The following is a 55,893-nucleotide window of genomic DNA, read 5'->3' as shown; positions in this document are numbered from 1 at the left end:
GCCGGCATCAGGATAGGCCTCTCCCCCATCCTTGAACCTGGACGCCCGGCTGGACAGTGCCATGCGTCCGAGCCGCCCCGCCATGGCCGAACACGACCTACCGAACGGCGCCCTCCCCTCCGATGAATTGCTCGCGGTGCTCAACGAGGCACTGACCAGCGTTATCATCACCACGGCCGAACTCGACGACGACCACCCCAGGATCCTTTACGTCAACAAGGCCTTCGAGCGCATGACCGGTTACGCGCGCGCGGAGCTGATCGGACGCACACCACGCATCCTCCAGGGCGAACGCACCGAGCGCGCGGTGCTCGACCGACTGCGCCACAACCTCGAGCAGGGTGAGGAGTTCTCCGGCCAGACCGTCAACTACCGCAAGGACGGCACACCCTACTGGGTGTCTTGGAACATCACCCCGATCCGCGACCCGGACGGCAGCATCCGTTACTTCTTCTCCAACCAGAAGGACGTCACCGAGGAGGTGCGGCTACGCCGGGCACTCGAGCACGAGCGCGCGTTGCTCGCCCAGATCATCGATCTCAATCCGGCGATGATCGGGATCAGCGACGGTCAGATACTCAGACAGGGCAATGCCGCACTGCGCGAGTATTTCGGCATCACCGACATGGCCGCCTTCCAGCGCGAGCACGGCTGTATCTGCCACTACTTCAAGATGCTCGACGGGCGTCCCTTCACCCCCTCGCCGACCTGGATCGAGGAGCTGGCGGCATGCGGGCCGGTCAAGCTCCAGGTGGAACGTGACGGACGCCGCGGCTATCTGCTCGCCGAATGCCGAGAGCTGCCAGATGTCGGTGGCTTCGTGCTCACCCTGCACGACATCACCGACGCCGAACTGGCGCATTGTCGTGCGCTGGAGCAGGCCGAGCGCGACCCCTTGACCGGGTTGCTCAACCGCCGCGGACTCGACCGAGCGCTGGCGCGCACCCATGGCCGAGCCTGTGAGTACGCGGCCGTGTTCATCGATCTCGATCACTTCAAGCGGATCAACGACGAACTCGGGCACGATCGCGGCGACGCGGTGCTCCAGGCCGTCGCCGGGGTGCTGTGTCAGCACACTCGCAAGAGCGACCTGTGTGCGCGCTGGGGGGGCGAGGAGTTCCTGCTGGTGCTGCCCTACAGCAACCTGAGAGACGGCGAGCGAGCCGCCGAAAAGCTGCGGCGGGCGATCGCCAACGAAAGCGCGGTACTCACCACCGCCAGTCTCGGGGTCAGCCAGGGCCGGCCCGGCGAACCGCTCGAGCAAACACTGGCGCGCGCCGATCAGGCGGTCTATCGCGCCAAGCACAGCGGCCGTAACCGCGTGGTCTGTCTCGCTCCCGACGAGGATTAGCCCGGCTGGGTCGGGAAGCCGGCGCGCGGCCCCATCTCGTAGCGGTCGCGACTGAACAGCGGCGGTGCCTGCATGTAGACCCCGACCAACCGCGCCAGCGACTCCAGGGCATCGAGATGGATGCGCTCGTAACCGTGCGAGGCATCGACCCCGAAGGTCACCAGCGCGGTACGCACGTCATTGCCGGCCTCGAGCGCGGCGGCGCTGTCGGAACGGTAATAGCGGAAGACATCACGCTGGTGGGGGATGGAGAACTCCTGGCAGAGCTGGATGACGCGATGGGTGAGGTGGTAGTCGAAGGGGCCGCTCTGGTCGGCCATCGCGATGGTCACCCCGAACTCGCTCGAGTTCTGTCCCGGCGCAGTGGTGCCGTTGTCGATGGTGAGCATCTCGGCGACATCCTGATGCAGCGCCGCCGAGGCGCCGGAACCGACCTCCTCGGAGATGGTGAACAACGGGTGACAGTCGACCGGCAGATCGGGACACTCGCGCTGCACCGCCTCGATGGTCGCCAGCAACACCGCGGCACCGGCCTTGTCGTCGAGATGCCGGGCATTGATGAAGCCGGTATCGGTGATCTCCGGGCAGGTGTCGATGGCGAGGAAGTCGCCGACGTGCACGCCCAGGCGCAGCAGCCCATTCAGGTCCGAGACCCGAGAGTCGATACGGAACTCGACGTGATCCCAGCCCCCGGGCTGATTGTCGATCTCGGGTCCGAAGGTGTGTCCGGAGGCCTTCATCGGCAGGATGGTGCCGCGGAGCTGACCGGTATCGGTGAACAGGGTCGCGCGCGCGCCCTCGGCAAAGCGCGCATTCCAGTGCCCCACAGGCACCAGCTGCAAGCGACCGTTCTCCTTGAGTCCCTTGACCATGGCACCGAGGGTGTCGATGTGGGCGACCACGGCACGGTCGGGCTGTGACACCCGCCCTTTCAGGGTGGCGCGGATCGCCCCGCGACGGGTCAGCTCGAAGGGTACGCCGAGGCGCTCGAGTTCCTCGCACACCAGATGGACCACCCGATCGGTATAACCCGAGGGGCTGGGTGTGAACAACAGCTTCAGCAGGATATCGACCAGATAATTCGAGTCGATGGCGGGTAACTTCAAGAGAACTCCTCCCGGGTCGCGGTCTGCGGGAACAACAGATCGACGAAGCGTTCGGCGGTCGGCTGCGGCTCGTGGTTGGCCAACCCCGGACGCTCGTTGGCCTCGATGATCACATACTCGGGCTCGGAAACCGAGGGCACGATGAGATCGAGCCCGGTCACCGGGATATCGAGCGCGCGCGCCGCGGCCTCGGCGGCCTCGGCGAGCGCCGGGTGCAACTCGGCGGTGACGTCGTGGATGGTCCCGCCGGTATGCAGGTTGGCGGTCTTGCGCACCTGCAGTACCTGCCCCTCGGGCAGGATGTGCTCGAGCACGAAACCGGCCTCGCGCACGCAGCGCGAGGTCTCCTCGTCCATCGGGATATTGCTCTCGCCGCCGGTGGCGGCGCGGCGGCGGCGGCTCTGCGCCTGGATCAGGTCGCGAATACTGTGACGCCCGGTGCCGACAACATGCGCCGGGCGGCGGATGGCCGCGGCCACCACCTGATAGTCGATGACGATGATGCGCAGGTCGTGGCCCTCCACGTACTCCTCGAGGATCACCGTCTCGCAGACGCGCCGCGCCGCGCCGATCGCCAGCTCCAATGACTTGGGGTCGCGCACGTCGACGCTGATCCCCGCCCCCTGCTCGCCGCGCGCCGGTTTCACCACCAGGCTACCGAGCCGCGAGAGCAGCGCCTCGGCCTGATCGAGCGCCTGGAAGCGGGCCTGTTCGGGCACCCGCAGCCCGGCATGGCGCAACAGTCGATGGGTGACCGCCTTGTCGTCGCAACGGCTCATCGCCACCGCGCTGGTCATTTCGCTGAGACTCTCGCGACACACCACCCGGCGACCGCCGAGGATCAGCGCGAAATAGCCGGCCTCGGCATCGAGCACCTCGACCCCGATGCCACGTCGCCGCGCCTCCTTGACGATGATGGTGGCATAGGGGTTGAGATCGGCCTCGGGTTGACGTCCCATGAACAATGGCTCGTTGAAGGCGTTCTTGTTCTTGACCGCGAACGCCGGGATGCGGCCGAAGCCGAGCTTCTGGTAGAGACGAATGGCATTGCTGTTGTCGTGGATCACCGAGAGATCGAGGAAGGCGCGACCACGCGCCAGATAGTACTCGATGACCTGACGCACCAGCGTCTCGCCGATTCCCGGATAGGGTGCCTGAGCGTCGACGGCCAGCGCCCACAGGCTAGCACCGTTCTCTGGATCGTCGAAGGCGGCGGCATGATCGACACCGTTGACCACACCGAGCAGCGAGCCGTCCTGCTCGTCTTCCGCGACCCAGTAGGTCAGCACCTTGGAGGTGCGGTTCGCCCAGACGAAGTCCGCCCCAGGCGGCACCATGCCGCGACTGATATAGAGCCGCTGGATCGCCTCGGCGTCGGCGCGGCAGTTGACCAGGCGGATATGGAAACCCTTGGGGCGGCGCTGGCAGGACTGGTAGCGCTCGAACCACAGCCGGAAGGTGTGCGAGGGATCGAGGAAGAGGTCCTGCGGCGCCTGAGCCAGCACCACATGCGGCTCGTTGAGATAGAGCGCCACGTCGCGGGTGCCGGGGCGCTCCTGCTGGAGCGCGCGCGCGATCCCTGCCGGATCGCTGAAGGTCTGTCCGAACAGCAGCCTGCCCCAGCCGCAGTCGACGCTGGCCGACTGCCCCAGGGTCTGATCGGCCCGTGGTCGGCGGTCCCAGTTCTTGACCGATGGGGCACGGCTGCGCTCGAGACGGTGATGGATGCGCTCTTTCATGGTCATGCTGGCTGTCCTGTCTGCGTCACTGGCATGGATCGGATGACGTCGCTCGGGCGCCAGGGCGAAGTCCGGCCGGACGCATCGCATCCGACCGAACCCCAGGCCAAGCGTTCGCGGCCGCCGCGAGGCGGGAGCGAACGCATGATTCAACGCATGCCGGGCGGCCCGGCAGATCGTTCCCTGACACCGCCCGCACTCAGATCCCGTGTTCCTGCAGCCACAGCTCGAGCAGCGCCACCTGCCACAGCTTCGAGCCCCGCAGCGGGGTGATGTGCTCGTCGGGCGCGGCCAGCAGGTGCTCGACATAGTCCGCGCGGAACAGCCCGCGCTCGCGGGCACGGCGCGAGCGCACCAGATCGGTCACCGTCTCCAGCACCTCGCCGCGCAGATACTTCAGCGCCGGGACCGGGAAATAACCCTTGGGACGATCGATCACCTCGCTGGGGATGATCTTGCGTCCGATCGCCTTGAGCACACCCTTACCATCATCGGTGAGCTTGTGCGCGCCGGGCATCCGCGCCGCCAGCTCGACCAGTTCGTGATCGAGGAAGGGCACGCGCGCCTCCAGCCCCCAGGCCATGGTCATGTTGTCGACCCGCTTGACCGGGTCGTCGACCAGCATGATCTGCTGATCGAGCCGCAGCGCCTTGTCGAGCGCGTCGCTGGCGCCAGCGCCAGCGAAGTGCGCGGCGATGAAGGCGCGGCTGTGGTCGGCGCCGTGGAAGCGCGGATCGACCGCCTCGCAGAACTCGGCATGGCTACGATCGCAGAAGGCGCGGGCATAGTCACCGACCGGATCGTTGCTGCCGACCATCGGCGGGTACCAGTGATAGCCGGCGAAGACCTCGTCGGCCCCCTGCCCGCTCTGCACCACCTTGACGTGTTTGGCCACCTCCTGCGAGAGCAGGTAGAAGCCGATGACATCATGGCTGACCATCGGCTCAGACATCGCCCGCACGCAGTTGGGCAGCTCCGGGAGCAGCCGCGCGGCCGAGTCGACACGGATCTTGTGATGGGTGGTGCCGTAATGACGAGCGATGATGTCGGAGTACTGGAACTCATCCCCGGCCTCGCCGCCGACCGACTCGAAGCCGACCGAGAAGGTGTTGAGTCCGCGCTGGCCGTGCTCGGCGAGCAGGCCGACGATGAGGCTCGAATCGAGCCCGCCGGAGAGCAGCACACCGACGTCGACGTCGGCCACCAGGCGGCGCTCGACGGCGGTGCGCAGCGCCGCGAGGACACGCTCCTGCCAGTCCTCGTAGCCGAGTCCGCGTTCCTCGGCCAGCGGCTCGAAGCTCGGCGACCAGTAGCAACGATCGCGCTGACGGCCATCGGGCTCGACGACCCGGATGGTCGCCGGCGCGAGCTTGCGCACCCCGGCGAGCATGGTGTGCGGCGCCGGCACCACCGAGTGGAAGTGCATGTAGTGGTGCAGCGCCACCGGGTCGATCTCGGTGTCGACGCCGCCGCCGGCGAGCAGCGCCGGCAGGGTCGAGGCGAAGCGCAGCCCGCCGGCGACCTCGGCGAGATAGAGCGGCTTGATACCGAGCCGGTCGCGCGCCAGGGTCAGGCGCCCGCTGTCGCGCTCGGCGATGGCGAAGGCGAACATGCCGTGGAAGCGCTCGACACAGGCATCGCCCCAGGCATGGAAGGCCTTGAGCACCACCTCGGTATCGCCCTCGGAGAAGAAGCGATAGCCCTTGGACTCGAGCACGCCGCGCAGCTCACGATAGTTGTAGATGCACCCGTTGAAGGCGATCGACAGCCCCAGCTCGCTGTCGACCATCGGCTGCGCGGCATGGTTGCTCAGGTCGATGATCGACAGCCGGCGATGGGCGAGCGCCACCCGACCCTGCTGCCAGACCCCGTGACCGTCGGGCCCCCGCGGGGTCATGGCCGCATTCATGGCACTCAGGGCGTCGAGATTCGCCGGGAGGTCGTCGAAGCGGATCTCACCGCAGAAACCACACATAGTCAGGTTCTCCTAGGGATTGGGCGAAGACATCCACGGCAGCCGAACGGTGTCGGACTCGAAACGAGAGGACGGCCAATCCACAAGGGGGTGGCTCGCAACGATCAGGGGGAAAGCAGACACGCGACCGTTGGTTGTCAACGGCTCGTGACCCCGGAACGGACTGCACCGCGAGCGGCGCAGGAGGCGAGGAGACTGGCTGGACCGATCGGCTGAGCACTCATGGCCTTTCGTCCGCAGATCTTTGGATTTTGAGAAGAAACGGACCGTTATGTTAACCGACACCGGAACGTGTTTCCACAAACGCCCCGTGTATCGGTCTTGCGTGCACCCTCAGACTATTCCGTTCCACCCCCTCGGCCCCCATTGTCCGATCTGAAGCGGACGCGCCCCCGGCCTCCGTCCGCCCATGTCTTCTATATCAGCAATGGACCAGGCATCCAGATGGCAGAACAAGCGAGAGCCCCGAAGATCGTCACCCACAGTCACTACGCCACCAGCTTCGAGGCCGAGTCGGAGGCGGAGGTCTATGACCCGCGCAAGGAGGGGCTGGTGCGCGAGATGCTCGACGCGCTCGGCGAGGACGCCGAGCGCGAAGGCCTCAAGCGGACCCCGCTGCGCGTAGCCAAGGCGCTCGACTTCCTCACCAGCGGCTACCAGATGTCGGCCGAGGAGATCATCAAGAAGGCGCTGTTCGAGGAGGACGCCAAGGAGATGGTGATCGTGCGCGACATCGAGTTCTACTCGATGTGCGAGCACCACATGCTGCCCTTCTTCGGGCACGCGCACGTCGGCTACCTGCCCAACGGCAAGGTGGTGGGACTGAGCAAGATCGCGCGCGTCGTCGACGTCTTCGCACGCCGGTTGCAGGTGCAGGAGCGTCTGACCAACCAGGTGGCCGATGCCTTGATGGAGCATCTCGGCGCCCATGGCGTGGCGGTGGTGATGGAGGCCAGCCACACCTGCATGATGATGCGCGGGGTCCAGAAGCAGCGCAGCACCACGGTGTCGAGCGCGATGCGCGGCACCTTCGAAAGCGACCCCAGCACCCGCGCCGAGTTCATGTCCTTCGTGCGCGGCTGATCCAGCCCCCTTCGATCAGCCCTGCTCGAGCTGCCACTGCACCGCGTAACGCATCAGTTCGGCAGCCGAGGAGAGCTGTAGCTTGCGCTTGATCTTCTCGCGGTGGGTCTCGATGGTCTTGACGCTGAGGTGCAGCCGCTCGGCCATGCGACCGTTCGACAACCCCTCGCCGATGAGGATGAACACCTGCAGCTCGCGGTCGGTGAGCAGCTCGACCGGGGACTGTGCCGGCATCCGCTTCTGCGCAAAACCCTCGACGAAGCGCTGCTGCATGTCGGCGCTGAGATAGATCCGTCCGGCCAGGGTCTGGCGCACCGCGGCGATCACCTCGTCGATCCCCTTATGCTTGTTGATATAGCCGAGCGCTCCGGCACCGATGGCACGCTCGGCGAACAGCGCCTCCTCGTGTACAGAGCAGACCAGGATGCGGATCTCCGTATCATGGGTTCTGAGTCGCTTGATCAGCTCCAGACCGTTGCCGTCCTCGAGTGAGAGATCGACGACGGTCAGATCCGGCGTGAGATCGCGCACCAGCTGCAACCCCTCGCGCAGCGTCTCGGCCTCGCCACAGACCTCGAGATCCGGTTCGGCGGCGATCAGGCTCGTCAGACCGGCCCGAACCAGCGGATGGTCATCCACGATCAGAATGCGTTTTACAGGCTCGTTCACTTGGAGATACGTCACCGATCAAGACACGTTGCGTGAAGATCGCCCCAGACAGGGGAAACTCGATCGAGATGATCCCCTGATGCCGGCATCAGGGGATCCCTGATCTTAGCGTCATCGTTGCACTGGGACAATGAAACTCGACTTCATCGGCCCGTCCAGCCCCGGCATAGCAGCCTGGCGCGGCGGACGACCGCAGCCTGGCGTCAGCGACCGCCAGGCGGAGATCAACATCCACACGTGCAGCAAGACACTACTCGAAGATGAATTCGCCCGACGTCCATTTCGATCATCATCCGGGGCAGGTCGGCACGCCGCCTTACACCACCGTGCTACATGCCTCCGCCCCCGCAAACCGTGCGCTCGGAGTCTAGCACACAGCGCCCGAGGTACTTGTCTGCATCGATGCCCAGGAGCAGATCGTGCTCTGCGATCATGGCGTCGAACCCCTGTTTGGTCACTCGCCCGAGGCGTTGCGCGGCAACTCCTGGAAAGATCTGGTCGCGCACCAGAGTCAGCAGCGTCTCAGCGACCTGCTGCAGCAGGTCGACACCAGCCGACACCCGGACGGCATCGACCTGGGCCAGGCCGGACTGCTCGGCCTGCACCAGGACGGCGCGCTCTTCCCCCTCGACGGGCGCATCCTGCCGGCGCGCGGCGGCGCCAAGGATGGCTATACCCTGGTACTGCGTCCGGCACCACGTCGTGACGATGGTCGCGACCACTGCCCCCGGGTCGAGCGACCGCACCTCATCGATCTACTCGATCGCGCGCTGCAACAACATCGCCGAGTCAACCGCTCCTGCGCGTTGCTGGTGATCGACATCGCCTTGGGCAGACACCCCGCCAACCCGGCGCACGCCGAGACGATGATGCAGACCTGCATCCAGCGACTGCAGCACGGGCGCCGCCGCCAGGACCGTCTGGCCCGACTCGGCGCCACCCGGCTGGCACTGCTGCTGAGCGAGGTCACCGGCGCGGCCAAGGTCGAGCGCGTAGTCGAGCGCCTGCGCACCACGCTGTCCCAGCCCGTCGAGTCCAGCGGCATCCAGCAGCGCCCCAGCCCACGAATCGGCTTCGCCTGCTATCCCGAGGATGCGATCTGCCCCGCAGCCCTGCTCGAGCAGGGCGAGCGTGACTGCACCGAGCGACATCGCCCAGCGACCATCCTGGTCAGCTGAGCCGTCCACCACCAGCGATCGCCTTTTGAGCGCGCATCTTCTATCCTAACCGCTCTATGCGTTCTGTCATCGCGCACCCATCCGAGCCGCGATGGCAGGGCAACGACGCACCCCGGGGCGTCTGCCGTTTCCAGGAGAACGATCGTGCGCGCGCTGTTGTTCCTGGCGCTGAGTTATATCCCGCTGTGGATCCTGCTGCAGCAAGTACCGGGCTGGCCCGTTGCATCGCTCTGTGCGCCGGAGGCCGCCCTGACCCTGGCTGCGGTGGTGCTCGGCGGTCTGCAGGCCCTCCTGCTCCCCATCACCGCAACCCTGATCAGCGCACTGATCACCTGGCCGGAGGAGGCCGCCACCCGCCAGCTCGCCACGGCCTTACTGCCGCTGCCCCTCTACGGCCTGCTCGGACACTATCTGGCGCGCAGGCGACTGATGCTTGCGCCCTCGCTCAACGCCCTGCTGGCGATTGCCACCACGGCGCTGACCGTCATCGCCGTACAGAGCCTGCTCCAGCCCGACACCCTGACCGCCGAACCTGGCCAGGGCGGTGCCATCTTCGTCTCCTTGCTGGTCACCGCCGCCCTGTTCTCGTTGCGTCAACACCCTGAACACCATCCCACGCCACCACCACCGGCACAGGATACGGCCCGCGCCACCCTCGGGCTGGCGCTGCTGTTGGCCTTGTTGAGCGCGCCATTGAGCGCTCACGGCATCGCCGCGCTGCTGCCGCTCCTGGGCCTGCTCGCGCTGCCGCTGGCCGCCGCACTCGGCCTCGCGCTGGGGCCACGCGCGGCGCTGGCGATGCTGTGCGGACTCGAGCTGCTCGCGCTGATGCTGGCCGGCGCACTCGGTACACCGGCACTGACCCCGCTCTATCAGGCGATACTGGTACTGATCGGCGGCGCACTGCCGCTGGCGATCAACCAGCTGCGGCTGCACGTCGAGACGACCACGGCGACGATCGGACTGGCTCGGCGCTACGACGAGGAACGGGTGGCACACGGGCGCGCCGCTCACCGACTCGCCCGCTCCCTGCACGACGACCCGATGCAGTTGCTCACCGCCGCCGCGCTCACCACCCAGCGTCTCGCGCGCGAGAGCGACGATCCCTCGCGCGAAACACTGCAACGCGTCCATCAACTGATCGATCACGCGATCGCCTCGATGCGCGGCGTCTGCGCTCGACTCAGCCCGCCACTGCTGCACGAATTCGGCCTCGCCGAGGCGTTGAACCGCCAGGTGCGGAGTAGCGCCATCAGCGACGAGCCACCGCTGCTCGAACTCGATGCCGGACCCGCAGTGGTCTCGGGGTCGACTCGCATCCTGCTGTTCGACACCCTGCAGGCACTGCTCGAGCACTATCGGCTGGCGCGCATCCGCTTCACCACAGGAGACGACGACGGGTTGTCGATCATCCTCGACATTGCCGCCCCTGGCAGCGCGGCCGACTTGCCACGCACCACGCTCGGCCAGATGCTCGAGCTGCGATTGCAAGCGCTCGGCGGTGAGCTGCGGCTGGCAGCGAATGGCATGAAGATCAGGATAGAGGTGCCACCACGAGCCTTGCTCGCGGATGCGCTGGACGAGCGTCCGGGATGAGGGGCCGCCCGCGCCCTGACGGGCACGGACGCGAGCGAGACCGACCAGGATGGCCGGTCCCGACGGGGGGGGGCGATCAGTTGCGGGTCTTGTCGACCAGCTTCTGCTCGCGGATCCAGGGCATCATCTCGCGCAGACGCTCACCCACTTCCTCGATCTGGTGCTCGGCGCCGATACGACGCAGGGCCTTGAGCGAGGAGGCGCCGGCCTGGTTCTCGAGGATGAACTCCTTGGCGAACTGACCCGACTGGATCTCCTCGAGCACACGCTTCATCTCGGCCTTGGACTCGGCGTTGACGACGCGCGGACCACGGGTGAGATCACCGTACTCGGCGGTGTTGGAGATCGAGTAGCGCATGTTGGCGATGCCGCCCTCGTAGATCAGGTCGACGATCAGCTTGACCTCGTGGAGGCACTCGAAGTAGGCCATCTCGGGAGCATAGCCGGCCTCGACCAGGGTCTCGAAGCCGTTCTGGATCAGCGACACCAGGCCGCCGCAGAGCACCGCCTGCTCACCGAAGAGGTCGGTCTCGCACTCCTCGCGGAAGCTGGTCTCGATGATGCCGGCGCGGCCGCCGCCGTTGGCCGAGGCATAGGCCATGGCGATGTCGCGGGCCTGGCCGGTGGCGTCCTGGTAGACCGCGATCAGGCTCGGCACGCCGCCGCCCTGGGTGTAGGTCGAGCGCACCAGGTGACCGGGGCCCTTGGGCGCGATCATGATGACGTCGAGGTCCTCGCGCGGCTCGATCTGACCGAAGTGGACGTTGAAGCCGTGGGCGAAGGCGAGCGCCGCACCCTGCTTGATGTTGGGGGCGATCTGGTCGCGGTAGAGCGCGCCCTGGTGTTCGTCGGGGGCGAGCACCATCACCACGTCGGCACCGGCAACAGCCTCCTCGATCGACTTCACCGCCAGACCGGCGTTGGCCGCCTTGACCGCCGAGGCCGAACCCTCGCGCAGACCGACGGTGACCGAGACGCCGGAGTCCTTGAGGTTGTTGGCATGGGCGTGGCCCTGCGAACCATAGCCGATGATGGCGACCTGCTTGCCCTGGATGAGGGACAGATCGGCGTCTTTGTCGTAGTAAACGTTGATGCTCATGGGTGTGGATCCTATCGGATGGTGATATCCGCGCGGCGACGGATATGGAAGCGGAAGGCGTCCGGGCGATGCCGCCCGGACGCCACATGGATACCGGAGGCTAGATGGTCAGACCCTTCTCGCCACGGGAGATCCCGGTCGGCCCGGAGCGCACGACCTCGATGATCAGCTCCTCGGCGACGGTATCGATGAAGGCGTCGAGCTTGTGGGTCGCCCCGGTCAGTTCGATGACATAACTGGTGTCGGTGACATCGATGATCTTGGCGCGGAAGATGTCGACCAGACGCTTCAGCTCCTCGCGGTCACGCCGCTCGGCGCGCACCTTGACCAGCATCATCTCGCGCTCGATGTGCGGGCCCTCGCAGAGATCGAGCAGCTTGACGGTATCGACGAGCTTGTTGAGCTGCTTCTTGATCTGCTCGACGATGTCGTCGTTGCCGGTGGTCACCAGCGTCATGCGCGAGAGCGTGGGATCGTCGGTCGGAGCGACGGTCAGGGATTCGATGTTGTAGCCACGGGCCGAGAACAGCCCGGCAACACGCGACAGCGCGCCCGCCTCGTTCTCCAGCAACACGGCGATGATGTGTCTCATGTGATCTTCTCGTCTTGTGTCGGCGCGGCGCTCAGGCCAGTTCTCGATCGGACAGGCTCGGCGAGAGCTGCATCTCGTGCTGGCCCTTGCCGGCGGCGATCATCGGATAGACGTTCTCCGTGGGATCGACCACCACGTCGAGGAACACGAACCGGTCGGTCATCGCGAACGCCTCCTGCATCGCCGACTCCAACTCCTCCGGGCGCTCCACGCGCATGCCGACATGACCGAAGCTCTCGGCGAGCTTGACGAAGTCGGGCACCGCGTCGACATAGGAGTGCGCGTAACGGCCGTCGTAGAAGAACTCCTGCCACTGCCGCACCATGCCCATATAGCCGTTGTTGAGCAGGATCACCTTGATCGGCAGGCCGTACTGCATGCAGGTGGCCAGCTCCTGGATGCACATGAGGATACTCGCCTCGCCCGAGACACAGGCGACCTGGGCGTCGGGATGACCGAGCTGGACGCCGATGGCCGCCGGCAGGCCGAAGCCCATGGTGCCGAGCCCGCCGGAGTTGATCCAGCGCCGCGGCTTGTCGAAGCCGTAGAACTGGGCCGCGAACATCTGGTGCTGACCGACATCCGAGGTGAGGTAGAGATCGCCCTTGGTGACCTTGTGCAGGGTCTCGATGGCGAACTGCGGCTTGATCGTGCTGCTGGTGCGATCGTACTGGAGACAGTCGAGCGCGCGCCACTGTGCGATCTGCTCCCACCAGGCGGCAAGCGCCGTGTCGGTGCCCGGAACCGCCGGCTGCTCGCGATAGAGCCGCAGCATCTCCTCGAGCACCTTGCCGACCTGACCGACGATGGGCACGTCGACCTTGACGTTCTTCGAGATCGAGGAGGGATCGACATCGATGTGGACGATCTTGGCGTTGGGACAGAAGTGCTCGATCTTGCCGGTGACGCGGTCATCGAAGCGCGCGCCGACGGCGATCAACACATCGGTCTCGTGCATCGCCATGTTCGCCTCGTAGGTCCCGTGCATGCCGAGCATGCCGAGGAACTGACGATCGCTCGTCGGATAGGCACCCAGCCCCATCAGTGTACTGGTGATCGGGAAGCCGGACTCACGCACCAGCTCGGTGAGTTGCCCCGAGGCCTCGCCGAGCACCACCCCGCCGCCGGTGTAGAACACCGGCCGCTTGGCCGCGCGCATCAGCTCGACGGCGCGGCGGATCTGCCCCGAGTGGCCCTTCTCGATCGGGCTGTAGGAGCGCATCCGCACCTCGCGCGGATACGCATAGGGCACCTTGATACCGGGGTCGGTGACATCCTTGGGGATATCGACCACCACCGGACCGGGTCGCCCCGAAGTGGCGATATAGAAGGCCTTGCGGATGGTCAGCGCCAGCTCGCGCACGTCCTTGACGAGGAAGTTGTGCTTGACGCAGGGCCGGGTGATGCCGACGGTGTCGACCTCCTGAAAGGCATCGCTGCCGATCACCGGGGTCGGCACCTGACCGGTGAGCACCACCATCGGGATCGAGTCCATATAGGCGGTAGCGATCCCGGTGACCACGTTGGTCGCGCCCGGCCCCGAGGTGACCAGGCAGACGCCGCACTTGCCGGTGGCGCGAGAATAGCCATCGGCGGCATGGGCCGCGGCCTGCTCGTGACGCACCAGGATGTGACGCAGCGCGCCGTGACGGAAGAGTGCGTCGTAGATGTGCAGGACGGCACCGCCGGGATAGCCGAATACGCACTCGACGCCCTCGTCGGCCAGTGCCTGGACGACGATCTCGCCGCCGCTCAACAGCGGTCCAGACGGCCCCTCGGCCGCGTCCGCGCCCATTTCATCCGGCTCCACTGACAGTGTCACCTCTACGACCTCCGATCACCTACCTTGATACTGCGACACTCGACGGAGCACATACGCGCCCCGCGACCGGAAGCGGCCGAACGGCACGGGTCCGGGGTCGATACCAGGGAACAGGTGAAATTGGTTGAAAAGGGATCGAAATTACAGGCATACCGAACGGGGGTCAAGCCAGGCCGGGATTCAGGTCACCCGCCCACCGCGCAGCGGGTTGTCGCGCACGCTCGGTACCCCGTAGGCCTGATCGTGGACGTCCTGCAGCAGCCCCAGCTCCTCCCAGGCATCCTCCGGCCAGCCACCGGGCTCGGCGTACTCACCGATGATCAGCTCCTGGAAACGCAGATCGAAGGCCTCGGAGTCCCCCCAGACCAGCGCCAGATAATTGAGCGCATCGGGATAGCGCGCCTCGAGCGTCGAGCAACTATCGGTCGAGGGCGGCACCACCTCGCTGGGGCTTGCCAAGTGCGCGCCACGCAACCAGTCCGGCGCCTCGGCGTAGCTCGACGCCGGGGCCTTCCAGTCGCTCGGCAGCTGCTCGAGGAGCAACTCGACGAGCTTCTTGAGCATCGGACGCGGGTGCTCGATCGCGAACCTCAACGAATAGAGCGCCGGCCAGTTGCCATCGGCCGCACGCGCGATCGTCACCTCGCGCACCCGCGCGCGCAGCCGCAACGAGGGCAGATCGCCATCGCCCCGGATCACCAGGCGGATGCTCTGATCCACCGCATAGGACTCGAAGGCGCTCAGCGTCACCTCGCCACTGACGACCTGCTTGAGGGTGTGGCGCATGTCGCTGGCGTCGGCCATGGTGATGTTGAGTTCGCGCACCAGCGCCGGTCCATCGACGCCATCGCGCGGACAGAGCATGTTGAGCAGCTTCTCGAGCCGGGCCTGGCTGCGCGGCGACAGGCTCTGGAAACGAACCGCGACCTGATAGCGTCCGTCGGCAAGACGCTGGGCGCGGGCGAGTTCGGCCTCAGCGGTGATCTGACCGCCACCGGTCCAGGGTAGCAGCAGGGTCAGGGGGCCGGCCTCGCGGGTCGGCAGCTGGCCATCGAGCGACTTGCCACTGACGATGAAGCGCGCCCCGCCCCAAGAGAGATCCTGGTTCAGCGCCGAGACGGGCTGGTCACGCCCCGGCAACCTGACCTTGATGGGGATCTCGGCGCTGATGCGTGCCTGGGTGCGGCGCTCGTGGAAACTGGACTCTGCGTGTTTACTCATCGGAGAGATCTGGCTGCGTCGGTACACGGCCACCAACAAGGGCCGCGGCTCATGATTATCCGTTCAAGTATAGATTGCACGTCCTGTGCGAAACGCGCTCAGCTCGACACAATGACCAAGGTGCCGGCCAGAGGCAAGCACTCGCAGACAACCGCCCGGCAGCCCGGCGCCCCCGTTGTGCTCGCCACCGTTGCACCCTAAACTCGCGTATTTCACGTCCTGGCCCCTTGCCCAATGCGCACATCCCAATTCCCCCTGCACACCGTCAAAGAAACCCCCGCCGACGCCGAGATCGCCAGCCACCAGTTGATGCTGCGCGCCGGCATGATCCGCAAGCTCGCCGCCGGCCTCTACACCTGGCTGCCGCTGGGGCTACGGGTGCTGCGCAAGGTCGAGCGCATCGTGCGCGAGGAGATGGATCGCAGCGGCGCGCTCGAGGTCTCGATGCCGGCGGTGCAGCCGGCCGAGCTGTGGCAGGAGTCGGGGCGCTGGGAGCAATACGGCCCGGAGCTGCTGCGACTGCGTGACCGTCACCAGCGCGAGTTCTGCTTCGGCCCGACCCACGAGGAGATCATCACCGACCTGGCACGCAGCGAGATCAAGAGCTACAAGCAGCTGCCGGTCAACTTCTATCAGATCCAGACCAAGTTCCGCGACGAGATCCGTCCCCGCTTCGGGGTGATGCGCGCGCGCGAGTTCCTGATGAAGGACGCCTATTCCTTCCATCTCGATGACGACTCGCTCGATCGGACCTACCGCGAGATGCACGCCACCTACAGCCGCATCTTCACCCGCTGCGGGCTCGACTTCCGCCCGGTACAGGCCGACAACGGCAGCATCGGCGGCAGCGCCTCGCACGAATTCCACGTCCTCGCCAGCTCCGGCGAGGACGCCATCGCCTTCTCCGACGCCAGCGACTATGCCGCCAACGTCGAGCTGGCCGAGGCCGTGGCGCCGCGCGCCGAGCGCCCCGCACCGGGTGAGGCGGCGCGCCTGGTCGACACCCCAGACACCCGCACCATCGCCGATCTGGTCGAGGGCTTCGGGCTGTCGATCGAGCGCACCGTCAAGACCCTGGTGGTCGCCGCGGCCGAGGACAGCGAGGCCGAGCTGGTCGCGCTGGTGGTGCGTGGCGATCACGAACTCAACGCCATCAAGGCCGAGAAGCTGCCCCAGGTCGCCAGCCCGCTGCGCATGGCCAGCGAAGGCGAGATCCGTGACGCGATCGGCGCAGGCCCCGGCTCGCTCGGTCCGCGCGAGCTGCCGATCCCCTGCATCGTCGACCGCGCGGTGGCGGTCGCCGCCGACTTCGCCGCCGGCGCCAACAGCGACGGCAAGCACTGGTTCGGGCTCAACTGGGAGCGTGACCTGGCGCTGCCCGAGGTCGCCGACCTGCGTAACGTGGTCGAGGGCGACCCCAGCCCCGACGGCCAGGGTACCCTGACCATCGCCCGCGGCATCGAGGTCGGCCACATCTTCCAGCTCGGACGCAAGTACAGCGAGACGATGAAGGCCACCGTGCTCGGCGAGGACGGCCGCGCCACGGCCATGACCATGGGTTGCTACGGCATCGGCGTCTCGCGCGTCGTCGCCGCCGCCATCGAGCAACACCACGACGACAAGGGCATCTGCTGGCCGGCGCCCATCGCCCCCTTCGAGGTCGCTCTGGTGCCGATGCGCATGGGCAAGTCCTACCGGGTGAGAGAGACCGTCGAGCAGCTCTACGAGACGCTGCGCGCGGCCGGTGTCGACGTCCTGCTCGACGACCGCGACGCCCGCCCCGGATTCATGTTCGCCGACATGGAGCTGATCGGAGTCCCGCACCGCATCGTCGTCGGCGACAAGGGCCTCGATCAGGGCATGGTCGAGTACAAGGGCCGCTGCGACGCCGAGATGCAGCTCGTCGCGGTCGATGCCATCGTCGACTTCATCCGCGAGCGGTTGCAGCCGAACGCCTGATCCAGCGACGGGGCGAGCGTGCCCCGTCGCCCCCGACGGCCCGTCCCGGCGCCGTCCCCGAGCGGCGAGGCCGACGACAGGCCTCGCCCCCGCCCATTCCTGACAGCAGAATCACGATCATGACCAAAGAAGCCTCCTTCGACAGGGAAGAACTCCTCGCCTGCGGCCACGGGGAGATGTTCGGCCCGGGCAACGCGCAGCTGCCTGTGCCCAACATGCTGATGATGGACCGCATCCTGCGCATCGCCGACTTCGGCGGCGCCAATGGCAAGGGCGAGATCCTCGCCGAACTCGACGTCAACCCCGATCTCTGGTTCTTCCAGTGTCACTTCCCCGGCGATCCGGTGATGCCCGGCTGTCTTGGACTCGACGCACTGTGGCAGCTGGTCGGTTTCTACCTGGCCTGGATCGGCAACCCCGGCCACGGCCGCGCGCTCGGCGTCGGCGAGGTCAAGTTCACCGGACAGGTGCTGCCCGAGGCGAGCAAGGTCACCTATCACATCGACATGAAGCGGGTGATCTCGCGCAAGCTGGTGCTCGGCATCGGTGACGGCATCGTCCAGGTCGACGGTCGCACCATCTACACCGCCAAGGACCTGCGCGTGGGGCTGTTCACCTCGACCGAAGGGTTCTGATCGGCTGACACGCCGCCGGACGACACGCGTCGTCCGGCGGCGGATGAAATCAGGCGGGCTGCACGGGTGCCGCCGCGACCACGGCAACGCCCGGCAAGGGGTTCGACACCGCGCCCTCGAGCGACTGGGCGCCGGAGTTGCCGGAAAGCAGGTGCGGGATCAGGAAATAACCCACCGCGACACCGCTGATCGCACCGATCACGGCACCCAGCAGGATGGCATACCACTTCATGATTGAACGAACCTCGTCACACTCGCAACCGCGCCCCAGGGCACCATGCCCCGGGGTCTGACCCCACGCATCGACAGGCTTTCGATGCGCGGCTCGGCCGCGTCTTCCCGAGTGTCCGAACTCACCACGGACAAGTCAAGCGACACCCCCGGAGCGGCTCACTCCGGCTGAGCAACGAAGGTCGCGACAAAGCTCACCGGCACCGCCCGGGCGATACGCTCGAGCCCGGCGATCTCGCGCAGCCGCTCCACCCCATCGCTCAACCCGAACTTCTCCGCATCGACGATCAGCGGCTTGGTCGTGGCCACCATCAGCGTCGTTGCATCGAGTCTCGCCACCTGCATGCTGATGGTCATCGGCTGGGTCTCGCCGTGTAACGACAGTCGCCCCTCGGCGATCAAGGGCATCAGCGCCCCGACTTCGAGCCCAGCGAGCTGCACGGGATCGACCTTGGCCTCGAGCACCGCCTCGCGATAGTCGGCGGTCTCGAACAACATCTCGCGCATGCGCTCGTTGCGGATCGGGATCAGTGTCTCGACGCTGTCGAGCATCAGCGTCACGGTGACATCGCCCTGCTCACCGACCACGCCATGCACCTCCTCGAAGGTGTTGATCTCGGCGACATCGCCCGACTTGATCGAGACGAAGGCCAGGTGCGAGCGCTCGGGGTCGAGAGTCCAGTCGGCGAGTGCCGGAGTCGCGGCGAGCAGGGCGCTACAGCCCAGTGCAAGGATCGAATGACGCATTCGTAACGCTCCCTATGCAGAGGATCTTGGGTCCAGGCACCGCCAGAGGCGACGCGATCAGGGAGAGAAGTTATGGGCGGCTGGCGAAATTCAAGCCCCGGCCTTTCTCGACGACACAGGCCATGTCAGCATCCCTGCACCACCACCAGCGCAGACATGTCGCATGCAAGCGATCCATATCACCCACCCCGACTGGTTGAACGAACTCCTCGCGACCCGCGCCACACCCCTGCCCGACCCCGAGGCACAGATGGCGCTGGTGCTCACCCTGGCCGAGACCAATGTACGCCAGCGTAGCGGTGGCCCCTTCGGCGCGGCGGTGTTCACACGCGCCGATGGGCATCTGCTCGGCGCCGGGGTCAACCGCGTCACCGCCAGCCACTGCTCGCTCGCCCATGCCGAGATGCTGGCGCTGGCGAGCGCCCAGCAACGGCTCGGCGACGACGACCTGGGACGCGCCTGCCGCGGTGGTTGCGTGCTGGTGAGCAGCGCCGAGCCCTGCGCTATGTGCATGGGCGCGATCCCCTGGAGCGGGGTCGAGGCACTCTACTGCGGGGCTCGCGACAGCGACGTGCGCGCGATCGGTTTCGACGAAGGGGACAAGCCCGTCGACTGGGTGGCGCGCTATGCACAACGCGGAATCGCGGTCACCCGCGACCTGCTGCGCCCACGCGCGATTGCCGTCCTCGCGGCCTATGTCGCCAGCGGCGGCGTACGCTACGGCCCTGCCACGGCGTCGGGCTGAGCGGGCGCGAGCAGCATCCGCTCGACGTCGGCAAGACGCACCTCGATCCCGTCGAGGGTACGAAAGCGCCGCCCCTCGACCGAACCACGGCGCGCCAGATAGCGGATCTCGGCGCCGCTGGCGACATTGAGCACCCGCACCTCGACCACCTCGCGCGCCTGCCGCCAGTCATACAGCAGATAGAACCCACTCGCCCCGAGCATGACCAGCAGCAGTCCCGTCGCCGCCCAACGCAGCGCGCGCGGGGGCAGACCCAGACGCACGCCCGGAACCGACTCGCCCCGCCAGCGCGCGCGCACCACCAGATAGGCCCCAGCGATCACCGCCAGGGTCAGCACCAGCTTGCCGATCATCGTCCCGCCCCCATGTCCTGACACACGGCTTGCACCCTCCCGAGGGCAGGCCTTACCATCAACCGAGCCTTGTCGCCGGCGATCTCGTCCATCATCCGATGCATCGTTTACTGCCTATCCTGTTCGTTGCCGTGCTCGGCGCCTGTAGCGAACCACCACCGCCGACACTCAATCTGTTCCGCGCACTCGAGGTCGGCGATCTCGATCAGGTCAAGCGCCACCTCTACTGGGAGGACGAGACCGACCGCCCCGACGCCACCGGCGACTACCCGTTGCACATCGTCGCTCGCACCAATCGGGTCAGCATCGGTCGCGCCCTGCTCGAGCACGGCGCCGACCCCGAACGGCGCAACGGCGCCGACCAGACCCCACTCGAGATCGCGCTGGCCAACGGCAAGATCCTCTTCGCGCAGATGCTGATCGAGGCCGGCGCCACCTTCGACCCTCAGCGACTACTGCTCGAGCAGGCCGCCACCGGCAACGCCGACCGCGACGTCCACACCTTCCTACTCGAACAGGGCGCGGTCATCGACCAACCCGACGAGCAGGGATGGACCGCGCTGCACCTGGCCATCGCCGGCGGCCATCTCGACGCCGTCTCCCGACTCATCGACAATGGCGCCGACGTCAACCGCGTCGACGGCAAGGGCCGTCTGCCACTGGAACTGGCGCGCCAACCCGGAATCGGCCCGGACGCCGGAACCATCGAGCGGTTGCTGCTGCGCAATGGTGCGCGCGCAAACCGCTGAACGCGGTCCATCATCAGCAAGGAGATTCAATCAATGACCGAAACGGTCGAAGACCTGTCCGTCAGCTATGTCGAGGACGGGATCGAAACCACGCAGCAACTCGACAAGGTGATCCTCTCCAAGGGGAGCTGGACGACCATCGTCTTCCGCTATCGCGACTGGGACCGCGCCAAGAACTGCTACGGCCCGGACAAGTTCACCATCCGCCGCTATCAGAAGCGCAGCGGCGAGTATCGACAGCAGTCGAAGTTCAACATCTCCAGCCGCGCCCAGGCGCAGTCACTGGTCGACGCCCTGCAGGGCTGGCTGACCGACGCCGAGGACTGAGGCGCGCGGACGGACATCGAGGCCGGCAACCGACACCAGGCGCCGGCCCGCCTTGAGGCAGACGACCGCGGTCGGACATCGTGCGCCGAGACAGACGCCGGGTTGCCGTAAAACGGCAACCCACGGGCAACACCCGGACTGTCAGTCACCGGCCTTGTCGTCAGCGGATCTCGGCCTGCAGCAGACCGAGGATACGCTCGGCGCTGGCCGAGTCGTCGATCCGCCCCTTGTCGTCGAGCACCCGGACGCGGGATTTCTGGGTATCGCCCTCGACCTGGATCAGGTACTGACGTACCCCCTCCTCCGACTCGCCCTTGCCGCGCCAGAAGGCCAGACGCGAGAACATGCCGCGCTTCTCCTCGCCCTCGACCGCACGCCCGCCCTCGCCGCCGTAGCGAACGTAATAGAGCCCTCGGCTCTGGTCGCGATCCTCGACCGCGAAGCCGGCGCGATCGAGCGCCGAGCCGGTCAGGCGCCAGGCACGCCGGAACTCCTCGTCGATCGCCAGCACCTGGACACCACCGTCCTCGGTCAGTCGCGCCCGCTGCGGCGCAACCGTATCACCGCCCGCGGCGACCACCGTCGCGGCACGCTGCGTCGAGGCACCGAGATAGATCATCAGCCGACGCAGCATCTCGGCCTCCTTGCCGGCATCACGGCCACTGGGCTCCCACACCGTCCCGGCACTGTCGCCGAGGGCGTTGGTGACCAGCTTCTCCTCCATGCCGCGATGACTGAGATGGACATCGGTGGTGCCGGCGCCGGTGCCGCGCTCAATGCGCACCCGGTACTGATCGCGCGTCGAGGTGGCGTAGACCCCCTCGACCACCTTGCTCAGCATGCGGGTGACGAAGTCCTTGCGGATCTCGGCGCGGTTGTCGAGCCAGTCGGTGCGCATCACCCCGACAGCGGGGTTCTGGTCGAGCAGCAGGATCCCCTGCTCGCGCCAGAAGGCGACGACCCGCGACCACACCTGCTGCGGCGAACCCTCGACCTCGAGCCAGCGCTCGTCACCGCGACGCTTGAGTTCGACGTCGGCGACCTCGGGCAGCACCTCCGAGGAACCCGAGGCGGCGATCCGTGCCCGCGCCGCGCGCGAGCCGGAGTATTCGGAATAGGTGGTGGTACCGGCCACGACTCCGGGCACGTCGAGCGCGTCGTCGAAGCTGCTGCCGACCAGGTCCGGCGGAACTTCGAGGTTCTCACCGGCCTCGCGCTGCTTCTTGTAGGCGAGACGCTGGTCGGGCAGCGCGTCGTTGACGGCAGACATGCTGCAGCCGGCCATCAGGGGGACCAGGATCGCCACGGCACAGACACCGGGCAGCCAAAAACTTGCTCTCAACGTCAGCAACCTCTCAGTGGAGTTGGGGGACGCGTGGGCGCCGGCCGGGGTGGTGCCGCAGCGGCCCCCGGCCCAGGCGTGACGATCAGAGGATGCCGGCCCGCTCCATGGCGGCCCTGACACGTCCGTGATATTCATCGGAGAGCCAGGTCAACGGCAACCGGATCCCGCGCGGACAGCGCCCCAGTTCGGAGACCGCCCATTTTACCGGGATCGGGTTGGACTGCACGAACAACTCGGCATGCAGACCGGCGAGGGGCTGATCGAGGGCGACGGCCTGCTCGCGCTCTCCGGCGAGCGCCGCGGCGCACATCGCCTGCATCTGGCGCGGAGCGACATTGGTCGTCACCGAGATCACCCCGTCACCGCCGCGCAGCATGAACTCGCAGCCGGTGGCGTCATCGCCGCTGTAGAGGGCGAAGTCCGGGCCACAGCTCGCGCGCACGGTCTCCAGCCGGGCGAGATCGGCGGTGGCGTCCTTGATGCCGACGATGTTGTCGATCGCGGCCAGGCGCGCCACCGTCTCGTCGTGCATGTCGCAGGCGGTACGCCCGGGGACGTTGTAGAGGATCTGCGGCAGGTCGACCGCCTCGGCGATCGCCTTGAAATGCAGATAGAGCCCTTCCTGCGTCGGCTTGTTGTAGTAGGGGGTGACCAGCAGCGCGGCCTCGGCCCCGGCCGACTGGGCGCAACGAGTCAGCGCGATGGCCTCGCGCGTCGAGTTCGCACCGGTACCGGCGATGACGGGGATGCGCCCGGCGGCGAACTCGACACAGCGGCGGATGACCGCACAGTGCTCATCCTCGTCAAGGGTGGCCGATTCGCCGGTGGTACCGACGGCGACGATCGCCGTGGTCCCGGACTCGACATGCCAGTCGATGAGCGCGCCCAGGCTCTCTTCATCGACCGTGCCATCGGCGTGCATGGGCGTGACTAACGCAACGATGCTGCCGCGTAACATGCGTGGACTCCATTAGAGCAAAGCGGCCATGGTAGCTTGCGCGAACGCGTCGAGACAACCGGTGCACCCTGCCTCATGGTCACGGGACGGGGAATGTCGAGTTCGCGCGCCGGCGTTCACCGGCGCACGCGCCAGATCAGGCGCCGAAGACCGCCTGGCAGACGGCCAGCAGGCTCGCCGGGAAGATCCCGAGCGCGAGCAGCGCCAGCCCGTTGAGCGACATCGCCACCCGCACCCCGCCACTGCTGACCAACGCCGGCGCATCCTCCTCGGGCTTGTCGAAGTAGATGTAGCGCACCACCCGCAGGTAGTAGAAGGCACCGATGATCGAGAAGACCACCGCCACCACCGCCAGCCACACGAAGCCGATACGCACCACCGCCTCGAGCACCAGCAGCTTGGCCATGAAACCGACCAGCGGCGGCACCCCGGCCATCGAGAACATCACCATGGCCATCATCGCCGCGTACCAGGAGTCGCGCTCGTTGAGTCCCTTGAGGTCCTCGATGCGCTCGGCGTCGAAGCCCTTGCGGCTGAGGATGATAAGGATGCCGAAGGCACCGGTGGCCATCACCGCGTAGGTGATGGTGTAGAACATCGCCGCGGCATAGCCCTGCTCGGTGCCAGCGAGTAGGCCGAGGAAGATGAAGCCGACGTGCGAGATGGTCGAGTAGGCGAGCATCCGCTTGATGTTGCGCTGGGCGATGGCCACCAGATTGCCCAGCCCCATCGACAACACCGCGAGGATCAACAGCATGCCCTGCCAGTCGGCCTGGAGGCTGCCCAGGCCGTCAACCAGCAGACGGATGGCAAGCCCGAAGGCGGCGATCTTCGGCGCGCTGCCGAGCAGCAGCACCACCGGGGTCGGGGCGCCCTCGTAGATGTCGGGCACCCACATGTGGAAGGGCACGGCGCCGAACTTGAAGCCGATGCCGATGACCATGAACACCAGACCGAAGACCAGGACCTTGTTCTCCATCCCCTGGCTGGCGAGCGCCTCGGCCACGGCGCCGAACTCGACCGAGCCGGTGGCGCCGTAGACCATCGAGATGCCGTAGAGCAGCATGCCCGAGCCCAGGGCGCCGAGCACGAAGTACTTCATCGCCGCCTCGGCCCCGCGCGAGGAGTCGCGATCGAAGGCGACCAGCGCATAGAGACTCAGCGCCAGCAGCTCGAGACCGAGATAGACGGTGATGAAGCTGTTGGCCGCGACCATCACCAGCATGCCGAGCACCGCAAACAGCCCGAGCATGTAGAACTCGCCGACCAGCATGTCGCGATCGCGCAGCCAGGGACGGGCGTAGATGAACACCAAGAGGCTGACCACCAGGATCGCCCCCTTGAGCAGATCGGCCAGCGAGTCGCGCACGACGTTGCCGTCGAACACCAACTCGGTGGCACCGCCACCAACCGCACCGGTCAGGGCAACGGCGGCTACCAGACCGATCAGGGTCAGTCCGTGGATCACCTCGCGATGACGTTCAGCGATGTAGAGATCGACCACGAGCACGATGGCGGCGGTGAGCAGCACCGCGATCTCGGGCAGGATCGGCAAGAGGTTGGCGGCGTCGAAGTGCATGTGAATCTTCCAGTGAGAGTAGATCCGCGTTCGCGGCGCCCGGGGCGGGGGCGGTGCTCAACCGCCCCGGACCTGCACGCGACAAGGGGTCAGGGTTGGACGACGGTGGCCAGCGGCTCGGGGCGCGCGAGCACACAGGCGCCGATCTCGTCGGCCGGCAGCTTGCAGGTGGTCACCTGGGCGACCAGATGCTCGACCGAGGTGTGCATCACCTCGAGCAGCGGCGCCGGCCACAGACCGAGCGCCAGCACCGCCGCGGCGAGCACGCCGAGGTTGAGCGCCTCACGACGGTTGAGGTCGGTGAGCGCCGCGACCTTGTCGTTGGCCACCGGGCCGAACACCACCCGTTTGATCATCCACAGGGTATAGGCCGCGGCGAGGATCAGGGTGGTGGCCGCCAGCAGCGCCCACCAGAAGTTGGCACGGAAGGTGGCGAGGATCACCATGAACTCACCGACAAACCCAGAGGTGCCCGGCAGCCCCGAGTTGGCCATGGCGAAGTAGACGAAGAAGGCGCCGAACCAGGGCATGGTGTTGACCACGCCGCCGTAGTCGGCGATCTCGCGCGAGTGCACCCGGTCGTAGAGCACGCCGACACAGAGGAAGAGCGCGCCGGAGATGAAGCCGTGCGAGATCATCTGCACCATGCCGCCCTCGACGCCCATCACCGCACCGGCACCGGCCGTGGAGTTCTGCACGATGGCGAAGACGATGAAGAAGCCGAGGGTGACGAAGCCCATGTGGGCGATCGAGGAATAGGCGATCAGTTTCTTCATGTCGCGCTGGGCGAGAGCGACGAAGCCGATGTAGACCACCGCGATCAGCGACATGGCGATGATCAGCCAGGCGAGCGCGGCGCTGGCGTCCGGGGCGATCGGCATCGAGAAGCGGAGGAAGCCGTAGCCGCCGATCTTGAGCATGATCGCCGCCAGCACCACCGAGCCGCCGGTGGGCGCCTCGACATGGGCGTCGGGCAGCCAGGTGTGCACCGGGAACATCGGCACCTTGACCGCGAAGGCGAGCAGGAAGGCGATGAAGATCAGTGTCTGCGCGGTCATCCCCAGCTCGAGGCCGTGGAAGTCGAGGATGCTGAAGCTGTCGGCCTGGAAGTACATGTAGATCAGCGCGACTAGCATGAACACCGAGCCGAAGAAGGTGTAGATGAAGAACTTGATGGTCGCATAGACCCGGTTCGGCCCGCCCCAGACCCCGATGATGATGAACATCGGGATCAGCATCGCCTCCCAGAAGACGTAGAAGAGCACCGCGTCGAGCGCCGAGAACACGCCGATCATGACGCCTTCCATGATCAGGAAGGCGGCCATGTACTGGCTCGGCTTGTAGCTGATCACCTCCCAGCCGGCGATCACCACGAAGATGGTGATGAAGGTGGTGAGGATGATCAGCGGCATCGAGATGCCGTCGACCCCGAGCGCGTAGTAGACGTCGAAGGTCGGGATCCAGGCCACGCGCTCGGCGAACTGCATCTCGGCGGTGCCCGGATCGAAGCCGAACCACAGCCACAGGCTGGAGACGAAGGTGAGCACGGCGAAGCCGAGTGCGGTCCACTTGGAGGTGGAGGCCGACCTGTCACCACTGGCCAGCACGGCGATACCGCCGACGATCGGCAGCCAGATGAGCAGCGTCAGCAGCGGAAACTGATACATGCGGGGCGTCTCCCTGTGCGCGTCAGAGGGTCACGAAGATCGTCATCAGGCCGACCAGACCGACGATCATCGCGATAGCGTAATGGTAGAGATAACCGGTCTGCAGCAGACGCAGCACGCCGGCCATGCGGCCCACGCTACGCGCCGAGCCGTTGACCATACCGTCATCGATCAGCGCCCGGTCGCCACGGCTCCAGAAGGCCTGACCGAGCAGCTGCGCGCCACCGGCGAGGAAGCGCTGGTTGAAGTCGTCGAAGCCGTACTTGTTCTGCAGCAACCGGGTCAGCGGCCCACCGAGGGCGAGCAGCTTGGCGTCGATGTCGGGCTTGCGCGCGGCGACCACCCACCAGATCAGCGCAGCGAGCACCAGGCCGCCGAGCGCAAGCATCAGCGTCGGGGTGCCGAGCGCGTGCATCACGAAGGCGCTCTGGCCGTGCCAGTGCTCGCGCAGGTGCGCCAGGGTGTCGTGCTCGGGGGCGACCATGATCGGGCTCCAATCACCCGAGGCGAACCAGTCGTTGATCAGCATCGGCTCGATCGCGAACCAGCCGATGAACAGCGAGGGGATGGCCAGCATCACCAGCGGCACGGTCACCACCCAGGGCGTCTCGTGCAGGTGCTCGCGGGTGTGCTCGTCCATCCGCGGCTTGCCGTGGAAGACCAGGAAGTACATGCGGAAGCTGTAGAGCGCGGTCACCAGCACGCCGAGGGTGAGCAGCACCGAGGCGTAGCCACCGCCGAAGATCGCCGTCTCGTTGACCGCAGCGATGATCGCGTCCTTGGAAAAGAAGCCGGAGAAGCCGGGGAAGCCGATCAGCGCCAGCGAGCCGATCAGCGCGGTGATCCAGGTGATCGGCATGAACTTGCGTATGCCGCCCATCTCGCGGATGTCCTGCTTGTGGTGCATCGCGATGATCACCGAGCCGGCGGCGAGGAACAGCAGCGCCTTGAAGAAGGCGTGGGTCATCAGATGGAAGACGCCGGCGGCATAGGCCGAGGCGCCGAGCGCGGTGATCATGTAGCCGAGCTGGGAGAGCGTCGAGTAGGCGACCACCCGCTTGATGTCGTTCTGCACCAGACCGATCAGCCCCATGAAGAAGGCGGTGGTGGCGCCGATGATCAGCACGAAGCTCAGCGCCGCCTCGGAGAGTTCGTAGAGCGGCGACATCCGCGCGACCATGAAGATACCGGCGGTGACCATGGTGGCGGCGTGGATCAGCGCCGAGATCGGGGTCGGACCCTCCATCGAGTCGGGCAACCAGACATGGAACGGCACCTGTGCCGACTTGCCCATGGCGCCGATGAACAGCAGCACGCAGATCAGGGTCATCAGCGAGATGCCGCCGAACAGCGCCACCTCGGTGTCGGCCAGCCCTGGGGCTGCGGCGAACACCTCGGCGTAGTCGAGGGTGCCGAAGTACATCGCCACCGCGGCGATGCCGAGGAGGAAGCCGAAGTCGCCGACACGGTTGACCAGGAAGGCCTTGAGGTTGGCGAAGATCGCGCTCTCGCGGGTCGACCAGAAGCCGATCAGCAGATAGGAGACCAGACCGACCGCCTCCCAGCCGAAGAACAGCTGCATGAAGTTGTTGGCCATCACCAGCATCAGCATCGAGAAGGTGAACAGCGAGATGTAGCTGAAGAAGCGCTGGTAGCTGTTGCGCCCGGTGAGCGCACCCTCGGGCCAGTTGTGCTCGTCGTCGGCCATGTAGCCGATGGTGTAGATGTGCACCATCAGCGAGACGAAGGTCACCGTAGCCATCATCATCGCGGTGAGCTTGTCGACCAGGAAGCCGACCTCGAAGCGCATGCCGTCGGAGACCAGCCAGGTGTAGACGGTGCCATCGAACACCGCCTGCTCCGCCCAGATGAAGCGTCCCAGCACCCACAACGACAGGAGTGTGGAGAGGCCCACGCCGGCGATGGTCACCGAGTGCGCACCCACGCGGCCGATCTTGCCGCCGAAGAAGCCGGCGACGATGGCGCCGACCAGGGGCGCGAGCACGATGGTCAGGTAGACGTTTTCCATCTTGATTTCTGCTCTTTCGCTCTATTTGCCGTGTCCACGGGTGCCGACCGCGGTGAGGCGGCGGTGCCCGAGGGCCTCCGCGCGCCGCCGCGCGCGCCGCAACGACGATTCCCAGGGACCGCCGGCGCCTCGGCGCCCGCGCGCGCCCTACCCTTTCAGGACGTCGAGATCCTGCACATTGATCGACCGCCGGTTACGGAACAGCACCACCAGGATGGCCAGTCCGATCGCCGCCTCGGCGGCCGCGACGGTGAGGATGAAGAAGACGAACACCTGTCCCGTGATATCTCCAAGGAAGTGCGAGAAGGCCACGAAGTTCATGTTCACCGCCAACAGCATCAGCTCGATGCACATCAGCAGCAGGATCAGGTTCTTGCGGTTCAGGAAGATCCCGGCCACCGAGATCGAGAACAGCAGACCACCGAGGATCAGATAGTCGGAGAGCGCGATCATGCGGACCCTTCCTCTTGCGATTGTGCAACACCCCGCGCGCCCTGCTCCTCGCGCAGCCCGGCCGTGGAGACCTGCGAGACCAGGCGCACCCGGTCCGGACCCTTGCGCACCTCGACCTGGTGCTTGGGATCGACATACTTGGTATCGGGACGCTTGCGCAGGGTCAGGCGGATGGCGGCGATGATCCCCACCAGCAGGATCACCGCGGCCAGCTCGAAGGGATAGACATGGGCGGTGTAGAGCAGCATCCCGACCTCCTCGATGTTGGAGGCCTCGGCCGGCGCCGCTGCCGGTGCCGGGAACTGCTCGGCGCCGAAGTTCGCCGGCCCCACCACCAGCAGGATCTGCGCGGCCATCACCACCGCGATCACCGCGCCGAGCGGCAGATAGCGGATGAAGCCCGCGCGCAGCGTCGCCAGGTCGATGTCGAGCATCATCAGCACGAACAGGAACAGCACCATCACCGCGCCGACATAGACCAGCACCAGCACCAGCCCGAGGAACTCGGCCTCGAGCAGCAACCAGAGCGCGGCGCTGGAGAAGAAGGCGAGCACCAGATAGAGCACCGCGTGCACCGGATTGCGCCGCGTCACCACCATCCCCGCCGCCGCCAGGGTGATGGCGGCGAAGACGTAGAAGAGAAACTTTTCAAAGCCCATGGTTGATCCCTAGTCTCCTGGATGCGCGACGCGGCGCGTGATCCCGTTCATCGATAGGGCGCATCGGCCGCCCGCGCCGCGGCGATCTCGGACTCGTACTTGTCGCCGATCGCCAGCAGCTTGTCCTTGGTCATGATGTGCTCACCGCGATTCTCGAAGTGATACTCGTAGACCCCGGTCTCGACGATCGAGTCGACCGGGCAGGACTCCTCGCAGAAGCCGCAATAGATGCACTTGAACAGATCGATGTCGTAGCGCGTGGTGCGCCGCGAGCCGTCCTCGCGCGGTTCGGCCTCGATGGTGATGGCCAGCGCCGGACAGACGGCCTCGCACAGCTTGCAGGCGATACAACGCTCCTCCCCGTTGGGATAGCGACGCAGCGCATGCAGCCCACGGAAGCGCGGCGAGATCGGCGCGCGCTCCTCCGGGTACTGGACCGTGAACTTGCGTTTGAACAGATAACCGCCGGTGACCCGCATCCCCCGGAACAGCTCGACCAGGAGCAGGCTCTGCACATACTCTCGCGCGTGTTTCAGCATCTCGCCTCCTCCACAATCACGCCGACCACCACGGCGGCAGCCGGTAGACCACCGCCAGCGCCACGACCAGGATCCACACGATCGTGATCGGGATGAACACCTTCCAGCCCAGGCGCATGATCTGGTCGTAGCGGTAGCGCGGGAAGGTCGCGCGCAGCCACAGGAACAGGAACATGAAGAAGCCGGTCTTCAACGCGAACCAGTGGAAGCCGTCGTCGAGCAGCGCCACCCCGTCGACCCAGGACTGCGGCAGCGGCGACAGCCAGCCACCCATGAACAGCACCGCGGTCAGCGCCGAGATCAGGATCATGTTGGCGTACTCGGCGAGGAAGAAGACCGCAAAGGCCATCCCCGAGTACTCGACGTGGAAGCCGGCGACGATCTCCGACTCGCCCTCGGCGACATCGAAGGGCGCGCGGTTGGTCTCGGCCACGCCCGAGATCAGATAGACCCCGAACATCGGCAGCAGCGGCAGCCAGTACCAGGTGAACAGGTTACCCGCCTGGGCCTCGACGATGGCGCCGAGGTTGAGACTACCGGCGGCCACCAGCACCCCGACCAGGGCAAAGCCCATGGCAATCTCGTAGGCGACGATCTGCGCCGCCGAGCGCATCGCGCCGAGCAGCGCGTACTTGGAGTTGGAGGCCCAGCCGGCGATGATCACGCCGTAGACCCCGAGCGAGGTCAGCGCCAGCACATAGAGCAACCCGGCGTTGATGTCCGAGAGCACCAGCCCGGCGTCGAAGGGGATCACCGCCCAGGCGGCCATCGCCGGGCCGATGGTGATCACCGGGGCCATCAGAAAGAGCGCCTTGTCGGCCTTGGAGGGGATCACCACCTCCTTGAGCAACAGCTTCAGCGCGTCGGCGATCGGCTGCAGCAGGCCACGCCAACCGACCCGGTTGGGGCCGATGCGGACCTGGATATAGCCGATCACCTTGCGCTCGGCATAGGTGTAGTAGGCCACCAGCAGCAGCAGCGGGACCAGGATGGCGGTGATCTTGAGCAGGATCTGCATCACCACCGGGAGGCTGTTCCACAGTTCGATCATAGTCGCATCATCCTCTCTGGGCGCCGGCGGCGGTGATCTCGATCGGGCCGATCTGCGCGCCGAGCCGCTCGCTGCCCGCGACCGCGGCCGGCACCCAGGCACACCCCGGGGCGAGCCGTGCATCGTGCCGCACCTCGCAGTCGAGCGTCTGGCCGTCCTGGGTCAGGGTCGCCTCGGCGCCCTCCTCCAGCCCCAGCGCGGCGGCCCGCTCCGGGTGCAGATAGAGCGCGAAGGCGGCGCGCGGCATGGCGGTGCGCTGCAGCGCCGGGGCGCGTCGCACCAGGGCATCGAGCGCATAGATCGGTACCCCGCCGACCCGCACCAGCCCGCCCTCGGCGAGACGCGCCTCGAGCGTGCCGAGCGCCGCGCGCGCGGCGTTGTCATGCACGGCCTCACCACAGCACTCGGCGAGTTCCTCACGGACCCCGGCGGCGCTGACATAGTCGAAGCCGCGCAGATCGAGCAGGTTGCCGAGCACCCGCAGCACCTTCCAGCCCGGGCGCGCCTCGCCCGGGGGCGCCACCGCGCCCTGGAACGACTGCCAGACGCCGGCGGCATTGACGAAGGTGCCGGAGGTCTCGGCGAAGGCGCCGATCGGCAGCAGCACGTCGGCGCCCGCCTCCAGCGACGGCGAGCGGAAGGCCGAGCAGGCGACGACGAACTCGGCCTGCTCACAGACGGCCATCGCCCGCGCCGGATCGACCAGATCGCGATCGGGCTCGACGCCCCACAACACCAGAGTGCGCGGCGCCTCGGCGAGCATCGCATCGAGCGCGCGCCCGGGCTGCTCCAGTGCGACGCCACCGGCGCCGACCTGGGGCAGCGCCCCGGCGAGATGGGCGCCGACGCTGTTGGCCGCCGGCGGCAGCCAGCCGAGCGCACAACCGCTGGCCGTGGCGATGGTCTCGGCCAGGGCGCGGATCAGTGCGTAATCGGGGTGGGCGACGGCGAGCGCGCCGAGCGCGACCAGACCACCCTGCTCGGCCTCACCGGCACGCAGCAGCTCGGCGAGCGCGCGCTGCGCCTCGTCGGGCTCGGCGGCGGCGATCAGCGCCGCGCCCGCGCCCTCCGGCGCACAGCCGAGCGCCTTGGCGATCGCCGCCAGTGCCGCGGGCAAGGCCGCTGGATCGACCACCAGCTGGGTGGCGGCGTGATTGAGTTCGAGTTCGAGCGGATTGACGCAGCCGACCCCGGCCCCGGCGAGCGCGGCCTTGCGGATACGGTGGGCGAGCAGCGGCTGCTCCTGGCGCAGGTCGCTGCCGATCACCAGGATCGCGCGCCGGGTCTCGAGTTCGGCGATGGTGCAGCCGAGCCAGGGGCGCAGCGGCGCCACCGCGTCGTCGCGGAAGTCCTGCTGACGCAGTCGGCTGTCGATGTCGGCGACGCCGAGTCCACGCGCCACCCGCTGCGCGAGATAGAGTTCCTCGAGGGTGGCGTTGGGTGCCAGCCACCAGCCGGTGGTGGCCGGATCGGCGGCCTTGAGCCGCTCGGCCACCAGGGTCATCGCCTCGCCCCAGGCTACCGCCTGCCAGGCGCCGTCGCGCTTGATCATCGGCTGGGTGAGGCGGTCGGCGGCGTGCAGGCCCTCGTAGCTGAAGCGGTCGCGATCGGCGATCCAGGTCTCGTTGACTGTCTCGTTGTCGTTGGGGTGGACCCGCAGCACCTGGTCGCGACGCACGTGCAGGCGCAGGTTGGCGCCGACTCCGTCGTGCGGGGAGATGCTGTCGCGACCGGTCAGCTCCCAGGCGCGGGCCTGGAAGCGATAGGGCTTGGAGGTCAGGGCGCCGACCGGACAGAGGTCGATGACATTGCCCGAGAGTTCGTGCTCTACGGCGACCGCGGTGAAGGTGCCGATGCGCATCGTCTCGCCGCGCCCGGTGGCGCCCAGCTCGCGCACCCCGGCGATCTCGGCGCCGAAGCGCACGCAGCGGGTACAGTGGATGCAGCGGGTCATCTCGGTGGCGATCAGTGGGCCGAGGTCTTCGTCCTCGACCACCCGCTTGCGCTCGCTGTAGCGCGACACATCGCCGCCGTAGCCCATGGCCACGTCCTGCAGCTCGCACTCGCCGCCCTGATCGCAGATCGGACAGTCGAGCGGGTGATTGATCAGCAGGAACTCCATCGTGCCCTCCTGGGCATCGATGGCCTTGGGCGAGCGCGTCTGAACCGTCATCCCGTCACTGACCGGGGTCGCGCAGGCCGGCACCGGCTTGGGGAAGGGACGACCGCCGGCCTCGGCCTCGACCAGACACATCCGACAGTTCGCCGCAATGGACAGCTTCTTGTGATAGCAGAAGCGGGGAATGGTAATGCCCTCACGGTCGGCGACCGCGATGATCATCTCCCCCGGCGCTGCCTCACAGGCACGGCCGTCGATCTCGATGGTGATCTTGTCCGTCATTAAGGTCTCTCGATCGGCACCAGTGACGCGGCCTCCAGAGGGCCGCATTGAGACGCCCGAGGTGCACTCGCTACGGGGCGCCAGGATGTCCGCCGCAGCGGACACCGTCTGCTCATGGATTCACGGTCGGCGGCGGCGCGGCCGCCCGCCGACAGAGGATGGCTCGATGGGCGCGGCCGCTCAGGCGACCATGCTGCGTCCGTGTTCGATCAGGTACGCGAACTCGTGCCGGTAGTGCTTGAGGAAGCTCTGCACCGGCATCGCCGCGGCATCGCCGAGGGCACAGATGGTGCGCCCGCCGATCCGGCCGGCCACGCTCTCGAGCAGCTCCAGGTCCTCGGCGCGCCCCTGGCCGTCGAGGATGCGTTTGAGCACCCGCGCCAGCCAGCCGGTGCCCTCGCGACACGGCGTGCACTGGCCGCAGGACTCGTGCATGTAGAAGTGCGAGAGGTTGTGCAGCACATGCACCATGCAGGTGCCCTCGGCGATCACGATCACCGCCCCCGAGCCGAGCATCGAGCCGGCCTTGGCGATGGAGTCGTAGTCCATGTCGGTCTGCATCATGATCTCGCCCGGCACCACCGGGACCGAGGAGCCACCAGGGATCACCGCCTTCAGCGGACGACCATCGAGTACGCCCCCACACATTTCCAGCAGATCGCGGAAAGGCGTGCCGAGCGGCACCTCGAAGTTGTTCGGACGATTGACGTGGCCACTGACCGAGAACAGCTTGGGACCGCCGTTGTTGGGCCGTCCCTGCTCGAGGAACCACTGCCCGCCACGCTCCAGGATCACCGGCACCGAGGCCAGCGATTCGGTGTTGTTGATGGTGGTCGGGCAACCGTAGAGGCCCTGCTGGGCGGGGAACGGCGGCTTGTAGCGCGGCTGCCCCTTCTTGCCCTCGATCGACTCGAGCAGCGCGGTCTCCTCGCCACAGATGTAGGCGCCGGCGCCGCAGTGGACATAGAGATCGAAGTCGACCCCAGAGCCGAGCAGGTCGCGCCCCAGCAGCCCGGCCTCATAGGCCTCGCCGAGCGCCTCCTCGAAGCGCGCGATCGGTTCGTAGAACTCGCCGCGGATGTAGTTGTACCCGGCGGTGGCGCCGATGCAGTAGCCGGCGATGGCCATGCCCTCGATCACCTGGTGCGGGTTGTAGCGCAGGATGTCGCGGTCCTTGCAGGTGCCCGGCTCGCCTTCGTCGGAGTTGCAGACGATGTATTTCTGCCCCGGTGCGGTGCGCGGCATGAAGCTCCACTTCAGCCCGGTGGGGAAACCCGCGCCACCGCGTCCACGCAGATTGGAGCGCTTGACCTCTTCGATCAGGTCATTGGGATCGGGGCGCTCGCGGAGGATACGCTCCCACTGGACATAGCCGCCGACGCTGCGATAGGCCTCGAGACTGTGCCGCGTCGCGGCGTCGAGGTGCATGGTGCGAAAGCATACGGTGTTCTGGTTCTCGACCATGGTCTCACTCCAGCCCGTCGATGAGTTCGTCGAGCGCCTCCGGCGAGAGGTTCTCGTGGTAGGTCTTGTCGACCAGCACCGCCGGCGCATGACGGCAGGCCCCGAGACATTCCACTTCCTTGAGGGTGAAGCGACCATCGGCGGTGGTCTCGCCCGGACCGACCCCGTACTTCTCGCCGACGTGCTCGATCAGCGTCTCGGAGCCGCGCAGCATGCAGGAGACGCTGTTGCAGACACAGACCTTGTGCCGCCCCTGGGGTTCGAGGTCGTACATGCCGTAGAAGGTGGCGACCTCGTAGACGGCCACCTCGGGCATGTCGAGATAGACCGCCAGGTCGTCCATCAGCTCGCGGGTGAGCCAGCCACCGTTGGCGTCCTGCAGCAGGGTCAGTGCGGGCATCACCGCCGACTGCTGCCAGTCCTCGGGGTAACGGGTCAGCAAGGCGTCGATCGCCTCGCGCAGCTCTGCGGTGAACAGGGTCGACTTGTCGCGATCGTGCGCGACGGTGAGCGGTGTGGTGCGAAAACTCATCAGCGATCGATCTCCCCGAAGACGATATCCAGCGTCCCGATGATGGCCACCACGTCGGCGATCATGTGACCGCGCGACATCTCGTCGAGAGCGGCCAGATGGGGGAAGCCGGGGGCGCGAATCTTCAACCGGTAAGGCTTGTTGGCCCCGTCGGAGACGATGTAGCAACCGAACTCGCCCTTGGGCGCCTCGACCGCGGCATAGACCTCGCCGGGCGGCGTGCAATAGCCCTCACTGAAGAGCTTGAAGTGATGGATCAGGGCTTCCATGTCCTCCTTCATCCGCTCGCGCGAGGGCGCGATCACCTTGGCATCGTCGATGCGCACCGGGCCAGGGTTGGCGCGCAACCAGTCGATACACTGGCGGATGATGCGGTTGGACTGGCGCATCTCCTCCATGCGCACCAGATAGCGATCGTAGCAGTCGCCGTTGACGCCGATCGGGATGTCGAAGTCGACCTTGTCGTAGGCGGCATAGGGCTGCTTCTTGCGCAGGTCCCAGGCGATCCCCGAACCGCGCAGCATCGGCCCGGTGAAACCAAGGGCCTGGGCACGCTCGGGCGAGACCACGCCGATGCCGACGGTACGCTGCTTCCAGATGCGGTTGTCGGTGAGCAGGGTCTCGTACTCGTCGACGTGCTTGGGGAAGCGCTCGGTGAAGTCCTCGAGGAAATCGAGCAGGGAGCCCTGGCGATTGGCGTTGCGCCGGGTCATTTCCTTGGCGCCGTGCCACTTGGAGCCGGCCTTGTCGAACTGCGGCATGCGCTCGGGGAGGTCGCGATTGACCCCGCCCGGACGATAATAGGTCGCGTGCATGCGCGCGCCGCTGACCGCCTCGTAGCAGTCGAACAGGTCCTCGCGCTCGCGGAAGCAGTAGAGGAACACGCTCATCGCACCGATGTCGAGCGCGTGCGCGGCCAACCACATCAGGTGGTTGAGGATGCGCGTGATCTCGTCGTACATGGTGCGGATGTACTGCGCGCGCTCCGGCACCTCGACCCCGAGCAGCTGCTCGATGGCGCGCACGTAACCGTGCTCGTTGCACATCATCGAGACATAGTCGAGCCGGTCCATGTAACCGATGCTCTGGTTGTAGGGCTTGCTCTCGGCGAGCTTCTCGGTGGCGCGATGCAGCAGGCCGACGTGCGGATCGGCACGCTGGATGACCTCACCGTCGAGTTCGAGCACCAGACGCAGCACGCCGTGGGCAGAGGGATGCTGGGGACCGAAATTGATGGTGTAGTTGCGAATCTCAGGCATCACCTGGCTCCTGGCTGGGGTCGGACCCGGCGGACGCGTCACCACGAATCACTCGCGGCACCAACACCCGCGGCTCGATCGAGACCGGCTCGTAGACCACGCGGGCCTGCTCGGGGTCGTAGCGCATCTCGACCTGGCCGATCAGCGGGAAGTCCTTGCGGAAGGGATGCCCGACGAAGCCGTAGTCGGTGAGGATGCGACGCAGGTCGGGATGACCGCGGAAGAGGATGCCGTAGAGATCGAAGGCCTCGCGCTCGAACCAGTTGGCCGCCGGCCAGAGGTCGACCACCGAGTCGACCATCGGCTGGGCACCGCCGGCATGGACCCGCAACCGCAACCGGCGGTTGTAGGCCAGCGAGAGCAGGTGGTAGGCCACCACGAAGCGCTTGGGGTCGTCGAGTTCGAGTTCGGGGTCGCGGTCGACACCGCGCCCGAAGCCGGTGAAGGAGGCCGTCTCGGTCTCCCACTCAGACTCGCCGTAGGCGGCGTAATCGACGCCGCAGACGTCGATCAGTTGCTCGAAGCGCAACGCCTCGTGGTCGCGCAGGGTCAGGCACACGTCGAGCAGACGCTCGGAGGGTACCACCAGGGTCAGCTCACCAAACTGCTCCAGCAGCTCACAGCCGTATTCCGCGAGCTGCTCGCGAAGAGTGGCGGCGAGCGCATCCAGCCTGGCGTTGCGGGTCAGGTGCTCTGTAGACATGGATTATGGAGACTGCTGTCAGCGGGCGATGGTGTTCGTTCGGCGGATCTTGTTCTGCAGTTGCAGAATGCCGTAGAGCAGCGCCTCGGCGGTCGGCGGGCAGCCGGGCACGTAGACATCCACCGGCACGATGCGATCGCAGCCGCGCACGACGGAATAGGCGTAGTGATAGTAGCCGCCGCCATTGGCGCAGGAGCCCATGGAGATCACCCAGCGCGGCTCGGCCATCTGATCGTAGACCTTGCGCAGGGCCGGGGCCATCTTGTTGACCAGGGTGCCGGCGACGATCATCACGTCGGACTGGCGCGGACTCGGACGGAAGATGATGCCGAAGCGGTCGAGGTCGTAGCGCGCGGCACCGGCGTGCATCATCTCGATCGCGCAGCAGGCCAGACCAAAGGTCATCGGCCACATCGAACCGGTGCGCGCCCAGTTGATGAGCTTGTCGGCCGTCGTGGTGACGATGCCTTCTTCAAGAACCCCTTCTATTCCCATTCCAGTGCGCCCTTCTTCCACTCATAGATGAAGCCGACCACCAGGATGCCGAGGAAGATCGCCATCGACCAGAAGGCAAAGACCCCAAGGTCATCCAGCACGACCGCCCAGGGAAAGAGGAAGGCGATCTCCAGATCGAACAAGATAAAGAGGATTGCGACCAAGTAGTAACGGACGTCGAACTTCAGACGTGCGTTCTCGAAGGCCTCGAAGCCGCACTCGTAGGGGGAGTCCTTTTCCTGATCCGGTCGGCGCGGCCCCAGCAGGTATCCGAGCCCAAGTGACCCGACACCCACCAGGATCCCCACGAGGATAAAGATCAGGATGGGCAAATAGTTCTCGAGCACCTTGACCCCCGTGTTTCATGGTTTGCTTATAAAGCCGGAAGACTGAGTCTAGTGCAGCGTCAACGACAGTGTCAACCCGACACTCAATCAAAAATATTAGGATTTTCAATCCCTTAGAATATTTATACCGGCACAAAAAAACGGCATACCAGATCCTGGTATGCCGTTTGCTGTTTGGTGCCGACGGCCAGACTCGAACTGGCACGGCTTTCGCCACTACCCCCTCAAGATAGCGTGTCTACCAATTTCACCACGTCGGCAATAAATTTTATTCGCTTTTACCGAACTCGACAGATGAACCATCTGCCTGTCCGTCAGCGTGTCCCACTACATTATCAGAATTTTCGTCGCTGTCAACAGAAACTTCTGCAGTAGGCATGGCGGGGACATCCGGAGCACCCTGAGTGGCGCTGTCATCGGAATCCACACCAGGGACCGAGGGCACGTCGGACGGCACCAGGGTTTCCGGCGCGGCCTCGATCAGCACGGCATCGTCCATGTCTTCCATGAAGCCTTCCGGCTCGCCGACCTGGGTCGCGAAGTAAGCCAGCGCCATGCTGGTCAGGAAGAACAGTGTCGCGAAAATTGCGGTCGCGCGCGTCAGGAAGGAGCCTGACCCTTGCGAACCGAAAACGGTTTGCGATGCACCGCTTCCGAAAGCGGCTCCAGCGTCGGCACCCTTGCCGTGCTGAATGAGGACCAAGCCTATCAGGCCCAGCGACAGGAAGACCTGGACAATTGTCAAAATGGTTTGCATGCCTGACTCGTTACCCTGGGCTAACCTGCCGCCGCCTCTGCAGCGCGACAGATCGCGAGAAAATCATCAGCGTCCAGCGACGCGCCGCCGATCAGTCCGCCATCGATATCCGGCTGTGCCAGCAGTTCGGCCGCGTTACCGGGCTTCATGCTGCCACCGTAGAGAATCCGCAGCGCCTGCGCAATTCGCTGATCCGATGCGGCAATTCTTGCGCGCACGAAGGCGTGGACCTGCTGCGCCTGCTCAGGAGTCGCAGTCTTGCCGGTACCGATCGCCCAGACCGGCTCGTAAGCGATGTCGAGCGCGGCGAAGACCTCGATGCCGGCAACCTGGAGCACGCCGTCGAGTTGTGCGGCGATGACCGCCTCGGTCTCGCCGCACTCGCGCTGCTCCAGCGTCTCGCCGATGCAGAGGATGGGGCGCATCCCGCTGGCGATGACCGATTGCAGCTTGCGCGCAATCAGGGTGTCTGACTCGGCGTGATACTCACGGCGTTCGGAGTGCCCGCAGATCACGTAGCGACAGCCGAACTCGGCCAGCATCGCTGCCGCGACCTCGCCGGTATAGGCACCAGCGGACTCGGCGCTGACGTCCTGGGCGCCGAGACGCACCACGCCATCGGCGAGTTCGGCCTCACCGAGCGCCAGATAGGGGAAGGGGGGACAGACCGCGACCTCGACTCCTTGGAGCGAGGCGGCTCCCGCTGTTACACCGCCGAGCAGCAGCTGCGCGTCGCGCTTGCTGCCGTTCATCTTCCAGTTCCCTGCAATCAGTGGCGCTCGCATGGCAAAGACTCCGTCCTGATCGAGCCGGGTAATCTACCCGCTTAGCCTATCCCTTGCAAGCCAAAGGGCGCGGATGTGCGTATCATGGGGGCTGGACAGGCGCTCGCCTCCCGTACCGCCCTACCTCGACTATCGATTACACTCGCGACATGGCTAAAGGAAAGAAGAACAAGACCGACGGCGGCTCGACCATCGCGCTCAACAAGAAGGCGAGCCACGACTACTTCATCGAGCAACGCCTGGAGGCGGGCTTGGCACTCGAGGGCTGGGAGGTCAAGAGCCTGCGCGCCGGGCGCATCCAGCTCAAGGAGAGCTACGTCAAGATCCTCCATGGCGAGGGCTACCTGATCGGCGCCCACATCTCGCCGCTGCAGACCGCCTCCACCCACATCAACCCCGACCCCACGCGATCGCGCAAGCTGCTGCTCAAGCGCCACGAACTCAACCGCCTGATCGGCCAGACCGAGCGCGCCGGCTTCACCCTGGTGCCCACGGCCATGTACTGGAAGCGCGGTCGTGCCAAGCTCGAGATCGGCCTCGGCAAGGGCAAGAAGCAACACGACAAGCGCACCACCGAGAAGGATCGTGACTGGCAGCGCGAGAAGGAGCGGCTGTTCAAGGGCAACTGAGCCGCCACGACCAGCGCCCTCCCCCGGCACACCCCACTTGCCGGAGAACTCTCGCTCTTCTATAGTGTCGATCTGATTACCTGGGGGCGACTGGCTTCGACGTGGGTCGCGAAACCTAAGGTGCATGCCGAGGTGCGGTTGACCTCGTAAAACCCTCCGCAAACTTATAGTTGCCAACGACGACAACTACGCTCTCGCTGCTTAATCCCAGCGGGCCTCTGACCGTCACTTGCCTGTGGGCGGCGGATTCCAGGGGTAACCTCACACAGGATCGTGGTGACGGGAGTCCGGACCTGATCCACTAAAACCTAACGGACTCGCCGACTGATCGCCCTGCCCTTCGGGCGGCAGAAGGCTAAAAACAATAGAGTGGGCTAAGCATGTAGGACCGAGGGCAGAGGGCTTGCGGACGCGGGTTCGATTCCCGCCGCCTCCACCAAGCAAACAAAAAAGGCCAACCATGAATGGTTGGCCTTTTTTGTTGCGCGGGCGAAGAAAATCATTGGGACTCGATATCTGAGAGACTCCACTGATCGCCCTACTACTACAGCCGCACATCATTATGGCGGCCCAGCCCCTCGCGCTCGATAATGACAGACCCTGGCCCGCGCCTGATGTCGTCGTCGCCAATCCGACCAGGCGATGACAGCATCAGGCGGGGCGCGTTCGCGCCACAACAGCGCCTCGAGCAGGTGCCGGATCTCAGGGGCGGTCAGTGCGATCCGCCCGGCGACAGCGCCCCCTTTTTCGCCCGTCGTTGCAGCACGACGAGGCAGGCATGGGCCAGCAGCGCAAGGGTGATATGGCGATGCCAAGCCGGCCAGCGGCGCACCTCATACTCGTCGAGCCCACACTGCTGCTTGGCCAGCTCGAAGCCGACCTCGATCGCCCAGCGCTGCCCGGCGACCTTGGCCAGGCGCTCGAGTGTGGCCTCGGCGCGGGGCGCGAAGGCGATGTAGTAGGCCCGCTCCTCGGGGCGGTTGCAGTTGCGCCGCACCACCAGCCAATGCCCCCAGGCGCGCTCCTCGGCGCTGAGCTGCAGGCGCCACAGCGGCACCCAGGCCCACTCGAAGGTGCGCGCGCCCTTGCTCCCGGCGCCGACGGCGTGGCGCTGCCAGGCCGTCTCTGGCAGCGCCTTGGCCAGTGCCGCGACACGATGGGTCTGCGGGCCATCGAACCACACCGGTTCATTGCCCGCCACGGCGAGCACGAAGGGCTGTTGGCGCGCCTCGAGCCACAGGCGCAGCTTGCGATCCTTACCGTAGACGGCATCGCCCGTCACCCAGCCACAAGGTACCCCGGCATCGAGTGCGCGCTCGAGCATCGTACGCGCCAGGGCTGGTTTGGTCTGGAAGCGGCGTGCCTGCTCCGGGACGCCGGCCTCGGCGCAGCGTGCGGGGTCATTCGCCCAACATTTGGGCAGGTACAGCGCCCGATCGATGAAGGCCGCGCCGTGCCGGCTGGCGTAACACAGAAACACCCCGATCTGACTGTTCTCGACCCGGCCCGCCGTGCCGCTGTACTGGCGCTGCACCCCCACCGAGTGCGTGCCCTTCTTCAAGAAACCGGTCTCATCGACGATCAGCACCGCCTCGGCGTCGCCCAGCGCCTCGACGACATAGGCACGCAGCACCTCGCGCGCCGCCTCGGCGTCCCAGCGTGCCGTGTTGAGCAGGCGCTGCACCCCGTCCGGGCGCCGTTCGCCCAAGGTTTCGGCCAGCTGCCAACCGTTCTTGCGTGGCACTGTCGTCAGCAGCCCTTGCAGATAACCCCGCGCTCGGGCGCGCGGCTCAGGACGACGAAAACACGCCGCCAGGCGCTGATGGATCCTGTCCAGTTCCGTCTCCCAGCCAGAGACCTCGCTGTACTTCATGTTGTTTGAAAACCAAGCCGTTGAGTCCACATATCACAACACAAAAAATATGCGGCTGTAGTACTACGTTTTGTACGAAAAGTAGTGCCTGAGGCATCTACGGATGCAAGCAAGCGTGAACATTGCCGAGAAGCTGGTCGCCAACTTGTCGTAACGGGTGGCGATGCGTCGACAGGACTTGAGCCAGCCGAACAGCCGCTCGATGACGTTGCGCTTGCAATAGCTGGGCTTGTTCAGTATCCGAGGGCGGCCAGGCTTGGGTTTGCGCACGCCCTTGCGCTGCGGGATCACCGGACGGATACCGCGCCGATCGCAATAGCGGCGTAAGTCGTCGGCATCGTAGCCCTTGTCGGCGAGCAGTTGGCGGCAACGGGTGCGCGGACGACCTCGATGAGCGCTGGGCAAGCGGACCTGATCGAGGAGCGGTTGGGCATGGCGAATGTCGCTGTGCTGGCCTGGGGAGAGCAGAAAGCTCAAGGGAACGCCCTTGGCATCGCAGAGCAGGTGGATCTTGGTCGTCAGGCCGCCGCGACTGCGCCCGAGCGCATGGCTCAGCGGCTCCTGCGGCCCCCCTTTTTCCGCCGCCAGCGGCGGCGCGCGTGGCACGGATCGAGGTCGAGTCGATCATCCAGGTCTCCAGATCGATCAACCCATCCTCGCGCAGCCGGATGTGCAGCCGGTCCAGGACCTTGGTGAAGGTGCCGTCGTCACGCCAGTCGCGAAACCGCTGGTAGACCGTCGACCAGGGACCGAAGCGCTCGGGCAGGTCGCGCCACGCCGCACCCGAGCACAGCACCCAGAAGATGCCGTTGAGCATCAGGCGGTCATCCCGGCGTGGGCGACCGGTACGCTGCGGATGGGAAAACAGATCGGCGATCAGCTCCCAGGCCTCTTCTGGGAGTTCGTAACGTCTCGACATCTGGCCTCTTCTCCTGCAAGAACGAGGTCAGTGTAACAAGCAGGGTTTTCGTACAAAACGTAGTACTACAGCCGCATATTTTTTGTGTTGTGATATGTGGACTCAACGGCTTGGTTTTCAAACAACATGAAGTACAGCGAGGTCTCTGGCTGGGAGACGGAACTGGACAGGATCCATCAGCGCCTGGCGGCGTGTTTTCGTCGTCCTGAGCCGCGCGCCCGAGCGCGGGGTTATCTGCAAGGGCTGCTGACGACAGTGCCACGCAAGAACGGTTGGCAGCTGGCCGAAACCTTGGGCGAACGGCGCCCGGACGGGGTGCAGCGCCTGCTCAACACGGCACGCTGGGACGCCGAGGCGGCGCGCGAGGTGCTGCGTGCCTATGTCGTCGAGGCGCTGGGCGACGCCGAGGCGGTGCTGATCGTCGATGAGACCGGTTTCTTGAAGAAGGGCACGCACTCGGTGGGGGTGCAGCGCCAGTACAGCGGCACGGCGGGCCGGGTCGAGAACAGTCAGATCGGGGTGTTTCTGTGTTACGCCAGCCGGCACGGCGCGGCCTTCATCGATCGGGCGCTGTACCTGCCCAAATGTTGGGCGAATGACCCCGCACGCTGCGCCGAGGCCGGCGTCCCGGAGCAGGCACGCCGCTTCCAGACCAAACCAGCCCTGGCGCGTACGATGCTCGAGCGCGCACTCGATGCCGGGGTACCTTGTGGCTGGGTGACGGGCGATGCCGTCTACGGTAAGGATCGCAAGCTGCGCCTGTGGCTCGAGGCGCGCCAACAGCCCTTCGTGCTCGCCGTGGCGGGCAATGAACCGGTGTGGTTCGATGGCCCGCAGACCCATCGTGTCGCGGCACTGGCCAAGGCGCTGCCAGAGACGGCCTGGCAGCGCCACGCCGTCGGCGCCGGGAGCAAGGGCGCGCGCACCTTCGAGTGGGCCTGGGTGCCGCTGTGGCGCCTGCAGCTCAGCGCCGAGGAGCGCGCCTGGGGGCATTGGCTGGTGGTGCGGCGCAACTGCAACCGCCCCGAGGAGCGGGCCTACTACATCGCCTTCGCGCCCCGCGCCGAGGCCACACTCGAGCGCCTGGCCAAGGTCGCCGGGCAGCGCTGGGCGATCGAGGTCGGCTTCGAGCTGGCCAAGCAGCAGTGTGGGCTCGACGAGTATGAGGTGCGCCGCTGGCCGGCTTGGCATCGCCATATCACCCTTGCGCTGCTGGCCCATGCCTGCCTCGTCGTGCTGCAACGACGGGCGAAAAAGGGGGCGCTGTCGCCGGGCGGATCGCACTGACCGCCCCTGAGATCCGGCACCTGCTCGAGGCGCTGTTGTGGCGCGAACGCGCCCCGCCTGATGCTGTCATCGCCTGGTCGGATTGGCGACGACGACATCAGGCGCGGGCCAGGGTCTGTCATTATCGAGCGCGAGGGGCTGGGCCGCCATAATGATGTGCGGCTGTAGTAGTAGGACGCGAAGCGTGATCTAAGCCCGCGAGCCGCAAAATCTTGAGGACGCAGCCCGCCCACACCCCACCAACCTAACCGCTCACGCAGCTGCTCAGTCGGGTAAGCGCTTCGGCAAACGGCTACGCCTGGGGCTGTGAAAGGGGCGCTTTCACTGACTGGAGCAAGCGCTGACGGCCCTGTAGCCGACATGCGCTCAGAGCCCGCGCCCCTGGGCATGGACCCGGTCGAAGGCCGCTTCGAGCACGGCGTGGGTCCCGCGCAGGCCGTCGATCACCTGTCCGGCCCAGTCGAAATAGGCGCGCTGGCGCTCACGGCTCCAGTCCGGCGGGGGCGAGTCGAGGATGTCGCGCAGGTTGCAGATCTTGTCGGCGAGCTTGACCAGGCGCGCCTGCTCGGAGAGCTGCGGGGCGTGCTCGATCTGCAGCCGTTTACGCTCGTGCTGGGCCAGCGACCTGTCGTCGCTGACCTCGAGTACCACGGCGGCGACCTCACGACCGAAGTGCGCGATCAGCTCCGCTTCGGTGGTGGCGGTGTCCTCGATGGTGTCGTGCAGCAGTGCGGCACAGAGCACCACGGGGTCAGTCACCCCGGCCTCGTCGATCAGCACCCGGGTCAGGGCGATCGGGTGGTTGATATAGGGCGAGGCGCGCTCGTCCTTGCGGCGCTGGTCGCGGTGCTTGTCCGCGGCGAAGTCGAGCGCGCGCACGAAGTCGGCCAGGGACTCATACTGCATCGTCGTCATCTTCTTTACTCCTCGGGGCCACCTCATCCCGGACGACGGCCTTGGCCAACGGAACGAGACGACGGGCATGGGGGCTCGCATGGACCCGCCGGGCACCGTCTCGCATCCAGCATCACGCCCCCGTCCATGAGCCTGGTAAGGCCACATGCAGCGATGATTGATGGAATCCTGCGACAAGGCGCGGCTGCGGTTCAACCCCGAATCACCGATGACGACCCTGCGCTACGGCGATCACCAGATCGATATCCGCCAACGTGGCCAAGGGATGATTCGAGACGCAACGCCGACCAAGGGTTCAGCGGATCGGTGACAGGGAGAGGTGAAGCGAGCGATGGACAACAACCTGACCGCGCTCGCACACGATTGCAGGATACGGCCGGATCTCGCTAGCCATCAAGAATCAACGCCCCGAGGGGGTCAGACTCCAGACCATTCGACGACACGAAGGGACTCGACGGTGTCCGAGCATATCCCGGTAACGCACCGCCCCCGGCAAGCGCGGCAGCAAGCAGGGACAGATGAGGCAGGCAGCAACACCAGCGGCATGTCATCGGCGGTGAGGATCGCAACGGCGCTGGGATAGCCGCCGTGCGGTGCGAATTCGCGCTTGCGGGAATGGTCGGCGCCTCACCGAATATCGAGCGTGACGACAGGCATCGAGTCCAACCCCAGCGCCCACGCGAGCGGAGGCCCGGGAACGCTCCATGTCAGCGGCAGCCCGGCCCATCCTGGGCCAAGACGTCGATCAAGCCGAGCAGCACCCTCAGCATTACCGCGACACGCCGTGCCAGACACGACACACCCAGCGGCCCATGTCCACCCGGAAGAGGCTAAACACGTCCGTCATCAACCGTGCCAGCGCAGCCGACCGCCGGAACGCGCGAAACTGCTGGCGATCAGCGCCTCCCATGGTGAGGCCTCTCCACCCAACAGACAGAGCGCGGCCCGCGTCTGTACCGACAGACGCCAGCGTCCCTGCCGGGTCGCGGCGAGCCAGGCCCGGGCGAGTTCGCACTCCAGCTCCGCATCGGGCGGCTTGCGCATGCCCGCGCGACGTTGCAGGGGCGGCGCGGATGGCGAGCGCGAACCATGTCTCCAACGAACACCGGGCGATGCCTGGGCACATCTCCAGCAACGAAAGATACAAGTTTTGGCGGGGGGTGCGTCGCCCCCTGAACAGTCATTTTCGGTCATCGTGCATCTCCGTGGTCTGATTGCGCAGCGGATCGCACATGCGGGAGCAGCCCACCGGGCGATCCAATCGGTCGCCTACAGCCATTCCGTCCCTGGACTTGTGCAAGAGTACAGGGCAGCGCGGCCACGCCAACGACCGCTCATCATGTTGCAGCGCAAAACGCCCTTACCCTGGTTCAACCGTCGGACCGAAAAAATCCACCACATATCCCCACCCCCCCATGCATCGACATCCAGGCGCTATGCTCAAACGCCCGACACGGCCCCACCGAGACAACACAGGAGATATTAGAGATGACCACGCCATCGACCCATGCCCCCTTCGCGCTCACCATCGCTCTGCTCGGCGCGCTGACCCTCACCGGCTGTGAACAAGAGGGACCGGCCGAGGAGGCCGGGCGCAAGATCGATCAACAGGCAGAACAGGTCGGTCAACAACTGGAGCAGGCTCGCGACGCCGTCACCGAGGCACTCGAGGATGCCGGAGACCGGCTCGAGCAGGCCACCGACCAGCTCGAGGGTAGCGGCGAGCGCTGACACCCCGAGGTCCGGCCCGCTCGATGCAGGCAGCGCGGCGGGCCGAGGGTGTCAGCGCAGTTGACGCCCCCCCTCTCCGCCGGGCGCCAAGGACGCGCCGCGTGGCGAGCCGGAGGCCGGCAGGCCGGCGACCCGCCAGGCTGTCCGCACTCCCCCGAACAGACGCTCGGCACAATCCACCGGAAGACCCAGCGCCCGACACGGATCGATACGCGCGCATCCCTCCAGATAGTCACCTCGCAACCGATCGATCAGGTCCCAGTGCGTCTCGGTCAACTCACCGAGGCGCAGCTCGGCGGCGATCGCCAGCGCCAGGTCGCGACTCCACAGCTCGGGGTCCTCGAGAAAACCCTGCTCGTCGAATAGGTCCTGATGGCATGGGGTCGAATCGTCCATCGCAACCTCCAGCATCGGTGGTCGGATTGGGGTCACGCAGCCAGGCTGCGCCCTGCCCTACACAAGGTAGACGGCGATCACGCAAACGGTAGCCCGAGCAGAGCCAGCAACCACCGCTGCGCACCACAAGATGACGACCGATGTCACGGCGCCGTCCACGAATCGTCACGCCCATCTGGTGAAATCGCGCGCCTGGGGGGAAACCCCATGTCGAGAAGGTCTATCCCGAACCCAAGGAATCTGGTGACCGGAGCCTCCCGGTCATCGCTATATCGCGAGGATCCGTAGCAATGATCGACAGCAAGCCACGCACCCTGGCCGGTGCCCTGCTCCTGGGGTTGTGCGCACTGGGCGCCACCAGCGCAAGCGCCGCGCCCAAGTACATCTTCTATTTCATCGGCGACGGTATGGCCAGCCCGCAAATCCATGCCACCGAGGCCTATCTCGGCGCCCTGCAACAGGACGACGCCGAGCCCGGTGGGACCAAGTCGGTGGCGCTGCACATGAGTCAGTTCCCGGTCCAGGGGATGCAGACGAGCTATGCCAACGACCGCCTGATCACCGGCTCGGCGGCCGCCGGCACCGCGCTCGCCTGCGGGCTCAAGACCAACATCGGGGTCATCGCCATGGACCCGAGCGCCACTCGGCCCTACACCACCCTCGCCGAACTGGCCAAGCGCAAGGGGATGAAGGTCGGCATCATCAGCAGCGTCTCGCTCGATCACGCCACCCCGGCGGTGTTCTATGCCCACGAGTCGAGCCGCAACAACTACGAGCAGATCGACCAGGCGCTGCTGGCGAGCGACGTCGACTACTTCGGCGGTGGCGGCCTGCGGGTCAACAAATGGAAGAGCGCGCAATACGCCGACCTGAGCAACGCCGAGCGCTATACCCTGGTGCGCGAGTGGGCGCGCGCCCGCGGCTTCCAGTACGCCGACGACCGCGCCACCTTCGACACTCTCGCACCGGGGCTGCGCACCATCGCCATCAACCCCTATCTCGACGGCTCCAACGCCATTCCCTATGCGCTCAACCGCAAGGCCGGCAACTACCCCGGCGGGCCCTACGAGGGCTCGATCAGCCTCGCCGAGTTCACCGCCAAGGGCATCGCCGTGCTCGATAACCCACAGGGCTTCTTCATGATGATCGAGGGCGGCAAGATCGACTGGGCCGCGCACGCCAACGACGCCCGTGCCGCGATTGAGGAGACCCTCGCCTTCGACGACGCCATCCGGGTCGCCGCCGACTTCGGCGCCCGCTATCCCGATGAGACCCTGATCGTGGTCACCGGCGATCACGAGTGCGGCGGCATGACGCTCGGTTTCGCCGGCACCGCCTATGACACCTATTTCGAGGTGCTCGCCGGCCAGCAGCTCGCCTACGACGACTTCGACGACCGGGTGTTCGAGGCCTATCTCGCCCAGTTCGACACCGCCCCGCCAAACATCGACGCAACCCTCTGGGAGCTGGTCTCGACCTACTTCGGACTCGACGGCGCCAAGCTCACCGAGACCCTCGATGACGACCTCAGTGACTACGAACTCGGCCTCCTCGAGGCCGCCTACGACAAGGCCGCACACAACCACAGCGACAACGTCGCCGAGGCCGACACCCTGCTCTACGGCGGCTACAACCCGTTCTCGGTGACTCTCACCCACCTGCTCAACCGCCGTGCCGGGATCGCCTGGACCTCCTATTCGCACACTGCGGTACCGGTACCGGTGCTGGCCACCGGTGCCGAGGCCTGGCGCTTCGGCGGCTATTACGACAACACCGAGGTGGCACGGCGTATCGCCGCAGCCATGCGGGTCGAACTCGATCAGTGAGCCCAGCGGGCGCCCCCTGGCGGGGCGCCCGCCACGGCTCGCCTACCAGCGATGAAAAAAGACCTCCTCACCATTTCACTCTTCACCCTGCTCTGTCTGCTGCTGTGGCTGGCGCCCACCGGCTTCGAGCACAGCCGTCCCGAGGGCAGTCTGCTCGCCAAGGCGCTGGTGGTCGCCAGCGACGACGCTGATCTGCGCCAGCACGGCGTGGTGCGCACCGGTACCCAGACACTCACCGTCGAGCTGCTCGACGGCACACAACGCGGACAGCGCGCGCGCGTCACCAACGCACTTACTGGCAAGCTCGAGTTCGACGAGTTCTACCGTCCCGGCGAGCGCCTGCTGGTCGAGTACCGTCTACGCGACGGCGAGATCGGTCTGGCCTATGCGCGCGGTCACTACCGTCTCGATCACCAACTGTTGCTGCTCGGGCTGTTCTGCGGTTTTCTCGTGCTGGTCGCCGGCTGGACCGGGGTCAAGGCGCTGCTCTCCTTCGTCTTCGCCGCGCTGGCGCTGTGGAAGGTGCTGATCCCGCTGTTGCTGCGCGGGTCCGACCCCGTGCTGGTTGCCCTCGCGGTGGTCGCCGGGCTCACCGCCGCGGTCAGCCTGCTGATCGGCGGTCTCAACCGCCGCGGCCTCACCGCCTGTCTCGGCGCGCTCGGCGGGCTGTTGCTCGCCTATGCCCTGGCGCGCATCTTCGCCACCGGTTTCGCGCTCCATGGCGTCGTCCGCCCCTTCACCGAGAATCTGCTCTATGCCGGGTTCGCCGGTCTCGACCTCACCGCGATCTTCCTCGCCGGGATCATCCTCGCCTGCTCGGGCGCGGTGATGGATCTGGCGATGGACATCGCCGCCGCGCTCGACGAGCTGCGCGCCAAGCGTCCCGACCTCGGCGCGCGTGCGCTCTTCGTCTCCGGCATGGCGGTCGGTCGGTCGGTGGTCGGAACCATGACCACCACCCTGCTGCTGGCCTACTCCGGTGGCTACACCACCATGCTGATGGTGTTCATGAGCCAGGGCCTGGCGCTCTCTCAGGTGCTCAATATCCACTTCGTCGCCGCCGAGGTGCTCAACGTCATCGTCGGCAGTTTCGCCCTGGTCGCGGTCGCCCCCCTGACCGCACTCGCCGGCGCCCTGATCTATCGCCACCCGGCACGCTGAAACGACCGATCACGCGGCCGACGCGGCATCCATCACGTATTGCGGGTATCCTGCAGTGTGGCTGCACTCCTCCATGGAGTCGCACCCACATTCGTCTGGTCTACAGACATCGATCAGTCTCGACCCCACTTATCCGCAATGCCATCACACGCCCAACCGGATCGCGAACACCTCGACACAGACAGCCCCGACGCGTCGGGGCTGGCGGCAATCGGCGTGCCGGTGCTGGTACTCGACGACAGCCATCGCATCCACACCGCCAACCCGGCGGCCGTGGCACTGTTCGGTCACGACCCCGTCGGCGAGCACTGCTTCACGCTGCTCGTCGGCGAGACGGCCGCGTGCGCCAACTGCCCGGCCACGCACGCGCACCCCGCGTCGGGGTTGGCACGCAACATCCGCGACGCGGAAGGTCGCGAGCACTACCTGAAGGAATCGCTGGCCCACGGCCCGAACGGCCTGGTGCTCACCCTGGTCGACATCAGCCGCGAGATCGAGGCGCTCAGACGCGCCGATCTCGGTCGCAAGGAGGCCCAGGCCAAGCGCATCATCCTTGAGCGCCAGCACCGCGAGGCGCTGCTCGAGCAGCGCGGACTCAGCCAGCTCATCGATGACCTGCCCGATGCGCTGGTGACGATCTCCTCCGACCACCGCATCCTGCGACGCAATGCCGCCGCCCGGCTGCGGTTTGCCAGGGGCGCGACGGCGGGAAGCTGCTACGAACTGCTCGGTCATGACGTGCCCTGCCCGGACTGCCCGGCCCACGACGGCTTCCCACTCGATGCCGCGCACAAGACCAAGCACCGTCTCGGCGAGCGCTACTACACCGAGCAGCTGATCGATACCGGCGACGGCAACGGCCTGCTGCTGTTTCGCGACACCACCCGCGAGATCCGGTTGATCGAGGAGATCCGGGCACAGCGCGCCACCATCACCCGCAACAACGACCTGCTCTCCGGGCTGGTGCGTCTGGAGTCACTGATGCGCCACGCCGCCACCCCCGTGGATGTCGCCGACGAGCTACTGACGCTGTTCATGTCGGCCTGTGGCAGCGAGGCCGTCGCGCTGCAACTCGACGACGGCCCAACCGAGCCGATCCGCCGTGGCGATGCGCCAGCGGAGCCGACCCCCGACCTACCTCGGCTGGAGATCGTCGGCGGTGACGGTGGACGGGTCGGCGAGGTCTGGTGGCGACCGGGCACCGCCGAGGGCGGCGACGAACTCGCCGGCCTCTTCTTCGAGCCCTTCGGCGCCTATCTGCACAACCGCCGGCTGATGCACCAGCTCGAGGAAAAGGCCAGCACCGATGCCCTCACCGGCGTATACAATCGGGATTATCTACATGCTGCGCTGGAGATGGCACGGCACGATCACGTAACCAGAGCCATGCCGCACGCCCTGGTACTGGCCGACGTCAACCGACTCAAGCAGGCCAACGACCGCTACGGACACGAGGCCGGTGATCGGCTGATACTGGCCGTCTCCGAGCGGCTCTCCCAGGCGGTGCGCGCTTGCGACATCGTCGCCCGGACCGGTGGCGACGAGTTCGTGATCCTGCTCCCCGGGTCCACCGAGAGCGAGGCCGAGGCCCTGGTCGATCATCTCCAGCGGAACGTGTTCTCCGGGGCCAGCATCGAAGTTGCCCCGCGCGAACACCTCCCGATCAGCCTCAGCCTCGGCGCCAGCGGGACCGATCGCACCCCGCCGGAGTCGCTGCTCAAGACCGCCGACGCTCGCATGTACGCCGCCAAGGCGGCTTTCTACAAAGACCACAAATACAACAGATAGGCGCGATCGCATCGTCGCGAGGGACCCATGGCAGAGCCGCAGAACATCGACAAGAACATCGCCTCACTGGTCAAGGCCACAGAATCCATCCTCAACGGCGAATACGAGCGACTCGACATCGACATCGACGCCGAGAGCATGCTCTCGGTGCTGGCGCAGAAGATCAATGCGCTGGTGGTCAACATGAAGAGCGCCGAGACCCCACTCACCAACGCCGGCGAGCAGGCACCGAACGCGGTCAGTCACGCGCGCAACGTGATCGAGCTGATGTCGCAGTCCACCGGCCAGGTACTCGACAACGCCGACCAGCTCTCCCTGGAGATCGAGGGGTTGGAGACCCAGCTGCACAGCAGCCCCCCCTCGAGCACCGAGCACGAGCAGCGTCTCAGCCAGATCAAGCACCATCTGTTCGACATCGTCGCCTCGCAGTCCTACCAGGACGTTGCCCGACAGCGCATGGAACAACTGGTCGAGGACCTCGACCAGATCCGCGACTGGCTCGTCGAGGTGCTGGTGATCCTCAACATCCAGCAAAACAGCTCGATCGAGAACGTCGAACAGAAGGCCCAGCTGCTGCGCGAGGTCAACGGCTCGAATACACCGGAGGCGCTCAAGCAGGATCTGGTCGACGACCTGCTCTCCGAGTTCGGCTTCTAGGCACCACTCCTGCGTCGAACCCCGCCGACACGATCGGCCCGGGCAGCGCCACTCCAGATCCCGTTCACGCGCGCTGTTGCGCAAGGCCGGCTTGATCCGCCCTGGCCCCGCACCGACACTCACGGCGATGCGTCACGACGAAGCCAGCGACTGGCGTACATCGGGGGCCGCTCCGGTCGGCGACGCGACACCAGGAACCACCCCAGCCGCAGGAGCCATCGATGCCACTGAGATCTATCGACCCCGCAACCGGCCTCCTCCATGCCACCCTCGAGCCGGCCACCGCCGTGGGGCTCGAACAGGCGCTCGCCACCGCGAGCCGCACCGCCGGCCCGTGGGGCTCGCAGCCACTCGCCACTCGCGTGACACTGCTTCGCGCCCTGGCCGAAGGGCTGCGCGCCGAGCGTACCCGGCTCGCCCGACTGATCACCGACGAGATGGGCAAGCTCATCGCCGAGGCCGAGGCCGAGATCGACAAGTGCGCCCTGGTCTGCGACTACTACGCCGAGCACGCCGCGACCCAGCTCGCCGACATCCCGCTCGCGTCCGACGCCAGCCGCAGCCTGCTCGTGCACCAGCCGCTCGGCGTGGTGCTGGCGGTGATGCCCTGGAACTTCCCCTTCTGGCAGGTCTTTCGCTGTGCCGCCCCGGCGCTGGCCGCGGGCAACGTGGTGCTGCTCAAGCACGCCTCCAACGTGCCGCGCTGCGCGCTGGCGATCGCCGATCTGTTCACCGCCGCCGATGCGCCCGAGGGCGTGTTCCAGACCCTGCTGATCGACGCCGAGACCGCCGAACAGGTGGTTGCCGACCCACGGGTGCGCGCCGTCAGCCTCACCGGCAGCGAGCGCGCCGGACGCCGGGTGGCGGGGATCGCCGGGGCCAACCTGAAGAAAAGCCTGCTCGAACTCGGCGGTGCCGATGCCTGCGTGATCCTTGAGGACGCCGACCTCGAGCGCGCCGCCGAGATCGGTGCCCGCTCGCGCTTCATCAACGCCGGACAGAGCTGTATCGCCGCCAAGCGCTTCATCGTCGTCGAGACGGCGGCCGATGCCTTCGTCGCGCGGCTCCAGTCCAGGGTCGAGGCCCTGGTGCCGGGCGATCCACGCGACCCCGCCACCACGCTTGCGCCGCTGGCCCGCGAGGACCTGCGCGAGACCCTGCACCAGCAGGTCGAGCAGAGCCGCACCGCCGGCGCCGAGCTGCGCTGCGGCGGGCAACCGTTAGCGGGACCGGGGTGGTTCTATGCGCCGACCCTGCTCGATCGGGTCGGGCCGGGGATGCCCGCCTATGACGACGAGCTGTTCGGGCCGGTGGCGACGGTGATCCGGGTGGCCGACGAGACCGAGGCACTGCGCGTGGCCAACGACACCCGCTTCGGACTCGGCGGCAGCGTGTGGAGCGCCGATGCCGCACGCGGCGAACGCTTCGCCCGCGCCATGGCCTGCGGCGCGGTCTTCGTCAACGGCTTGGTGAAGAGCGATCCGCGCCTGCCCTTCGGCGGGATCAAGGACTCGGGCTATGGTCGTGAACTCGGCGCGCCCGGCATCGCCGAGTTCCTCAATCTCAAGACCCTGTGGGTCGGTTGAGGCGACAGATGGCTAGGCCGCCTTCATCCGCTCGGCGGCCAGGCTGACCACCGGCTCGTCGCCCATTACCTCGGCCTGATAGAAGGTATGTCTGGGGATCACCACCAGGTCGCCGGGTTCGAGCACCAGGCTGCGCTCGCCGATCCCCACCCGCATCCGACCGCAGATGACGCCATCGATATGATCGATCCCGTGGTCGTGATCGGGGAGGAAGGTCCCCGGGGGGTAGATGTCGAGTCGGGTCTGGAAACCGCGGCCCTCGAGCTTGCGCCGCATGCTCGCCTCGGTGAGCGCGCCGTCGCGTCGGGCATGCCAGTGTTCGATCTGCATGATGCGCCCTCCTGCGCCAGGATGACGGGACGGTGACAGCCGCCCCTACCGTCACCTTAGCCGAGCCACCCACCTTTGCAAGACGGCCGATCCGACTGACCATCACACCCGCCTTGCGCCTCGGTCGAGAGCGCACCACACCGGGTCGTCGATCAGGGACAGCCCCATCGCGCAGCGACTCCCCGGCGGCAGGTCGTACTCGGCCTCGTGACCCAGCACCGCGCGCAGCCGCAGCCCGAGCTGTTCGTCCTCCAGGATCCGGAAGCCCAGGGTGGCGTAGAAGGGCGCGTTCCAGCCGAGATCGCCGCAGGTGGTCAGGGTGAGCGCGCGGTAGTGGCAGCGAGCGCGCCCAGGCGATCGCCGCTCAGATCGATCCAGGTGCGCCGCGACCGGCAAGACCCGATCATCGGCGATTCAGACCAGCTCGGAGACGCTCCTGAACGACTCACCCACTGAGCACTCGATCCCGGGCAGCGTCTCGATCTCATCGCGCCGCATCGGTCTCACCCAGAGATCGCCCCAGGTCAATGGCGCGCCCGCTGGCGCAGCCGGGCCTGACGGGCACGGATGGTGGCGCGACGGGTCGCACGCCACA

General features: G+C 66.5%; 54 protein-coding genes, 1 tRNA gene, 1 other RNA gene and 1 pseudogene (1 of these 57 running past the window's edge). 19 read left to right on the top strand and 38 right to left on the bottom strand.

The window, feature by feature from the left end; all coding sequences use genetic code 11:
• The first annotated feature begins 82 nt into the window (after positions 1–82).
• Positions 83–1,351 (top strand): sensor domain-containing diguanylate cyclase, encoded by a 1,269-nt coding sequence (locus tag MARPU_RS04490; protein ID WP_198015491.1) that lies wholly within the window; start codon positions 83–85, stop codon positions 1,349–1,351.
• Here MARPU_RS04490 and MARPU_RS04485 read toward each other — a convergent pair.
• The 3 genes from MARPU_RS04485 to MARPU_RS04475 all read right to left on the bottom strand — a co-directional run bounded on the left by MARPU_RS04485 (position 1,348) and on the right by MARPU_RS04475 (position 6,171).
• On the bottom strand, positions 1,348–2,457 hold the full coding sequence (locus tag MARPU_RS04485; protein WP_005220242.1) for an osmoprotectant NAGGN system M42 family peptidase: 1,110 nt from the start codon (positions 2,455–2,457) through the stop codon (positions 1,348–1,350). The genes MARPU_RS04490 and MARPU_RS04485 overlap by 4 nt on opposite strands.
• Positions 2,454–4,202, bottom strand: a complete 1,749-nt coding sequence (gene ngg, locus MARPU_RS04480) for an N-acetylglutaminylglutamine synthetase (protein WP_005220241.1) — start codon at positions 4,200–4,202, stop codon at positions 2,454–2,456. The genes MARPU_RS04485 and ngg overlap by 4 nt, the downstream gene beginning before the upstream one ends.
• Positions 4,203–4,395: 193 nt before the next feature.
• A complete protein-coding gene (locus MARPU_RS04475; protein ID WP_005220240.1) occupies positions 4,396–6,171 on the bottom strand; it encodes an N-acetylglutaminylglutamine amidotransferase in 1,776 nt (591 codons plus the stop codon).
• 444 nt (positions 6,172–6,615) lie between these two features.
• Between MARPU_RS04475 and folE the strand changes: the two genes are divergently transcribed.
• The gene (folE, locus tag MARPU_RS04470; protein ID WP_005220239.1) at positions 6,616–7,254 is read left to right on the top strand and encodes a GTP cyclohydrolase I FolE; all 639 of its coding nucleotides are present in this window, start codon (positions 6,616–6,618) and stop codon (positions 7,252–7,254) included.
• A gap of 15 nt (positions 7,255–7,269) precedes the next feature.
• Here folE and MARPU_RS04465 read toward each other — a convergent pair whose 3' ends face one another.
• A complete protein-coding gene (locus MARPU_RS04465; protein ID WP_232229498.1) occupies positions 7,270–7,893 on the bottom strand; it encodes a response regulator in 624 nt (207 codons plus the stop codon).
• Positions 7,894–8,306: 413 nt separating this feature from the next.
• Between MARPU_RS04465 and MARPU_RS18070 the strand changes: the two are divergent.
• The 3 genes and pseudogenes from MARPU_RS18070 to MARPU_RS04455 all read left to right on the top strand — a co-directional run.
• A pseudogene (locus MARPU_RS18070) lies at positions 8,307–8,600 on the top strand (PAS domain-containing protein); the annotation flags it as partial.
• Positions 8,601–9,101, top strand: coding sequence for a diguanylate cyclase domain-containing protein (locus tag MARPU_RS04460; protein WP_269634389.1), 501 nt, complete (start codon positions 8,601–8,603; stop codon positions 9,099–9,101). It begins immediately after the preceding pseudogene.
• A 144-nt stretch (positions 9,102–9,245) separates the two neighbouring features.
• A complete protein-coding gene (locus MARPU_RS04455) occupies positions 9,246–10,697 on the top strand; it encodes a sensor histidine kinase (protein WP_005220236.1) in 1,452 nt (483 codons plus the stop codon).
• A 76-nt stretch (positions 10,698–10,773) separates the two neighbouring features.
• On the opposite strand, the gene ilvC is transcribed toward MARPU_RS04455, so the two are convergent.
• The 4 genes from ilvC to MARPU_RS04435 all read right to left on the bottom strand — a co-directional run bounded on the left by ilvC (position 10,774) and on the right by MARPU_RS04435 (position 15,431).
• On the bottom strand, positions 10,774–11,790 hold the full coding sequence (ilvC, locus tag MARPU_RS04450; protein WP_025275104.1) for a ketol-acid reductoisomerase: 1,017 nt from the start codon (positions 11,788–11,790) through the stop codon (positions 10,774–10,776).
• A 106-nt stretch (positions 11,791–11,896) separates the two neighbouring features.
• Entirely contained in the window at positions 11,897–12,388 is a 492-nt protein-coding gene (gene ilvN / locus MARPU_RS04445) for an acetolactate synthase small subunit (protein WP_005220234.1), read from the bottom strand.
• Between the two features lie 31 nt (positions 12,389–12,419).
• Positions 12,420–14,183 (bottom strand): acetolactate synthase 3 large subunit, encoded by a 1,764-nt coding sequence (locus MARPU_RS04440; RefSeq protein WP_051415128.1) that lies wholly within the window; start codon positions 14,181–14,183, stop codon positions 12,420–12,422.
• A gap of 207 nt (positions 14,184–14,390) precedes the next feature.
• Positions 14,391–15,431 (bottom strand): PilZ domain-containing protein, encoded by a 1,041-nt coding sequence (locus tag MARPU_RS04435; RefSeq protein WP_005220232.1) that lies wholly within the window; start codon positions 15,429–15,431, stop codon positions 14,391–14,393.
• A gap of 234 nt (positions 15,432–15,665) precedes the next feature.
• Here MARPU_RS04435 and MARPU_RS04430 point away from each other — a divergent pair, with 234 nt between their 5' ends.
• Both MARPU_RS04430 and fabA read left to right on the top strand, forming a co-directional pair.
• On the top strand, positions 15,666–17,390 hold the full coding sequence (locus MARPU_RS04430; RefSeq protein ID WP_005220231.1) for a proline--tRNA ligase: 1,725 nt from the start codon (positions 15,666–15,668) through the stop codon (positions 17,388–17,390).
• 119 nt (positions 17,391–17,509) lie between these two features.
• Positions 17,510–18,025: a 3-hydroxyacyl-[acyl-carrier-protein] dehydratase FabA gene (gene fabA / locus MARPU_RS04425; protein WP_005220230.1), complete on the top strand. Its 516-nt coding sequence runs from the start codon at positions 17,510–17,512 to the stop codon at positions 18,023–18,025.
• A 49-nt stretch (positions 18,026–18,074) separates the two neighbouring features.
• Here fabA and MARPU_RS04420 read toward each other — a convergent pair whose 3' ends face one another.
• Together MARPU_RS04420 and MARPU_RS04415 are read right to left on the bottom strand one after the other, a co-directional pair.
• On the bottom strand, positions 18,075–18,257 hold the full coding sequence (locus MARPU_RS04420; RefSeq protein WP_005220229.1) for a YtxH domain-containing protein: 183 nt from the start codon (positions 18,255–18,257) through the stop codon (positions 18,075–18,077).
• Positions 18,258–18,415: 158 nt separating this feature from the next.
• A complete protein-coding gene (locus MARPU_RS04415; RefSeq protein ID WP_005220228.1) occupies positions 18,416–19,003 on the bottom strand; it encodes a YceI family protein in 588 nt (195 codons plus the stop codon).
• 163 nt (positions 19,004–19,166) lie between these two features.
• On the opposite strand from MARPU_RS04415, the gene MARPU_RS04410 reads away from it, so the two are divergent.
• Entirely contained in the window at positions 19,167–19,748 is a 582-nt protein-coding gene (locus MARPU_RS04410) for a nucleoside deaminase (RefSeq protein WP_005220227.1), read from the top strand.
• Here the strand turns inward: MARPU_RS04410 and MARPU_RS04405 are convergent.
• On the bottom strand, positions 19,721–20,101 hold the full coding sequence (locus MARPU_RS04405) for a hypothetical protein (RefSeq protein WP_005220226.1): 381 nt from the start codon (positions 20,099–20,101) through the stop codon (positions 19,721–19,723). The genes MARPU_RS04410 and MARPU_RS04405 overlap by 28 nt on opposite strands.
• A 98-nt stretch (positions 20,102–20,199) precedes the next feature.
• Here MARPU_RS04405 and MARPU_RS04400 point away from each other — a divergent pair, with 98 nt between their 5' ends.
• Both MARPU_RS04400 and MARPU_RS04395 read left to right on the top strand, forming a co-directional pair.
• On the top strand, positions 20,200–20,850 hold the full coding sequence (locus MARPU_RS04400) for an ankyrin repeat domain-containing protein (protein ID WP_005220225.1): 651 nt from the start codon (positions 20,200–20,202) through the stop codon (positions 20,848–20,850).
• A gap of 33 nt (positions 20,851–20,883) precedes the next feature.
• The gene (locus tag MARPU_RS04395) at positions 20,884–21,177 is read left to right on the top strand and encodes a hypothetical protein (protein WP_005220224.1); all 294 of its coding nucleotides are present in this window, start codon (positions 20,884–20,886) and stop codon (positions 21,175–21,177) included.
• Between the two features lie 160 nt (positions 21,178–21,337).
• Here MARPU_RS04395 and bamC read toward each other — a convergent pair whose 3' ends face one another.
• From bamC to tpiA, 19 genes are all read right to left on the bottom strand, one after another.
• On the bottom strand, positions 21,338–22,483 hold the full coding sequence (gene bamC / locus MARPU_RS04390; protein ID WP_232229497.1) for an outer membrane protein assembly factor BamC: 1,146 nt from the start codon (positions 22,481–22,483) through the stop codon (positions 21,338–21,340).
• Positions 22,484–22,604: 121 nt separating this feature from the next.
• Complete coding sequence (dapA, locus tag MARPU_RS04385; RefSeq protein WP_005220222.1) at positions 22,605–23,480, bottom strand: 4-hydroxy-tetrahydrodipicolinate synthase; 876 nt, start codon at positions 23,478–23,480, stop codon at positions 22,605–22,607.
• A 136-nt stretch (positions 23,481–23,616) separates the two neighbouring features.
• Positions 23,617–25,059 (bottom strand): NADH-quinone oxidoreductase subunit NuoN, encoded by a 1,443-nt coding sequence (nuoN, locus tag MARPU_RS04380; RefSeq protein WP_005220221.1) that lies wholly within the window; start codon positions 25,057–25,059, stop codon positions 23,617–23,619.
• 89 nt (positions 25,060–25,148) lie between these two features.
• Positions 25,149–26,726 carry an NADH-quinone oxidoreductase subunit M gene (locus MARPU_RS04375; protein ID WP_005220220.1) on the bottom strand — a complete coding sequence of 526 codons (1,578 nt, stop codon included), beginning with the start codon at positions 26,724–26,726 and terminating at the stop codon, positions 25,149–25,151.
• A 22-nt stretch (positions 26,727–26,748) separates the two neighbouring features.
• Positions 26,749–28,755 (bottom strand): NADH-quinone oxidoreductase subunit L, encoded by a 2,007-nt coding sequence (gene nuoL / locus MARPU_RS04370; RefSeq protein ID WP_005220219.1) that lies wholly within the window; start codon positions 28,753–28,755, stop codon positions 26,749–26,751.
• Between the two features lie 147 nt (positions 28,756–28,902).
• Entirely contained in the window at positions 28,903–29,208 is a 306-nt protein-coding gene (gene nuoK, locus MARPU_RS04365) for an NADH-quinone oxidoreductase subunit NuoK (RefSeq protein WP_005220218.1), read from the bottom strand.
• Positions 29,205–29,867 (bottom strand): NADH-quinone oxidoreductase subunit J, encoded by a 663-nt coding sequence (locus MARPU_RS04360; protein ID WP_005220217.1) that lies wholly within the window; start codon positions 29,865–29,867, stop codon positions 29,205–29,207. Before MARPU_RS04360 ends, nuoK begins: the two co-directional genes overlap by 4 nt.
• 47 nt (positions 29,868–29,914) lie before the next feature.
• On the bottom strand, positions 29,915–30,406 hold the full coding sequence (nuoI, locus tag MARPU_RS04355; RefSeq protein ID WP_005220216.1) for an NADH-quinone oxidoreductase subunit NuoI: 492 nt from the start codon (positions 30,404–30,406) through the stop codon (positions 29,915–29,917).
• Positions 30,407–30,422: 16 nt separating this feature from the next.
• Complete coding sequence (gene nuoH / locus MARPU_RS04350) at positions 30,423–31,457, bottom strand: NADH-quinone oxidoreductase subunit NuoH (RefSeq protein WP_005220215.1); 1,035 nt, start codon at positions 31,455–31,457, stop codon at positions 30,423–30,425.
• A gap of 7 nt (positions 31,458–31,464) precedes the next feature.
• Entirely contained in the window at positions 31,465–33,858 is a 2,394-nt protein-coding gene (gene nuoG, locus MARPU_RS04345; protein WP_005220214.1) for an NADH-quinone oxidoreductase subunit NuoG, read from the bottom strand.
• Between the two features lie 180 nt (positions 33,859–34,038).
• Complete coding sequence (nuoF, locus tag MARPU_RS04340; RefSeq protein ID WP_005220213.1) at positions 34,039–35,322, bottom strand: NADH-quinone oxidoreductase subunit NuoF; 1,284 nt, start codon at positions 35,320–35,322, stop codon at positions 34,039–34,041.
• 4 nt (positions 35,323–35,326) lie between these two features.
• Entirely contained in the window at positions 35,327–35,854 is a 528-nt protein-coding gene (locus MARPU_RS04335) for an NADH-quinone oxidoreductase subunit NuoE family protein (protein WP_005220212.1), read from the bottom strand.
• Positions 35,854–37,113: an NADH-quinone oxidoreductase subunit D gene (locus tag MARPU_RS04330; protein WP_005220211.1), complete on the bottom strand. Its 1,260-nt coding sequence runs from the start codon at positions 37,111–37,113 to the stop codon at positions 35,854–35,856. Before MARPU_RS04330 ends, MARPU_RS04335 begins: the two co-directional genes overlap by 1 nt.
• Entirely contained in the window at positions 37,106–37,816 is a 711-nt protein-coding gene (locus tag MARPU_RS04325) for an NADH-quinone oxidoreductase subunit C (RefSeq protein ID WP_005220210.1), read from the bottom strand. The genes MARPU_RS04330 and MARPU_RS04325 overlap by 8 nt, the downstream gene beginning before the upstream one ends.
• 18 nt (positions 37,817–37,834) lie before the next feature.
• Positions 37,835–38,311 carry a NuoB/complex I 20 kDa subunit family protein gene (locus MARPU_RS04320; protein ID WP_005220209.1) on the bottom strand — a complete coding sequence of 159 codons (477 nt, stop codon included), beginning with the start codon at positions 38,309–38,311 and terminating at the stop codon, positions 37,835–37,837.
• Complete coding sequence (locus MARPU_RS04315; RefSeq protein WP_025275102.1) at positions 38,302–38,658, bottom strand: NADH-quinone oxidoreductase subunit A; 357 nt, start codon at positions 38,656–38,658, stop codon at positions 38,302–38,304. Before MARPU_RS04315 ends, MARPU_RS04320 begins: the two co-directional genes overlap by 10 nt.
• Positions 38,659–38,833: 175 nt before the next feature.
• Positions 38,834–38,918: transfer RNA gene (locus MARPU_RS04310), tRNA-Leu, on the bottom strand.
• 8 nt (positions 38,919–38,926) lie between these two features.
• Positions 38,927–39,415, bottom strand: coding sequence for a preprotein translocase subunit SecG (gene secG / locus MARPU_RS04305; protein ID WP_005220207.1), 489 nt, complete (start codon positions 39,413–39,415; stop codon positions 38,927–38,929).
• Between the two features lie 20 nt (positions 39,416–39,435).
• Entirely contained in the window at positions 39,436–40,200 is a 765-nt protein-coding gene (tpiA, locus tag MARPU_RS04300) for a triose-phosphate isomerase (protein ID WP_005220206.1), read from the bottom strand.
• Positions 40,201–40,349: 149 nt separating this feature from the next.
• On the opposite strand from tpiA, the gene smpB reads away from it, so the two are divergent.
• Both smpB and ssrA read left to right on the top strand, forming a co-directional pair.
• Positions 40,350–40,829, top strand: coding sequence for an SsrA-binding protein SmpB (gene smpB, locus MARPU_RS04295; protein WP_005220205.1), 480 nt, complete (start codon positions 40,350–40,352; stop codon positions 40,827–40,829).
• Between the two features lie 82 nt (positions 40,830–40,911).
• Positions 40,912–41,268: a transfer-messenger RNA gene (gene ssrA, locus MARPU_RS17015) on the top strand.
• A 273-nt stretch (positions 41,269–41,541) separates the two neighbouring features.
• Here the strand turns inward: ssrA and MARPU_RS04290 are convergent.
• Positions 41,542–42,702: an IS701 family transposase gene (locus MARPU_RS04290; RefSeq protein WP_005221544.1), complete on the bottom strand. Its 1,161-nt coding sequence runs from the start codon at positions 42,700–42,702 to the stop codon at positions 41,542–41,544.
• Positions 42,703–42,765: 63 nt separating this feature from the next.
• Positions 42,766–43,621 (bottom strand): IS5 family transposase gene (locus MARPU_RS17005; RefSeq protein ID WP_156929227.1). Its coding sequence is split into 2 segments (ribosomal slippage): positions 42,766–43,279 and positions 43,278–43,621, totalling 858 coding nucleotides; the frame shifts between segments, so codons are not numbered across the junction.
• Between the two features lie 126 nt (positions 43,622–43,747).
• Between MARPU_RS17005 and MARPU_RS04280 the strand changes: the two genes are divergently transcribed.
• Positions 43,748–44,908 (top strand): IS701 family transposase, encoded by a 1,161-nt coding sequence (locus MARPU_RS04280; protein WP_005221544.1) that lies wholly within the window; start codon positions 43,748–43,750, stop codon positions 44,906–44,908.
• A gap of 366 nt (positions 44,909–45,274) precedes the next feature.
• Here MARPU_RS04280 and MARPU_RS04275 read toward each other — a convergent pair whose 3' ends face one another.
• Together MARPU_RS04275 and MARPU_RS04270 are read right to left on the bottom strand one after the other, a co-directional pair.
• Positions 45,275–45,823: an HD domain-containing protein gene (locus MARPU_RS04275; RefSeq protein ID WP_005224441.1), complete on the bottom strand. Its 549-nt coding sequence runs from the start codon at positions 45,821–45,823 to the stop codon at positions 45,275–45,277.
• Between the two features lie 846 nt (positions 45,824–46,669).
• Complete coding sequence (locus MARPU_RS04270) at positions 46,670–46,867, bottom strand: hypothetical protein (RefSeq protein ID WP_005224440.1); 198 nt, start codon at positions 46,865–46,867, stop codon at positions 46,670–46,672.
• A gap of 444 nt (positions 46,868–47,311) precedes the next feature.
• On the opposite strand from MARPU_RS04270, the gene MARPU_RS04265 reads away from it, so the two are divergent.
• The gene (locus MARPU_RS04265; protein ID WP_005224439.1) at positions 47,312–47,554 is read left to right on the top strand and encodes a hypothetical protein; all 243 of its coding nucleotides are present in this window, start codon (positions 47,312–47,314) and stop codon (positions 47,552–47,554) included.
• Between the two features lie 51 nt (positions 47,555–47,605).
• Here MARPU_RS04265 and MARPU_RS04260 read toward each other — a convergent pair whose 3' ends face one another.
• On the bottom strand, positions 47,606–47,950 hold the full coding sequence (locus MARPU_RS04260; protein ID WP_005224438.1) for a TusE/DsrC/DsvC family sulfur relay protein: 345 nt from the start codon (positions 47,948–47,950) through the stop codon (positions 47,606–47,608).
• Between the two features lie 290 nt (positions 47,951–48,240).
• Here MARPU_RS04260 and MARPU_RS04255 point away from each other — a divergent pair, with 290 nt between their 5' ends.
• From MARPU_RS04255 to MARPU_RS04235, 5 genes are all read left to right on the top strand, one after another.
• Positions 48,241–49,776, top strand: coding sequence for an alkaline phosphatase (locus tag MARPU_RS04255; protein WP_005224437.1), 1,536 nt, complete (start codon positions 48,241–48,243; stop codon positions 49,774–49,776).
• Positions 49,777–49,827: 51 nt separating this feature from the next.
• A complete protein-coding gene (locus MARPU_RS04250) occupies positions 49,828–50,937 on the top strand; it encodes a YibE/F family protein (protein WP_005224436.1) in 1,110 nt (369 codons plus the stop codon).
• Positions 50,938–51,075: 138 nt separating this feature from the next.
• The gene (locus tag MARPU_RS16505; RefSeq protein ID WP_005224435.1) at positions 51,076–52,725 is read left to right on the top strand and encodes a sensor domain-containing diguanylate cyclase; all 1,650 of its coding nucleotides are present in this window, start codon (positions 51,076–51,078) and stop codon (positions 52,723–52,725) included.
• A gap of 27 nt (positions 52,726–52,752) precedes the next feature.
• Positions 52,753–53,382, top strand: a complete 630-nt coding sequence (locus MARPU_RS04240; protein WP_005224434.1) for a protein phosphatase CheZ — start codon at positions 52,753–52,755, stop codon at positions 53,380–53,382.
• 221 nt (positions 53,383–53,603) lie between these two features.
• Positions 53,604–54,968 (top strand): NAD-dependent succinate-semialdehyde dehydrogenase, encoded by a 1,365-nt coding sequence (locus tag MARPU_RS04235; RefSeq protein WP_005224433.1) that lies wholly within the window; start codon positions 53,604–53,606, stop codon positions 54,966–54,968.
• Between the two features lie 12 nt (positions 54,969–54,980).
• Here the strand turns inward: MARPU_RS04235 and MARPU_RS04230 are convergent, their stop codons facing one another.
• The 3 genes from MARPU_RS04230 to MARPU_RS17465 form a co-directional block, all read right to left on the bottom strand.
• On the bottom strand, positions 54,981–55,298 hold the full coding sequence (locus MARPU_RS04230) for a cupin domain-containing protein (RefSeq protein ID WP_005224432.1): 318 nt from the start codon (positions 55,296–55,298) through the stop codon (positions 54,981–54,983).
• A 102-nt stretch (positions 55,299–55,400) separates the two neighbouring features.
• Entirely contained in the window at positions 55,401–55,694 is a 294-nt protein-coding gene (locus MARPU_RS04225) for a hypothetical protein (RefSeq protein ID WP_025275100.1), read from the bottom strand.
• Positions 55,695–55,822: 128 nt separating this feature from the next.
• Positions 55,823–55,893, bottom strand: partial view of a hypothetical protein gene (locus tag MARPU_RS17465; RefSeq protein ID WP_005224431.1) — the 3' portion only. The gene runs 628 nt beyond the window's last position; the window shows 71 of its 699 coding nt (coding positions 629–699); the start codon falls outside the window, past its right edge; the stop codon is at positions 55,823–55,825.

The sequence above is a fragment of the Marichromatium purpuratum 984 genome, assembly GCF_000224005.2.
GTDB classification, from domain to species: Bacteria; Pseudomonadota; Gammaproteobacteria; order Chromatiales; family Chromatiaceae; genus Marichromatium; species Marichromatium purpuratum.
The sequence above is the reverse complement of the archived record's forward strand: the minus strand, read 5'-3'. Positions and strand labels throughout refer to the sequence as shown.

Excerpts from the sequence above, each read along its gene's own strand:
- MARPU_RS04420 (WP_005220229.1), bottom strand. The coding sequence starts at position 18,257 with ATGAAGTGGTATGCCATCCTGCTGGGTGCCGTGATCGGTGCGATCAGC.
- dapA (WP_005220222.1), bottom strand. The coding sequence starts at position 23,480 with ATGTTACGCGGCAGCATCGTTGCGTTAGTCACGCCCATGCACGCCGAT.
- MARPU_RS04275 (WP_005224441.1), bottom strand. The coding sequence starts at position 45,823 with ATGACGACGATGCAGTATGAGTCCCTGGCCGACTTCGTGCGCGCGCTC.
- ilvN (WP_005220234.1), bottom strand. The coding sequence starts at position 12,388 with ATGAGACACATCATCGCCGTGTTGCTGGAGAACGAGGCGGGCGCGCTG.
- MARPU_RS04410 (WP_005220227.1), top strand. The coding sequence starts at position 19,167 with ATGCAAGCGATCCATATCACCCACCCCGACTGGTTGAACGAACTCCTC.
- nuoF (WP_005220213.1), bottom strand. The coding sequence starts at position 35,322 with ATGGTCGAGAACCAGAACACCGTATGCTTTCGCACCATGCACCTCGAC.
- MARPU_RS04255 (WP_005224437.1), top strand. The coding sequence starts at position 48,241 with ATGATCGACAGCAAGCCACGCACCCTGGCCGGTGCCCTGCTCCTGGGG.
- MARPU_RS04230 (WP_005224432.1), bottom strand. The coding sequence starts at position 55,298 with ATGCAGATCGAACACTGGCATGCCCGACGCGACGGCGCGCTCACCGAG.
- nuoK (WP_005220218.1), bottom strand. The coding sequence starts at position 29,208 with ATGATCGCGCTCTCCGACTATCTGATCCTCGGTGGTCTGCTGTTCTCG.
- ngg (WP_005220241.1), bottom strand. The coding sequence starts at position 4,202 with ATGACCATGAAAGAGCGCATCCATCACCGTCTCGAGCGCAGCCGTGCC.
- MARPU_RS04290 (WP_005221544.1), bottom strand. The coding sequence starts at position 42,702 with ATGAAGTACAGCGAGGTCTCTGGCTGGGAGACGGAACTGGACAGGATC.
- MARPU_RS04440 (WP_051415128.1), bottom strand. The coding sequence starts at position 14,183 with ATGGGCGCGGACGCGGCCGAGGGGCCGTCTGGACCGCTGTTGAGCGGC.
- smpB (WP_005220205.1), top strand. The coding sequence starts at position 40,350 with ATGGCTAAAGGAAAGAAGAACAAGACCGACGGCGGCTCGACCATCGCG.
- MARPU_RS04490 (WP_198015491.1), top strand. The coding sequence starts at position 83 with ATGGCCGAACACGACCTACCGAACGGCGCCCTCCCCTCCGATGAATTG.
- MARPU_RS04325 (WP_005220210.1), bottom strand. The coding sequence starts at position 37,816 with ATGTCTACAGAGCACCTGACCCGCAACGCCAGGCTGGATGCGCTCGCC.
- MARPU_RS04335 (WP_005220212.1), bottom strand. The coding sequence starts at position 35,854 with ATGAGTTTTCGCACCACACCGCTCACCGTCGCGCACGATCGCGACAAG.
- MARPU_RS04400 (WP_005220225.1), top strand. The coding sequence starts at position 20,200 with ATGCATCGTTTACTGCCTATCCTGTTCGTTGCCGTGCTCGGCGCCTGT.
- folE (WP_005220239.1), top strand. The coding sequence starts at position 6,616 with ATGGCAGAACAAGCGAGAGCCCCGAAGATCGTCACCCACAGTCACTAC.
- MARPU_RS04250 (WP_005224436.1), top strand. The coding sequence starts at position 49,828 with ATGAAAAAAGACCTCCTCACCATTTCACTCTTCACCCTGCTCTGTCTG.
- MARPU_RS04475 (WP_005220240.1), bottom strand. The coding sequence starts at position 6,171 with ATGTGTGGTTTCTGCGGTGAGATCCGCTTCGACGACCTCCCGGCGAAT.
- MARPU_RS04395 (WP_005220224.1), top strand. The coding sequence starts at position 20,884 with ATGACCGAAACGGTCGAAGACCTGTCCGTCAGCTATGTCGAGGACGGG.
- nuoL (WP_005220219.1), bottom strand. The coding sequence starts at position 28,755 with ATGGAAAACGTCTACCTGACCATCGTGCTCGCGCCCCTGGTCGGCGCC.
- MARPU_RS04405 (WP_005220226.1), bottom strand. The coding sequence starts at position 20,101 with ATGATCGGCAAGCTGGTGCTGACCCTGGCGGTGATCGCTGGGGCCTAT.
- MARPU_RS04265 (WP_005224439.1), top strand. The coding sequence starts at position 47,312 with ATGACCACGCCATCGACCCATGCCCCCTTCGCGCTCACCATCGCTCTG.
- MARPU_RS16505 (WP_005224435.1), top strand. The coding sequence starts at position 51,076 with ATGCCATCACACGCCCAACCGGATCGCGAACACCTCGACACAGACAGC.
- MARPU_RS04375 (WP_005220220.1), bottom strand. The coding sequence starts at position 26,726 with ATGTATCAGTTTCCGCTGCTGACGCTGCTCATCTGGCTGCCGATCGTC.
- MARPU_RS04320 (WP_005220209.1), bottom strand. The coding sequence starts at position 38,311 with ATGGGAATAGAAGGGGTTCTTGAAGAAGGCATCGTCACCACGACGGCC.
- nuoN (WP_005220221.1), bottom strand. The coding sequence starts at position 25,059 with ATGCACTTCGACGCCGCCAACCTCTTGCCGATCCTGCCCGAGATCGCG.
- MARPU_RS04415 (WP_005220228.1), bottom strand. The coding sequence starts at position 19,003 with ATGCGTCATTCGATCCTTGCACTGGGCTGTAGCGCCCTGCTCGCCGCG.
- secG (WP_005220207.1), bottom strand. The coding sequence starts at position 39,415 with ATGCAAACCATTTTGACAATTGTCCAGGTCTTCCTGTCGCTGGGCCTG.
- MARPU_RS04260 (WP_005224438.1), bottom strand. The coding sequence starts at position 47,950 with ATGGACGATTCGACCCCATGCCATCAGGACCTATTCGACGAGCAGGGT.
- nuoH (WP_005220215.1), bottom strand. The coding sequence starts at position 31,457 with ATGATCGAACTGTGGAACAGCCTCCCGGTGGTGATGCAGATCCTGCTC.
- MARPU_RS04360 (WP_005220217.1), bottom strand. The coding sequence starts at position 29,867 with ATGGGCTTTGAAAAGTTTCTCTTCTACGTCTTCGCCGCCATCACCCTG.
- MARPU_RS04240 (WP_005224434.1), top strand. The coding sequence starts at position 52,753 with ATGGCAGAGCCGCAGAACATCGACAAGAACATCGCCTCACTGGTCAAG.
- MARPU_RS04430 (WP_005220231.1), top strand. The coding sequence starts at position 15,666 with ATGCGCACATCCCAATTCCCCCTGCACACCGTCAAAGAAACCCCCGCC.
- MARPU_RS04270 (WP_005224440.1), bottom strand. The coding sequence starts at position 46,867 with ATGCGCAAGCCGCCCGATGCGGAGCTGGAGTGCGAACTCGCCCGGGCC.
- MARPU_RS04435 (WP_005220232.1), bottom strand. The coding sequence starts at position 15,431 with ATGAGTAAACACGCAGAGTCCAGTTTCCACGAGCGCCGCACCCAGGCA.
- fabA (WP_005220230.1), top strand. The coding sequence starts at position 17,510 with ATGACCAAAGAAGCCTCCTTCGACAGGGAAGAACTCCTCGCCTGCGGC.
- MARPU_RS04280 (WP_005221544.1), top strand. The coding sequence starts at position 43,748 with ATGAAGTACAGCGAGGTCTCTGGCTGGGAGACGGAACTGGACAGGATC.
- nuoG (WP_005220214.1), bottom strand. The coding sequence starts at position 33,858 with ATGACGGACAAGATCACCATCGAGATCGACGGCCGTGCCTGTGAGGCA.
- tpiA (WP_005220206.1), bottom strand. The coding sequence starts at position 40,200 with ATGCGAGCGCCACTGATTGCAGGGAACTGGAAGATGAACGGCAGCAAG.
- nuoI (WP_005220216.1), bottom strand. The coding sequence starts at position 30,406 with ATGCTGAAACACGCGCGAGAGTATGTGCAGAGCCTGCTCCTGGTCGAG.
- MARPU_RS04235 (WP_005224433.1), top strand. The coding sequence starts at position 53,604 with ATGCCACTGAGATCTATCGACCCCGCAACCGGCCTCCTCCATGCCACC.
- MARPU_RS04330 (WP_005220211.1), bottom strand. The coding sequence starts at position 37,113 with ATGCCTGAGATTCGCAACTACACCATCAATTTCGGTCCCCAGCATCCC.